The organism is Halostella salina, from assembly GCF_003675855.1.
Lineage (GTDB): Archaea > Halobacteriota > Halobacteria > Halobacteriales > Natronoarchaeaceae > Halostella > Halostella salina.
The window spans coordinates 217380-258619 of sequence record NZ_RCIH01000007.1 but is presented as its reverse complement, the minus strand read 5'-3'; the positions used below and the strand labels follow the sequence as shown (position 1 = coordinate 258619).

General features: G+C 69.2%; 47 protein-coding genes and 1 tRNA gene (1 of these 48 only partly in view). 26 read left to right on the top strand and 22 right to left on the bottom strand.

The features are described 5' to 3' along the window. The first annotated feature begins 136 nt into the window (after positions 1-136). Genes D8896_RS15105 through D8896_RS20080 form a run of 3 tightly spaced genes read left to right on the top strand, consistent with a single transcriptional unit; the run spans position 137 to position 1332 of the window. Entirely contained in the window at positions 137-526 is a 390-nt protein-coding gene (locus D8896_RS15105) for a type IV pilin (RefSeq protein ID WP_121822943.1), read from the top strand. Beyond that, positions 523-933, top strand: a complete 411-nt coding sequence (locus D8896_RS19880; RefSeq protein ID WP_121822942.1) for an archaellin/type IV pilin N-terminal domain-containing protein — start codon at positions 523-525, stop codon at positions 931-933. The genes D8896_RS15105 and D8896_RS19880 overlap by 4 nt, the downstream gene beginning before the upstream one ends. A gap of 45 nt (positions 934-978) precedes the next feature. Beyond that, entirely contained in the window at positions 979-1332 is a 354-nt protein-coding gene (locus D8896_RS20080; RefSeq protein WP_375137064.1) for a type IV pilin, read from the top strand. 226 nt (positions 1333-1558) lie between these two features. On the opposite strand, the gene D8896_RS15090 is transcribed toward D8896_RS20080, so the two are convergent. Then, positions 1559-1816, bottom strand: a complete 258-nt coding sequence (locus D8896_RS15090) for a DUF7386 family protein (protein ID WP_121822940.1) — start codon at positions 1814-1816, stop codon at positions 1559-1561. Positions 1817-2060: 244 nt separating this feature from the next. Then, positions 2061-2285, bottom strand: a complete 225-nt coding sequence (locus D8896_RS15085; RefSeq protein ID WP_121822939.1) for a hypothetical protein — start codon at positions 2283-2285, stop codon at positions 2061-2063. A gap of 119 nt (positions 2286-2404) precedes the next feature. Here D8896_RS15085 and D8896_RS15080 point away from each other — a divergent pair, with 119 nt between their 5' ends. From D8896_RS15080 to D8896_RS19525, 7 genes are all read left to right on the top strand, one after another. Beyond that, positions 2405-2836, top strand: a complete 432-nt coding sequence (locus D8896_RS15080) for a hypothetical protein (protein ID WP_121822938.1) — start codon at positions 2405-2407, stop codon at positions 2834-2836. 176 nt (positions 2837-3012) lie between these two features. Continuing rightward, a complete protein-coding gene (locus tag D8896_RS15075) occupies positions 3013-4797 on the top strand; it encodes a hypothetical protein (protein WP_121822937.1) in 1785 nt (594 codons plus the stop codon). A gap of 3 nt (positions 4798-4800) precedes the next feature. Then, positions 4801-5370 (top strand): hypothetical protein, encoded by a 570-nt coding sequence (locus tag D8896_RS15070; RefSeq protein WP_162991591.1) that lies wholly within the window; start codon positions 4801-4803, stop codon positions 5368-5370. Beyond that, positions 5367-6170: a hypothetical protein gene (locus D8896_RS15065; protein ID WP_121822935.1), complete on the top strand. Its 804-nt coding sequence runs from the start codon at positions 5367-5369 to the stop codon at positions 6168-6170. Before D8896_RS15070 ends, D8896_RS15065 begins: the two co-directional genes overlap by 4 nt. Further along, complete coding sequence (locus tag D8896_RS15060; protein ID WP_121822934.1) at positions 6167-7336, top strand: helix-turn-helix domain-containing protein; 1170 nt, start codon at positions 6167-6169, stop codon at positions 7334-7336. The genes D8896_RS15065 and D8896_RS15060 overlap by 4 nt, the downstream gene beginning before the upstream one ends. 163 nt (positions 7337-7499) lie before the next feature. Beyond that, the gene (locus tag D8896_RS15055; protein ID WP_121822953.1) at positions 7500-7886 is read left to right on the top strand and encodes a hypothetical protein; all 387 of its coding nucleotides are present in this window, start codon (positions 7500-7502) and stop codon (positions 7884-7886) included. Between the two features lie 79 nt (positions 7887-7965). Next, on the top strand, positions 7966-8115 hold the full coding sequence (locus D8896_RS19525) for a hypothetical protein (RefSeq protein WP_162991590.1): 150 nt from the start codon (positions 7966-7968) through the stop codon (positions 8113-8115). Between the two features lie 437 nt (positions 8116-8552). On the opposite strand, the gene D8896_RS15050 is transcribed toward D8896_RS19525, so the two are convergent. The 8 genes from D8896_RS15050 to D8896_RS15015 all read right to left on the bottom strand — a co-directional run bounded on the left by D8896_RS15050 (position 8553) and on the right by D8896_RS15015 (position 15102). Beyond that, a complete protein-coding gene (locus tag D8896_RS15050) occupies positions 8553-10172 on the bottom strand; it encodes a DUF7845 domain-containing protein (protein ID WP_121822933.1) in 1620 nt (539 codons plus the stop codon). A 378-nt stretch (positions 10173-10550) separates the two neighbouring features. Further along, positions 10551-10757 carry a hypothetical protein gene (locus D8896_RS15045; RefSeq protein ID WP_121822932.1) on the bottom strand — a complete coding sequence of 69 codons (207 nt, stop codon included), beginning with the start codon at positions 10755-10757 and terminating at the stop codon, positions 10551-10553. Continuing rightward, positions 10754-10966: a sigma factor-like helix-turn-helix DNA-binding protein gene (locus D8896_RS15040; RefSeq protein ID WP_121822931.1), complete on the bottom strand. Its 213-nt coding sequence runs from the start codon at positions 10964-10966 to the stop codon at positions 10754-10756. The genes D8896_RS15045 and D8896_RS15040 overlap by 4 nt, the downstream gene beginning before the upstream one ends. After that, positions 10963-11193 carry a DUF7563 family protein gene (locus D8896_RS15035; RefSeq protein WP_121822930.1) on the bottom strand — a complete coding sequence of 77 codons (231 nt, stop codon included), beginning with the start codon at positions 11191-11193 and terminating at the stop codon, positions 10963-10965. The genes D8896_RS15040 and D8896_RS15035 overlap by 4 nt, the downstream gene beginning before the upstream one ends. A 165-nt stretch (positions 11194-11358) precedes the next feature. Further along, positions 11359-11431, bottom strand: a tRNA-Arg gene (locus D8896_RS15030). Positions 11432-11473: 42 nt separating this feature from the next. Continuing rightward, positions 11474-12853 (bottom strand): MATE family efflux transporter, encoded by a 1380-nt coding sequence (locus tag D8896_RS15025; RefSeq protein WP_121822952.1) that lies wholly within the window; start codon positions 12851-12853, stop codon positions 11474-11476. A gap of 151 nt (positions 12854-13004) precedes the next feature. Then, the gene (locus D8896_RS15020; RefSeq protein WP_121822929.1) at positions 13005-13586 is read right to left on the bottom strand and encodes a 2Fe-2S iron-sulfur cluster-binding protein; all 582 of its coding nucleotides are present in this window, start codon (positions 13584-13586) and stop codon (positions 13005-13007) included. 40 nt (positions 13587-13626) lie between these two features. Beyond that, positions 13627-15102 (bottom strand): DUF4864 domain-containing protein, encoded by a 1476-nt coding sequence (locus D8896_RS15015; RefSeq protein WP_121822928.1) that lies wholly within the window; start codon positions 15100-15102, stop codon positions 13627-13629. A 210-nt stretch (positions 15103-15312) separates the two neighbouring features. Between D8896_RS15015 and D8896_RS15010 the strand changes: the two genes are divergently transcribed. Then, positions 15313-16227: a spondin domain-containing protein gene (locus D8896_RS15010; RefSeq protein ID WP_121822927.1), complete on the top strand. Its 915-nt coding sequence runs from the start codon at positions 15313-15315 to the stop codon at positions 16225-16227. A 21-nt stretch (positions 16228-16248) separates the two neighbouring features. Here D8896_RS15010 and gnd read toward each other — a convergent pair whose 3' ends face one another. The 3 genes from gnd to D8896_RS14995 form a co-directional block, all read right to left on the bottom strand. Beyond that, the gene (gene gnd, locus D8896_RS15005; RefSeq protein WP_121822926.1) at positions 16249-17157 is read right to left on the bottom strand and encodes a phosphogluconate dehydrogenase (NAD(+)-dependent, decarboxylating); all 909 of its coding nucleotides are present in this window, start codon (positions 17155-17157) and stop codon (positions 16249-16251) included. A gap of 107 nt (positions 17158-17264) precedes the next feature. Continuing rightward, positions 17265-17690 carry a hypothetical protein gene (locus D8896_RS15000; protein WP_121822925.1) on the bottom strand — a complete coding sequence of 142 codons (426 nt, stop codon included), beginning with the start codon at positions 17688-17690 and terminating at the stop codon, positions 17265-17267. A gap of 85 nt (positions 17691-17775) precedes the next feature. Further along, positions 17776-18234, bottom strand: coding sequence for a CopD family protein (locus D8896_RS14995; protein ID WP_121822924.1), 459 nt, complete (start codon positions 18232-18234; stop codon positions 17776-17778). 197 nt (positions 18235-18431) lie between these two features. On the opposite strand from D8896_RS14995, the gene D8896_RS14990 reads away from it, so the two are divergent. Beyond that, positions 18432-20108, top strand: coding sequence for a hypothetical protein (locus D8896_RS14990; protein ID WP_121822923.1), 1677 nt, complete (start codon positions 18432-18434; stop codon positions 20106-20108). Between the two features lie 18 nt (positions 20109-20126). Here the strand turns inward: D8896_RS14990 and D8896_RS14985 are convergent, their stop codons facing one another. Then, entirely contained in the window at positions 20127-20681 is a 555-nt protein-coding gene (locus D8896_RS14985) for a metal-dependent hydrolase (protein ID WP_121822922.1), read from the bottom strand. A 115-nt stretch (positions 20682-20796) separates the two neighbouring features. Here D8896_RS14985 and D8896_RS14980 point away from each other — a divergent pair, with 115 nt between their 5' ends. Both D8896_RS14980 and D8896_RS14975 read left to right on the top strand, forming a co-directional pair. Beyond that, entirely contained in the window at positions 20797-21102 is a 306-nt protein-coding gene (locus D8896_RS14980; protein WP_121822921.1) for a MazG nucleotide pyrophosphohydrolase domain-containing protein, read from the top strand. A gap of 74 nt (positions 21103-21176) precedes the next feature. Then, on the top strand, positions 21177-21419 hold the full coding sequence (locus tag D8896_RS14975) for a glutathione S-transferase N-terminal domain-containing protein (RefSeq protein ID WP_121822920.1): 243 nt from the start codon (positions 21177-21179) through the stop codon (positions 21417-21419). 25 nt (positions 21420-21444) lie between these two features. On the opposite strand, the gene D8896_RS14970 is transcribed toward D8896_RS14975, so the two are convergent. After that, complete coding sequence (locus D8896_RS14970) at positions 21445-22506, bottom strand: zinc-dependent alcohol dehydrogenase family protein (RefSeq protein WP_121822919.1); 1062 nt, start codon at positions 22504-22506, stop codon at positions 21445-21447. 148 nt (positions 22507-22654) lie between these two features. Between D8896_RS14970 and D8896_RS14965 the strand changes: the two genes are divergently transcribed. Beyond that, on the top strand, positions 22655-24463 hold the full coding sequence (locus D8896_RS14965; RefSeq protein ID WP_121822918.1) for a MutS-related protein: 1809 nt from the start codon (positions 22655-22657) through the stop codon (positions 24461-24463). A 14-nt stretch (positions 24464-24477) separates the two neighbouring features. On the opposite strand, the gene D8896_RS14960 is transcribed toward D8896_RS14965, so the two are convergent. Then, the gene (locus D8896_RS14960) at positions 24478-24720 is read right to left on the bottom strand and encodes a DUF4175 domain-containing protein (protein WP_162991589.1); all 243 of its coding nucleotides are present in this window, start codon (positions 24718-24720) and stop codon (positions 24478-24480) included. Positions 24721-24966: 246 nt separating this feature from the next. Here D8896_RS14960 and D8896_RS14955 point away from each other — a divergent pair, with 246 nt between their 5' ends. Both D8896_RS14955 and D8896_RS14950 read left to right on the top strand, forming a co-directional pair. Further along, positions 24967-25746 (top strand): MOSC domain-containing protein, encoded by a 780-nt coding sequence (locus tag D8896_RS14955; protein WP_240452044.1) that lies wholly within the window; start codon positions 24967-24969, stop codon positions 25744-25746. A 67-nt stretch (positions 25747-25813) separates the two neighbouring features. Next, entirely contained in the window at positions 25814-26224 is a 411-nt protein-coding gene (locus tag D8896_RS14950; RefSeq protein ID WP_121822915.1) for a hypothetical protein, read from the top strand. Between the two features lie 24 nt (positions 26225-26248). Here the strand turns inward: D8896_RS14950 and D8896_RS14945 are convergent, their stop codons facing one another. The 3 genes from D8896_RS14945 to mutL all read right to left on the bottom strand — a co-directional run bounded on the left by D8896_RS14945 (position 26249) and on the right by mutL (position 31021). Then, entirely contained in the window at positions 26249-27649 is a 1401-nt protein-coding gene (locus D8896_RS14945) for a dihydrolipoyl dehydrogenase family protein (RefSeq protein ID WP_121822914.1), read from the bottom strand. A 90-nt stretch (positions 27650-27739) separates the two neighbouring features. Next, positions 27740-28693 (bottom strand): bifunctional 2-dehydro-3-deoxygluconokinase/2-dehydro-3-deoxygalactonokinase, encoded by a 954-nt coding sequence (kdgK1, locus tag D8896_RS14940; RefSeq protein ID WP_121822913.1) that lies wholly within the window; start codon positions 28691-28693, stop codon positions 27740-27742. Between the two features lie 102 nt (positions 28694-28795). After that, positions 28796-31021 carry a DNA mismatch repair endonuclease MutL gene (mutL, locus tag D8896_RS14935; RefSeq protein ID WP_121822912.1) on the bottom strand — a complete coding sequence of 742 codons (2226 nt, stop codon included), beginning with the start codon at positions 31019-31021 and terminating at the stop codon, positions 28796-28798. A gap of 152 nt (positions 31022-31173) precedes the next feature. Between mutL and D8896_RS14930 the strand changes: the two genes are divergently transcribed. Continuing rightward, on the top strand, positions 31174-31638 hold the full coding sequence (locus D8896_RS14930) for a nucleoside deaminase (RefSeq protein ID WP_121822911.1): 465 nt from the start codon (positions 31174-31176) through the stop codon (positions 31636-31638). A gap of 24 nt (positions 31639-31662) precedes the next feature. On the opposite strand, the gene D8896_RS14925 is transcribed toward D8896_RS14930, so the two are convergent. Next, positions 31663-31887, bottom strand: a complete 225-nt coding sequence (locus tag D8896_RS14925; RefSeq protein ID WP_121822910.1) for a hypothetical protein — start codon at positions 31885-31887, stop codon at positions 31663-31665. Between the two features lie 90 nt (positions 31888-31977). On the opposite strand from D8896_RS14925, the gene D8896_RS14920 reads away from it, so the two are divergent. Further along, the gene (locus D8896_RS14920) at positions 31978-33015 is read left to right on the top strand and encodes an NAD(P)/FAD-dependent oxidoreductase (RefSeq protein ID WP_121822909.1); all 1038 of its coding nucleotides are present in this window, start codon (positions 31978-31980) and stop codon (positions 33013-33015) included. A gap of 12 nt (positions 33016-33027) precedes the next feature. Here the strand turns inward: D8896_RS14920 and D8896_RS14915 are convergent, their stop codons facing one another. Further along, entirely contained in the window at positions 33028-33708 is a 681-nt protein-coding gene (locus D8896_RS14915) for a DUF502 domain-containing protein (protein WP_121822908.1), read from the bottom strand. Between the two features lie 134 nt (positions 33709-33842). Between D8896_RS14915 and D8896_RS14910 the strand changes: the two genes are divergently transcribed. The 7 genes from D8896_RS14910 (at position 33843) to D8896_RS14880 (ending at position 38682) form a co-directional block, all read left to right on the top strand. Further along, positions 33843-34199 carry a hypothetical protein gene (locus D8896_RS14910; protein ID WP_121822907.1) on the top strand — a complete coding sequence of 119 codons (357 nt, stop codon included), beginning with the start codon at positions 33843-33845 and terminating at the stop codon, positions 34197-34199. Positions 34200-34239: 40 nt separating this feature from the next. Beyond that, the gene (locus D8896_RS14905) at positions 34240-34992 is read left to right on the top strand and encodes a DUF4129 domain-containing protein (RefSeq protein ID WP_121822906.1); all 753 of its coding nucleotides are present in this window, start codon (positions 34240-34242) and stop codon (positions 34990-34992) included. After that, positions 34976-35593 (top strand): DUF7269 family protein, encoded by a 618-nt coding sequence (locus tag D8896_RS14900; protein WP_121822905.1) that lies wholly within the window; start codon positions 34976-34978, stop codon positions 35591-35593. Before D8896_RS14905 ends, D8896_RS14900 begins: the two co-directional genes overlap by 17 nt. Continuing rightward, complete coding sequence (locus D8896_RS14895) at positions 35590-36870, top strand: DUF58 domain-containing protein (protein WP_121822904.1); 1281 nt, start codon at positions 35590-35592, stop codon at positions 36868-36870. Before D8896_RS14900 ends, D8896_RS14895 begins: the two co-directional genes overlap by 4 nt. Next, positions 36867-37586 (top strand): DUF7519 family protein, encoded by a 720-nt coding sequence (locus D8896_RS14890; protein ID WP_121822903.1) that lies wholly within the window; start codon positions 36867-36869, stop codon positions 37584-37586. The genes D8896_RS14895 and D8896_RS14890 overlap by 4 nt, the downstream gene beginning before the upstream one ends. 95 nt (positions 37587-37681) lie before the next feature. Then, positions 37682-38116, top strand: a complete 435-nt coding sequence (locus D8896_RS14885) for a hypothetical protein (protein WP_121822902.1) — start codon at positions 37682-37684, stop codon at positions 38114-38116. 92 nt (positions 38117-38208) lie between these two features. Further along, positions 38209-38682, top strand: coding sequence for a redoxin domain-containing protein (locus D8896_RS14880; RefSeq protein WP_121822901.1), 474 nt, complete (start codon positions 38209-38211; stop codon positions 38680-38682). A gap of 21 nt (positions 38683-38703) precedes the next feature. On the opposite strand, the gene mutS is transcribed toward D8896_RS14880, so the two are convergent. Continuing rightward, a protein-coding gene (gene mutS, locus D8896_RS14875; protein WP_121822900.1) for a DNA mismatch repair protein MutS crosses the window boundary here: on the bottom strand, positions 38704-41240 show its 3' portion. 169 nt of this gene lie beyond the right edge of the window; only the last 2537 of its 2706 coding nucleotides appear in the window; the start codon falls outside the window, past its right edge — the gene reads right to left on this strand; it ends in the stop codon at positions 38704-38706.

The following is a 41240-nucleotide window of genomic DNA, read 5'->3' as shown; positions in this document are numbered from 1 at the left end:
TTTTAGCTAACTGAACCGCTTTGCTTGTGAAGCGGGAAATCTTCGACATGAACCATCGGTGGTTTCCCGCTTCATTCCACTAGTTCTGACGGTCGAAACCGACGCTGTCCAGCGATTCACCAGAGCCAATCAAACTATGAACATCAAGACATTATTCAACACAGACGACGAACGGGCCGTCAGCCCGGTGATCGGCGTTATACTGATGGTTGCCATTACGGTGATCCTGGCAGCTGTCATCGGTGCATTCGTACTCGACTTGGGCCAGGGCCAAGAGGGGAACGTGAACGCAGGTGTATCCTTCGATGCAGACACTGGTAATGACGAGGTAACAGTGACAGTAAATGATATGGGGAACGCCGATACGATAACGGTGAATAGTAACGGAGGTTCGGAAAAAACCCTAGATAGTGTTGGAGCAAGTAAAACGATTGATGTGAACAGCGGTGGGGACACCGTTACTGTTGTCGCCGAACAAGACAGCGGGAATTCCAACGTTATCAATACGTACGAGTACGAAGGATGATGGGAGACATATTTAGTGACGATGAACGGGGTGTCAGCCCGGTTATTGGGGTCATCCTGATGGTTGCCATCACGGTGATCCTCGCTGCCGTTATCGGGGCGTTCGTTCTCGACCTTGGTCAAGGTCAAGAGGGCAATGTCAACGCAGCAGTATCCAACGATGACGGGAGTGTCACTCTCACAGATATCGGTAATGCCGATGGGGTAAAATTCGTTGTTGATGGAACTACGGCAACTGGTAGCGGCAGCAATAGCACGGTAGTCGCCTTGAAGTCTGTCGGTGCAAGCTACACGCTCTCGGACAGCAGTGACATCACTGATGGTGATACAGTGCAGGTTGTCGCATACCAGGGCTCGGACGCCAGCGACACCAACAACGAAAACGTCATCCAAGAAGTGGAGGCTTGAATGAAATTAGAAACCATCAACCGTGACGATCAAGCTGTGAGCCCAGTGATTGGCGTCATCCTCATGGTCGCCATCACTGTGATCCTGGCAGCCGTCATCGGTGCGTTCGTCCTTGACCTCGGCCAAGGTCAGGAAGGGAACGTGAATGCTGGTGTGAGCGTGGACAAGGACACTTCGACAGGAGACATCACGATCACAATCAACGATATGGGGAACGCTGATACTGTCAAGTTGACTAGCATCCCGAGCACTGCGACGGAAGGGACCACCTCGGCAACATCCGTTGGCGCAACGCTCGACATCGAGGACGACGGTGAATCGGGTCAAATCTCCGTCGTAGCTGAGCAGGATGGCGGTAATAGCAACGTCATTCAGACGGTCGAGTACGACTTCAGCTAAATCGATCCGGTCGTTCGCTTATTTTTTCGCGGCTCGCACTACACCAGCAGTCCACCAGCACCAGCGACAGCCACACCAGCTGCCGCCGGACACCGTCGCGAGCTCGGCCTCAGCGAGCACGATCCTCTCACCCTCGTGACGCCCAACGCCGGCAGCTCCGCGGGCCCGAAATGGTCGAAGACAGTTTGAATACAAGAGTTCATTGCCGTGCGAAAATCTTCTACTGTCACCGCCACGGACTCTCGACCCGCGTCCGATACCGTAACCCCACTACGTCGGTGTCGAACCGCTGAATCACCTCCGGGCTAACCTCCCCACGCGCGGCCTGGATGTTCTCCTCGCTCTGCACCAGGTGCGTCAGCGCCGCGTCGAGCACGTCGCTCATCGGCGGGTCGTCGTCGGGGCCACTCGCCACGATCTCGCTCGCCTCCTCGAGGAGCCGCTCGCGCTCGTCGGTGATCTTCAGGCTCGTTCGGCGGGTCACGGCTCACCTGAAAGTATGCACGGGGGGTTCGTTCGCGTCGGACTGGCGTGACTCACTGGTTCGTTCCATATAAAGCGGGTTCGGGGGTGTGGCGTGATCGGGACGGTCCGGACGGTCGTGTCGGTGCAATCTATGCACCGCGGCCCACGCCCACGGTCGAGAAGGTGCATAGATCGCGGATCGGTAATACATCTGTGTCGGACCCCGTGGGGTCGGTCTCGAAGACCGGCTTCGGCGGCTTCAGTCATAGCGCCAGCTCCTCCTCGTCGTCGACGCGAACCGCGATCTCCGGAACGGTTCCCTCCTCGACGGCACGCACTAGGTACGCGCCCGGCGCGACGCGCTGGACGTGCATCTCCTGCTCGTCCGGAACCGTCCCGTCGGTCCCCACGATGCCGTCAAGCCGGAGATCGTCCTTGTCGAGCGATACGGTGGGCGTTCCCTCCCGATTGCACAGTTTTCGGAACATCGGCACGGAGGCGGGCCACCCTATACCTCTTAATTGTTCCGCCGATGGACACCTCGTGATCATGCCAACACCAAAATCCGGAGTTTAACAGCAGGGCGGGTGGCCGCCGTTCCCGCAGCATGGCACTGAATATACCGCAGCAGTACGTGCCTTCCGGCCTCCGCCGGGAGGACGGTATCGACCTCACAGACAGTATCCTCGCGCCGCTGTTCGTCCTGGCGTCGTTCAGCATCGGCGCGGTGGGGACGCTCACGTTCACCGCGCCGCTGAGCCTGGCGCTGTCGGACGCGCTGTACGCTGCCCACGGCACGGAGATCACCTACGCGTTCATCATCTCCATGTCGGTGCTCGTCGTCGGGTGGCTCACCAACGAGAACACACCCGAGGACTACACGGACATCGAGACCATTGTGATGCTCCTCGCGGTCCTGCTGAACGTGCTGACCGCGCTGGTCCCGGCCGTCAGCATCGCGGTGGCCGAAATGTGGTACATCGGGTGGTTTTCGGTGTTCCTCAACGGTGGCGCGTTCTACCTGATCGCCTACAAGTAAATCCGAGATTCGGAGGAAAACACCATGACAAACCGTTTTTCGGAACCCAGTAGAATCGACGGGGACCACTACTGTCCCGAGTGTGAAGCCACGCACGACACGGCGCGCGCGGCGCTGGACTGCGTTGCGGCCCACGCCCAAACGCCCACGTTGCGGGACCGGAAGGGGGTCAGCCGATGACGCGCCGGATCGTCTCCCTCGCACTCGTCGGGTTGCTGCTCGTCTCGTCGCTGGCGGGACCGGCGGCGGCCGCGGCGACTGCGCCCGCGCCGACCCCGGACACTAGAAGCGCGGCGACGGCGACCACGCAGGACAATACCACAGCGGTCGACTACGCGATAGTCGGCACGGCGTCGGTCGGTTGCATGACCAACCCGGCGGCATGCGCGTCCGGCGCGGTCTTGAAGTCCTATTCGACGGATTCGACGGCTGAAGACACGAAAATCAGCCTGCACAGTATCGGTGTCGGAGAGTACGAGAGCGCGACAGCGTATCACTCTTTATTCTCAAACTACTTACAGGACACCGGGACGATTGCGTCTATCGATGCGCGGAACGCTATCGGGACCGCGTACGAGCAGGGTAACACGACGACGACGGCCGACCAGATGGCTCGGTCAGCTATCTATGATTACTACTCGGTCCATATGAAAAACATGCTAAATTACAATAACAAACAGGTAGCTCAATTAGAGTCTGCAACCGAGATTGCCAAAAACTCATCTGAGATAGATGATTCATTTGTTTCTGGAGTAACGCCAGTAGAATATAATGATGTCATCGCCCAGTCTGTCAATGCGTCGACGTTGGTAGACACGAAGACAAAGACGGCGCAGCTACCGAACGGAACTGAAATAAATTATCTCGCTCCTGTCTACGCAGTTCAGTTCTCGGCGGAACAGTCTGGGGTTGAGCATACTGGAACGGCTAGAATCACTCTCGATCCACTGGCAGATTACAACGTCACTCCCGACGGTCATATCCGGTTTGACACTTCTGACAGCGGCGGGACTCATAACTTCATTTCCGAGAATGTGAATTATGTCCAACCAAGTAGCGACGCGCTCACGCCGGAGGATATTGCGGTTGACACACCGAACGGATACATCGAGATTCTGCCGACGATGAATGTCCAAAGTATCAGTAGTAGTGGCCTTGAGTCGGCCACTGTCTACGATTTCCGCGATTGGCTTAACCGGAGCAATGAGATAGATTCGCAATCCGCGACTGTCTCAGGGAACTACGTCAACGGATTCAGTGAGGACATCTACACCGCGCTCGACAACGGGGAGATCTCCGTCTCCGACCTGCGAGGGATCGATGGGCAGGCGCGGCACCTGATCGGCGACGATGACGCCAACGTTACCGACGACAGATATGAGACCGCGGCGCTGACGATGCTCGGAATCGCTCAGCCCAACGCTTCGCAGACTTCCACGATGGTCGTGGAGTACACGGGGTACACCGACCGAACCCGGAACGCGACGACCGGCGAATGGGAGTTCAGCGACCGGGTCGAGGACCGGACGTATCAGGGCCTCCTATTCGCTCAGGAGCTTCCGACCGGTGGCTTCGAGACAGGGACCACGTACAACACGACCGACCTCGACGGCACCGTGGTCATGGCGAACGAGACCGCCGGGACCCAAGACCGGTTCGTGAAAGGCGAGTTCACGATCGAGTCGATGTATAACGAGGACGGCGAGCAGGTCGAGAACACCGATTACGACGAGCCGCGGTACGACTCGTACAACTCGACGGAGTACATCACCTACATCAACAAGTCGACGGGAGCGTGGGAGGACGCCCTGAGCGAAGAAGAATCGGGCCCGTCGACCGGAGGGGGTGGCGGTATCAGCCTCCCAGATGTTGACGGCCTCGACCCCGGCAGCATCTTCGGGGGCGTCGTGATCATGGTGCTCGCCGGGGGCGCTGTCGTCGTAGTCGTCCTGCGAGGCTAACCCATGCGCCGCTTCTTTTCCGCGCTGCTGCTGGTGACAGCGGTGGCTCTGGCGATGGGCATGGGCGGATGGGCCGCGGTCGAGCCGGTAGCCGCACAGGAAAACCAGAGCGCCAATCAGACGACCGCCGCACCGCCGTCGACGGCGAACGGAACGCTGGCGCTGTCCGACGCCGCCCGCATCACGCACTGGGAATTCGAAGACGAGACCGTGCACGTCACGGTCGAACTGGAGATCTCCCGAACGGTGACAATCTCGGACAGCGTGGTCGGACTGAACAGCAGCGGCGCGTCACGGCCGCCGTCGCAATCGTGGTCCCTGTCGCGCGGCACGCATAACCTGACGATGCCGGTCGAGCGGGTCCGAGGGGGCATGGCCGTCGAAGTCGAGACGGCGGGCGGGAGCTATGTTCTCCGGCACGCGATGGACCCGCCGGAGGACGGTGCGAACCCGTTCGAGACCTTCGGCGGCGAATCCGGCCTCTTCTGGGGTGTCGGGATGACTGTCATCGTAGCCGCGCTGGCCGCGTGGTACACCGTCCGGACCGAAGCCAGCGGGGTGGTCGAAGCATGAGCGACACCAGCGGGACGTTCCAGAACTGGCGGGACCGTCTCACCTTCATCGTCGCGGAAGCCCAGCTGCTCGTCGCTGGCCTTCTGGTGTCGGTCGGGATCATCCTCCTCTGGTACAAGCCCAGCGTACCGGGTATTCCACCGGTCGCGGGCGGCATGTTCGCAGCGCTGCTGTTGCTCGGGCCGCCGTTATTCGGCCTATTCGTCAGCGGCGCGCGGTGGCTCCGACGCCGGAATATGGTCGAAGTGTTCCACATCAACGGCGTCGACGACACGCGCCGGAAGCTGTACGTCGCGCCCGAACTGTGGGACGAGAAGACCGTCGAAGGGCCGTCGCCGTACGTCTGCAACGACGGTGACGCCTACGAAGTCCGCGAGTTCACCCACCACGACGACGCCGATCAGCTCGTCGTTCGCGGGACGTACTTCAGCCAACTCGCGGACTCGAAGATGGTGACGGTGAAGGCCATGCTGGAGGACATTCACGGGGACCTCGTGGATGCGTTCCTTGAGTACAACCGGCTCCGCGGCCGAATCTCCAAGATGGGACTGGAGATACAGCGGGACGTGGTCAACGAAGAAGCGGAAGCCGACGAACGCGGGCTGATGAACCCGAAAACGACCGTCAAAGAGCACTTCGAGGACGCCAAGCAGGACGCCGAGGAGCGCGACGTAGACGAGATCAAGGACGTCACCGAGTACGTCGAGGAGTACACGGACGCCCACGGTCGGAGAACGCCGGTGACTGAGGACGAACCTGCCACGAACCAGGCGGCGACCAACGGAGGAACCGAGCGATGAGCGACGAGCAAGACAACTACACGGTCGGCGGCTTCCGGGAGTATCAGGACGGCAACCGCGAACGCGACCCCGACGAGGTGCTTCCGCACTCGGCGTTCGTCCGGGACGAGAAGGTCGATCGTCAGCTGGCGATGCGTGCGATCCACCACGATCCCGACCGGTGGGACGGCAAAGCGTCCGCCGACTACCTCCAGGTGGGGAAGAATCGCGACATCCTCCGCGCCGAGGGAAGCGAAACTGCCCGGCAGGCGATGGAGAACGGCGACACCGTGACGCTGAAGCACTTCATCGGCGACCCGTCCCAGCAGGCCGACATGGCCGGCATCAAGACCGTTACCCGGCTACAGGAGATCGTCGCCGGTGCCGCGCCGGTCATCGTGGTGTTGGGCGAGATGGGCGCGGGGAAGTCCGACTTCGCGGGGCTTCTCGGGCAGCTCCGACAGCGGTGGGTTGACGGAAATCTCCTGGTCGGTTCGAACATCCGAACCCTTGACCGAAACGACGACTGGGTTCGGGAGGACGGAAGTGTCGACGACGGCTGGATACCGAACTATCCGCTGCTGACCGAATGGGTCGAACAGGACGGCGACCCCGTCGAGAATCCCCAGCAGCCGAAGTTATTCATCGGCGACGAGTTCAGCAGCGCCGCGAGTGGCTCCGGCAAGCAAGGTCACAAGGTCCGGAAGTTGATGGGGCCGCTGGTGTTCAAGATCCGCAAGTACGGCGGCGCGCTCATCTACATCGGTCACGACGAGTCGAGCATCCACCCGCTGCTGTGGCGGGTCGGCACGATTATCAAGAAACAGTCGAAGAAGAAGGCGGTCGTCGCCGACCGCATCTCGGGCGGGAAGCTCGTCGACGTGGACCCACGGCCGCTGGAAGGCATCCCACCGACAGACTGGAACATGGCAACCGAGGAAGCGTCCGACTGGTCATGGAACGCACCGAAAGGCGACGAGAAGGATGGCGAGGCAGTCGCCGAGGAGGACGTGAAACGCGTGTCCATGTGGACGATGAAGGCATGTCGGGACCAGGGCATGTCGCCCCGTGCAATCGCCGAATATGTTCCGTACAGCCACACAACCGTCCGAAACTGGCTGAACGACTACGACGACGGCGGGGAAAAGCGCGACTGGGTTTCCACAGTCGAGCAGGTGATTGCATGAGAGCGTCGGGATGGCAGCATGCAAAGCGCAAGCGACTCCCCTTTAGCCCATGCGCCGCGTGGCACCCTGGCGGGAGCCACGCGACCCCGATGGGCGCGCGGTCGCTCCGGCGACGGAGGAGTATATATATCAGCGCGCGACGAGCGCGGGAGGCGCGATCGGCGTGAGCAAGAATCGGTCCCACCGGGCGAACCGCTACGGCACGCTGGCCGAGCGCCACCTGGCCGAGGAGTACCGCCTCGACCTCGACCGATGCAGCTGGCACGACGCCCGCGACGCCGACGGCCGCCCGTGGGAGTTGAAGGCCGCAATGATCGAACACTCGGACGGCCAGCCCGGCACGTTCAAGCTGTACAAGCAGTATCACGGCCGCCTCCGGGACCACGACGGGATGTACGCGTTTGCCGCGTACAAGCCGTGGGGGCGAGGCATTCGGGTACTCAAGTCGAAAGCGGTTCACTCGTCAAAACTCCCGATGCTCCGGTGGCATGGCGGGGGCGACCATCGGGATACGAAGCAGGCGAAGGTGGCGATCGCGGACGTGTTCTAACCCGTGTCCGGTTCACATGATATTCGGGAGCACAGCCCTCAGAACCTCTATAAACAGATGAGTTCTACAGTATATAATCATGGATGACGACGATAGCAAACCAGAGCTTGCTCTCGGGGATCCGTTCCTTCTATTCAATCTCTTTCAGTCGGACGTGATCGCGGCGGAAGTCGACTGGGATGACGAGCGATTCGTCTTCTATCCCGTCAATACACCCCCTTCGGAGTGAGCATTTCCGGGAAGCCCACCGTGTTTTCCCTTAGCCCAGTTTACAAGTGATGAGAATGATCACACCTGTATGAACGACAGCCTGAATCCCCACCCCTTACCTATCACCGAGGCTGTCGTTCACCTCTGTCTACCGTGGGCATCTCCGGTGCAGGGGTTCGGAACTACACACGGCCAACCCCCGTTTCGATTGTTTCGTGTGGAACAACTGGAGTTCGCGGCTGCTGGGTAATTTTTTTCGCTCGTGCCCTTAGGCACACTCCGTAAGGGGGATCTCCCGCGCGGCGGGAGGAACCCCGGCCCACTACGCCCACGGCGACGGCGACGATCTCCTTCGTCACCCCGAGAAGTACAACCAGCGTTGCCACTCACCGGCCGTGAGTACCAACTGAACTTGTAGAAAAGGGGCCGTCCGACAGTGTTGCCACTACGCCGTCGTCACGCGAGGTTCGCACCGACGATCCCCGTCTGCATACCAGACGCCGACTCGCGCCACTCGACGGTCATCTCCCGGAGCGTCCGCGGGTCGCGCCCGTCCTTAGTCCAAGCCGTCAGCGCCTCGTCGAGCACATCCGCGACGCGGGGCTTGCTCGTCGCCTTCAGCTCCGAGAGGATCGTGTCGATCCGGAGCTTCTTCCCGTCGCCGCCGGTCGCGTCGACCACCTCCGCGGCGTACTTGTTCAGCCACTTCTGCCACGCGCTCGATGCCGCCTGCCGGGTGTCGACGTTCAGTAGCTTCGCCGCCCGATCGGCCGCGTTCGTGAGGCTGAACATCTCGTCCTCGACGAGCGCGGCGACCTCCTGCTCGACCTTCTTCGAGACGAACCCGACGCTGGCGTTGTCGTTCCGTACGATCGCCCCGAGGCGCTTCAGCGCCCGGTAGATCGTACTGATACCGCGGTCCGTCTCCGCGGCCAGTTCCTCCGGGTGCTTCTCGCCGCCGTCCTGAGCGAGCGACTCCAGGACCTCCTTGTCCGAGGGGGTCATGTCCGAAAGTGTCGTCACCAGCAGCGACTCCTGCTCGGCTTCCATCTCCGGCGTGGGGTCATCGTAGAGCGTGAGGGGGCGCTCACTCGCCCGCACCGAAAAATGGTCGTCGGCGACGAACGTCGTCGGGTCGGGTTTCGTCGGGATGCCCGACCACGAAAGCGCGTTGATGAGCGTCTCGTCGATCTCCCGCCGGAGCTGGTCGCGGTCGCTCCAGGCGAACGCGTGGCCGTTCAGCGACTTCTTCACCAGTACCCCGACCTTGGGGTGATACAGCGGGTCGTCCTCCTTCTCGTCGTCCTCACGGACGTGTCGCGGGTGGTAGTGCTTCAACTGCTTCCCGTACCGGTGCTCGCCGACGAGCCGCTTCGCGTCGGCCTTCGGGATGATCGCCCGGTGGTTCTTTCCGACGATCTCCTCGTTGTCCACCTTGTACTCGAACTTGCTCCCGCGCTCGGTCGCACACAGGTTCAACAGGCGGTGCATCAACCCGGTCCGGCCCACCAGCTTCTTGCCCATGTTCCGGGTGACGCGGACGTACCGCTCGTAGGTCGTTATGTTGCTGAACTCGTGGGGCTGGCCGTCGAAGTAGTCCGGGTTCACGTACTTCCCACCCTGCTCCGCGAGCACCTGGACGAACTCCGGTAGCAGGTCCCGGTACTCCTCCGGTTCCAGATTGCTCCCGCCGAAACTGACGTTCACACCCTCGTCGAGGTCGTGGTTGTCGAAGGGGGAGCTGATCTGCTTGCCACTCTCGTAGTGGCGCATGTTCTCGAAGCGGGGCTGAATCAGGAAGTTCGCCTTCCGCTCGCCCTCGCCGTACGCGCCGATGCGGTACTCGTAGAGGCGATCGCCGCCCACGTCGTCGGTCGGCCGCGGCGCGATGCCACCCTGCTGGTACTTGAGGTTCACCGTCCACTCCTCGCCGTCGACCTCGACGGTGATCTCCCCGCTGAACCCGTCGAAGCCGTTCAGCAGCAGCGCGCCCACGGCCCAATACGGCGACAGGCCGTTGCGGACGTACACCAGATTCCCCTCGCACTCGTGGGGTGCGGTGGCGACGTGGCTCATAGCGGACCTTTCCGAGCGGTTCGCTCCTCATCGGCACAGTCCGGGCAGAACCGGCGCGGACCGTACCGACGGGTATCGCCCTCGTCGCCGCACCGGTCACAGTCGGCGTCGACGACGCGATTCACCGCGATCCCTCCTGATCGGCATCCGTGTCTACTTCACAGACTGCTTGAGGGCCGACTCTCCAACAAGACCCTGACTCTCCGTCATCTATGACGTATAGAGTCGTGGTCAGATGATGGAAATATCCGGCTATGACGCCCTCTCTCTGGTCATCTCGTTTCGGGGGGACGAACTCAACACGCGCCCCGATGCAAAGTTCTAATCTGTGATCGCAGTTATCAGGGCAACCAGTACCGTCCGTTGACTTCTCGGAAGTCATCGGCTTTCCTCCCGGCGGTCGCGTTGCTCCGCTATCTCGGAGATTGCCGCCGCCCGAGCCGCTTCCCACGCGGTCCCGAAGTCCGCTTCCTCGTCATTCAGGCGACGGCCAATGTTCTCCCGAGCGGCCTCGACGGCGACGCGCTTCGCCGTCCGCGTTTCCGCGAACCGAAACATCCAGTCCGGGAAGTCCTTCCGCGTCATGCCGACCCCTCCCCGTCGAGCCGCTTCTCGGCGCGGCGAAGCAGGTTGCCGACCGTACCGGGCTCGCGCTCTGTCTTTCGAGCGTGTTCGCGGACGCCGACGCCGTTCAGCCGGACGGCAACGTACGCACGGCGCTGGGCTTCGGTGAGCCGGGACAGGTCCACGTCGGTTCTGGTGCCGAACTCGGTGAGGCGCGCCTGTCCGTTCATGCAACCTCACCCCCGTGACGCCCGGGTGCCTGCTCGGGGTCGGGCGTCTCGACGTCGAGGCCGGCGGCGCTCCCTTCGGTGAGTCGCCGCCAGGAGTCACAGCTGGGACAGCGGTGGGCGCGGTCGTCGCTGTCGCCGTACACGCGCCGGAACCCGTCCGATACGTGGGCGTCGCAGTGGGCGCACGTCGATCGACCGCCGAACGCGACGGCGTTCACGCCGACCACCCCGCGTTTGCGCAGGTTATCGCCCGACGACGGCGGGCCGCGGTCCGAACCGTGTTGGTATCAGATTTTAGCCCCCGTCGACAAAACGCCGAACCGCCGGAAACCAGCGGTATCGGCGTCGCTACCGAGGAAACTGATTTAGTTGCGAAACGTGCCGTCTGCGGACGGGCGCGACGGGATTTGAACCCGCGGCATCTTGGTCCGGAACCAAGTGCTCTGTCCGCTGAGCTACGCGCCCTCACTCCTTCGTAGCACCGACCGCGGTATAACGGTTGTGAACTTACTCCTCCGGGGCGGCTCCCGGCGTCGGCGTCGGGTCGCTCTCGTCCTCGATCACCCGCTTCTTCCAGGTACCGCGGGTGAACCAGAGGCCGGCAGCGATCGCGCCGACGACGTTGCCGAGCGCCATCCCGACCCAGACGCCGGTCGCGCCCCAGTTCGCGACAAAGGCGAGGTAGTACACGGTGGGGACGCGGCCGATCCACAGCGCCACCAGCGAGAACGCCAGCGCGGTCTTGGTGTTGCCCGCGCCGCGGTACGCGCCCAGCAGGACCTGCGTGATCCCGATGAAGGCGAACTCAAGGGCGCGGATCCGAAGGTACTCGCTGCCGAGGCGGACGGTCTCGTCAGCCCCCGGCGTGTCCGGGCCGATGAAGACGCCGACGATGGGGTCGGGGAACGCGGCGGCGACGACCGCGACGACCACCATCACGCCGGCGGCGGTCTTGGCGGCGAGCCACACCGCCGACTCGGCGCGGGACTCCTTGCCCGCGCCGAGGTTCTGCCCGACCATCGTGTTCGTCGCGCGGCCCAGTCCCATCGCGGGGAGGAACACGAGCGAGACGAGGCGGTTGCCGAGTCCGTAGGCGGCGACGACCGGCGGCGCGAACGTGACGACCATCGCCGTCAGGGTGATCATCGCCAGCGCGCTGGTCGACTGTTCGAGCGCGCTGGGCGTGCCGATGCGGACGATCTCCCAGACGGTGTCGAGGTCCGGGAGCAGGTCGGCCGCCGAGACGTTCGGACCGGCGGTCGTGAAAAAGAGGACGTACAGCCCGAGCGCCGAGGCAGCGCCGCGGGAGATGATCGTCGCCAGCGCCGCGCCGACGATGCCGTACGCCTCGAACGGGCCCCAGCCGAAGATGAGGACGGGGTCGAGCACGACGTTCAGCGCGACGGAGAACAGCATCACGCGCATCGGCGTCTTCGTGTCGCCGTAGCCCCGCATCAGCGCCGAGAACACGAAGAAGCCGAAGAGAAACGGAAGCCCGAGGAAGAACACCTCCATGTAGTCGGCCGCGAGCGGGACGACGCGTGCCGTCGTCTCGGCCTGACTGGGCAAAAGCGAGAGCAGGTCCCGCGTCAGCAGGTAGCCGAGGGCGCTCAGGCCGAGCGCGAGCAGCGTGACAAAGGAGAGCGTCTGGCCCGCGACGGCCCCGGCCGAGCGCTCGCTCTCGGCACCGGTGTACTGCGCGACGAGGATGCTTCCGGCGGTCGTGAAGCCGCCGGCGACGGAGATGAGCAGAAAGATGAGCGGGAAGGCGAGGCTCATCGCCCCGACCGCGTCGGCCGAGAGCTGGCCGAGCCAGAACGTGTCGGTGACGTTGTAGGCGACCTGCAGGAGCTGGATCACCACGATGGGCCAGGCGAGCTTGAACATCGGGCGCACCAGGCTCCCCTCGGTGATCGATGCGTCGTGTGCCTCGGCGCTCACTGTATTTCGAAACGAAACCGGTGTAGTTCAACGCTACGATCCGGGCGCGGCGGCTGTAGGAGAGATTCGAACGGCCGAAAAGGGTGTTCGTCGGGCGTTACGGCGATTCGCTGGTCTCCAGCGAGAACTCGCCGCGCGGGTAGGCGACGCAGGTGAGGGTGTAGCCGTCGCCGAGTTCGTTCTCGTCCAGCATCTCCTGGTCGTCGTGCTCGACGAACTCAGTCGAGTCGCCGTCTGGGATGCGGCCCGCACAGGAGACACACTGGCCCTGCCGGCAGGCGTAGGGGAGGTCCCAGTCCTCGTCCTCGCCGGCCTCCAGCAGCGTCTCGTTGTTGGCGACCTCGATCGTCTCGCCCTGCTTGACGTACTCGACCTCGAAGTACTCGACCTCGTCCTCGGAGATGTCGCCGGGACCGGACGACTCCTCGGCCTCGCCGCCCTCGCCCTCGAGTTCGCCGCCGGCCTCGCCGGCCGGGATCGCGCCCGCGCCCCCACCGCCGCCGATCGCCCGGTTCATCGGCTCGGGGAAGTCAGTCTCGGGCACCGATTCGGCCCGCCGTTCGAGGAGTTCCTGGGAGATGTCCTCGTTGGCCGTCCACTCGGTCCCGCGCGAGAAATGCAGGATCACTGCCGTCAGCGTCAGCAGTAACCCGAGTCCGAGCCCGATTTCGTTCACCATATGCCCGAAGGTTGGCAATCCTGGTTTAATTCCCTTGTGATCATCCGCGCCGCCGCGGCGTCCCGCCGGCGCGGGTCGTCGCCGTGGCAGGGGGTTCGGAGGCCGCTGCGTCCGCGGCCGAGCTGGCGTCCGCAGCCGTCGCTGTCGCGCTCGCGTTCGCGGTGGTCGTGGCGTTCGTCGTTCCGTCGACGCCGTCGGCGTTCACCCCGCCCTCGCCGTAGATCGTCGCCCCGCTGCCGGTGGTCCCGTTGTCGACCCGTGCGACGCCGTCGGTCAGCCAGCAGCCGTCGTCCGCCCTGCGGACCAGCCCCCACTCGTACGTCGCGGTCCCGTTCGGTCCCGCGACCGTCACCTGCTGGCTTGCGGTCTCCCCGTCGCGCTCTAGCGGGCCGAACGTCACGCGGTCGTACCGGTACAGCGGCCGGTACTCGGCGGCCGTCATCCGGTCCTCGAAGCCGGAGTACCCCTTGTTGAAGCGCTTGCTCGCGTAGGAGGCGAACCGCCAGAGGGTCCGGACCCCGTCGTTCGTCTCGGGGTCGTTCTGTCGGAGCGCACCGACCTGGATCCGGACCACGAGCGCCGGGGGCCGTTTGCAGTTCGGCTCCATCCGCACGTAGCGCCGCTGGTCGGTCTCCGTGGTGCCTTCGGTCGTCCACGCCGCCTGTCCCCGACGGAGCGAGGTCGCGGCCTCGCTCCCCGGAGCCTCGGTCGGCGCGTCGATGGTCGCGGCCGACGGCACGTCAGCGGACCCACCGCTGCCCGGTGTCGGACCGATCACGGCCAGCCCCAGCGCCGCGCCCAGCAGGACCGCGGTGACGATGGCGACCCCGACGGCACGGCTCGGCCCGTCGCCTCCGGTGCCGCCGTCCTGCAGCGACCGGTTTCCCCCGGTCCCAGTCGTCGTTGCCCGGCCCGTGTCGGTCGGCGGGGCCGACGCCGGATCGGGCGGGGGGACCGACGAGTCCGCCGTCCGGTCCCCCGGCTCGTTCAGGGCGGTTGTTTCGGCCGTTGATTCTCCCGTACCGGGAGGTTCGGCGGGACCGCGACGGCGGCTGGCCGTGGCGGGCGACGCGTCGACGGCCGCGAGCGCGTCGTCGGGGGACTGGGTCCACCCCGACGGCGGAGCCACCGCTTCGACGCCGAAGTGCCGGTCCAGCAGCGCCGCCCGGTCAGCCGGGGAGACGCCGTACGCCAGCCGGCCGTACAGGTCGGCGGGATCCAGCACGGTCACGCTCGCATCCACCGGGTCGACGGCGTCGTTCAGTTCGGCGGCGTCGTCACCGGCGGGTACGACCACGGCGTCGAACGAGCCCGCGTCGGGCCAGTCCTCGTCGCCCGGCCCGGTATCGCCGGTCCCGAGGACGCGGAGTCGACGCGTCTCTCCTGCCTGGGTGGCCGTGACTGTCGCTCCGTCACTCGTCGTCTCCCAGCCGCCGGCCGCCCGGAGGTCGGCGACGAACGCGGCGACGGCTGCGGCGGACCGGTCGCGGAGCGCGTCGTCGAACGCGACGGGCATCCCACGTCGCTTAGGGATGCTACCACTTCACACTGTGGGCGACGTGAGCCGCGATCGCACGACCTCCCGGTGACTGACTTGCGCCGATATCGTCCCCCCATCCGGGGGAGAACTGGGAGGAAATTTGGTCGGAGCCCGCCCGTAGTTCGGACCGATCTTGTCCAGTAGTTGAAAAATATACTTTCCCCAGTTCCCCGTCGTCCGGGACGCATGGCACACCACACGACGCGACGACGCCTGCTCCGTGGCTCCGGTAGCCTCGCGATGCTTGCGCTCGCCGGCTGTCTCGGCGGCGATGACGACGGCATGGACGACGGAACCACCTCCGCGGCGGACGGCATGGACGACGATGGAATGGACGACGACGGGATGGCCGAAACCAGCACCGACGAGGAGGGCGGGATGAACGAGGGGGAGGACTCGATGATGGAGACGGCGACGGTGACGGTTCGGGTCGAGAACGCCGCCCCGGTCGACTTCTACCCCGACGACGCCTCGACGAACGGCGCGGTCTGGTTCACCCCCGGGGCGTACGCCGTCCACACCGGCGAGAACCCGGTGTACACGGCCGGCGAGGTGGCCTCCGTCGGGCTCGAAGCGCTCGCCGAGGCCGGCCCGCCGACCGGGTTCGAAGGCGAACCGGGTCTGGTCGACGAGCTCGGCGACTCGATGGACGTCGTCCACGCAGGGGCGTACACGCCCGAAGACACCGTCGCGGACCCGAACGACCCGATGGGCGAGGTGCCGGGTGCGCCGCCGATCGCACCCGGCGGCGCGTTCGAGTTCGACGTCGAGGCCGAACCGGGGCACCGCCTCTCACTGGCGTCGATGTTCGTCCCGTCGAACGACGTGTTCGTCTCGGCCGATTCGGCGGGGATCCCGCTCTGGCCCGAGGACGGGGGCCCGGTCGACGGCGACGTGTCGGACCACCTGCTGTTCCTCGACGCCGGGACCGAGCCGAACGCCGAGCCGCCCGGGTTCGGGCCGGACCAGGCACCCGCACAGGACGCGCCGGCCCAGGGGGACGACGAGAACGGGGTCGTCCGGCCGCTCTCGGCGGTCGACGACGGCCACGACTACCCCGCCGTCACGGATGCGATCCGGGTGACGCTGACGCCGCAGTAGGGCGTTCCGGGGACCGCAGCGTCACTCCTCCCGAGCGACCTCGTGCCGACCGAAGCCGTACCGTAGCCGATTCGCCAGCCGCCGGGAGAACCGTCCCGCGCCGTCGCCGGTCGCCCGCGACCCGAACCGCTCGGAGAGCGCGGCGTAGATGAGCGGGAGTGGCACCTCCTGTTCGAGGGCCTCCTGCACCGTCCAGGTGCCGGTGGAGCCGCCGGCGACGTGGTCCGCGACGGTGCCCAGGTCGGTGCCTTCCTCGCGGAACGCCTCCTCGCACAGTTCCAGCAGCCACGAGCGGATCACCGCCCCGTTGTTCCAGGTGCGCGCCACGGCTTCGAGGTCCAGGTCGTACCGGCCCTCGTGGAGCAGTTCGAACCCCTCGCCGTACGCCTGCATCAGCGCGTACTCGACGCCGTTGTGGACCATCTTCACGTAGTGACCCGAACCGGCCGGGCCCATCCGGTCGTGCCCGTCGGGACCGGTTGCGACGGCGTCGAACACGGGTTCGAGTTCCTCGTAGGCCCACTCGGGCCCGCCGACCATCAGCGAGAAGCCCAGTTCAGCGCCGGCCGGCCCGCCGCTGGTGCCACAGTCGAGGTAGGCGGCGTCGGTGTAGTCGGCGCGGCGCACGGAGTCCTCGAAGTGGGAGTTACCGCCGTCGACGACCACGTCGTCGCCGTCGAGATGTGGTTCGAGGTCGTCGAGCGCGGCGTCGACGGCGTCGCCGGCCGGCACCATCAGCCAGATGCGCTTGTCCTCGCCCAGCCGGTCCGCCAGGTTCCGAACCGAATCGGCCGGGGTCGCGCCCGCCTCGGCGGCCGCCGCGACCGACTCCTCGTCGATGTCGAAGGCGACCACGTCGTGGCCCGCGGCGAGCGTTCGCTCGACGACGATCCGCCCCATCCGCCCCAGTCCGATGACGCCCAGTTGCATGGTGCACGCTGTCGTGCCGGGGCAGGTAGTGGTTGCGGTTCGGGCGGGCGGCGTCGTGCCACCACGTCGTTAGCCCGTCGACTGGGGGGCGGGCGCTCGGTGTCCGCCTACCGGCGGCGGTTCCGGAGGCGCTCCCAGCCGACGGCGGTGACGACGACCGTCGAGCCGCCGTACTCGACGTAGACGCCGCTCTCGTGGTCGCCGTCCGCCGGTGCGGTGTGGTACGGCAGGTCCTCCTGAAGCACGTCCACGAGCGCCAGCGCGTCCCGCCCGGTCACGTCGACCGCCGCCCAGTCATCGCGGACGTCCTGTTCCGTCGCCCGTTGCACAGCGGTGCCGACCCCCGGAACCCGGTCGAGAAAGCGCCCGCCGTCGTCGAGCACGTCCGCGCCGGCCGGTGGCTCGTCGACGACGCGTGCCGCGACGCTCGTCGTCGCGCCGTCGTCGCGGTCCCGTCGCCGTAGCAGCCCCAGCGCGGCCGTCGCCCCGACCACGAGTAGCGACAGCACGAGGTCCCTGATCTCGCGATTCATACCGGTTCGTTGGAACTATCCCATAAGTAGTTTTGGGACGCGAGAGACCGCAGTACTGCGCCGCTACGGAACTGTTTCAACGAAGCTAGATGAGCGCGTTCGTCGAGATGAGGCCGGCGTCGACGAGCAGGAGGATCCCGACGACCGACGCCGCCCGGAACAGGGAGAGATACTCCCGGGCCGGCGCGCGGACCTTCTTCTGCTGGAGCCCGTCGGTCAGCTTCGAACTCCCGACCTCGACCAGCGCAGCAAGCACCAGCCAGAGCGCGAGCATCACCAGCACGAGGTTCCCGTTGGTCGTCTCCAGCAGGTTCCGACCGGGGTAGCCGGTGGCCGCCATGTGCCCGCCGGTCAGGAACAGCACCGCCGCGCTGGCCCGCGAGATAGTGGTCAGGCTCCCGGTGATCCGTTCGAGCGGGTCGGCGTTGAGGTGGCCGTCCCGTGCTGCCGGCAGCACGGCGAGCGTGACGAACAGGACGCTGCCCACCCACAGCGCCGCGAACAGCAGATGCGTGGTCCGTATCGCCGTGTCGAGGAGTGACATATCAGGTTGTTGGCGGCAAAGGGTTTGAGCGTTTTCAATGCCGACGGCCGTGCCGGAGCCGTCCCGACGCCGGGTTTCGCGACCCGGTGCTTTATGATTCGCCGGGTGAAACCCGGATTCATGTTCGCAGTGGGTCCCCATCAGACGCTTCCCCGGCAGGGTTCGCCGCCGGTCGCCGGCCGCCGGCCGGTGGTCCGATGAAGCTCTTCCCCTCCCCGCGTCGCAGCGCCCTCGTGGCACGGGTCGAGGTGCGACGCGCGCTCCGCTCGTTCGTCGGCAACCGCACGCGGCTGGCGCTGACGGCGCTGTCCGGCGTGTTCGTCGCGCTGTTCGTCGCGGTGGCGACGTACGGCGTCTACCTCGCGGGCGAGTCGCTCCGCACCGGCGGCGCGCTCGCCGGGTTCGACGTCGGACCGACCGTCCGCGGCGTCGTCGGCCTCGCGGGCGTCGGCCTCGCCGCGCTGGTCGCCGCCCGCGCCGTCGCCAAGCGCGGCGAGGTCCCCGAGGCTGACGGACTCCTGACGACCGTCCCCACCGCCGACGCGGTCGGCGGCATGGTGCTCTCCGAACTCGCGTTCGTCCTGATCTGGACGCTGCCGCCGCTCGGCCTGCTCGCCGGCAGTTTCGCCTACGGCGCGGGCACGCCGACCCCGCTCCTCGCCGTCGTCCCCGTCGTCGCCGTCCTCGGCGCGCTGGCGGTGACGACCGGCTACGCCGCCGGGCTGGTGGTCCGACAGGTCGTCACCCGCCACGAGGTGCTGGCGCGCCACCGGCAGATCCTCTTCGGCCTCGCCTTCCTCGGCTACTTCGCGCTGGTGTTCTCCGGCGGCATCAACCGGCTCGGCGCGCTGCTGCTCGACCCGCTCGCTCGCACTCCGGTCGGCTGGCTCGGGGACCTGCTGTTGCTCGGGACGCCCGGTATCGACGTCTCCCCGTTACGGGCCGCCCTCGGCCCGGTGCTCGTCCTCGTGGCTTCGGTCCCGGTCCTCGCGGGGACGGTCCGGATCGCCGCGCGCCACTGGTTCTCCGACCCGGTGAGCGCGGCCACCGAGGACGACGACGCGGACGCGAACGGCGGCGTCGGCCGGTTCCTCCCGGCCGTCGCCCTGCCGCTCCCGTCGTCCCGGCTCTCCCGGCCGACCCGCGCCGTCGCAGGGACGGTGTTCCGCCGCTCGGTTCGCGCGCCGATCAAGCTCGCATACGTCGCCTACCCGCTGTTCGGCGCGATCCCGCTCGTCCAGACCGCGATCGAACAGGGGCAGGTCCCGGCGTCGTTCCCGTACTTCGTGGCGGTGTACGGCGCGTGGGCCGCCGGCGTCCCCGTCACGCTGAACCTCTTCGGCGACCAGGGGCCGGTGCTCCCGGGGACGCTGACGACGCCGGTCTCGGGGCGGCAGTTCGTCGCCGGCCACGTCGTCGTCGGCGTCGTCGCCGTCGCGCCGCTGGTCACGGTTCTCACCGCGGTCGCCGGCGTCGCCAGCCCGATGCCGCTCGCCCGCGTCGCCGCGGTCACCGCGGGCGCGGCCGTCCTGTCGACGCTGACGCCGCTGCTGGCGACCGGGGTCGGGACGCTGTTCCCGCGCTACGGCTCGGTCACGGTCGTCGGGAGCCGGGAGGCCGTGATGCCGAGCAAGCGGGCGTTCCTGACCTACAGCGCGACGCTCCTCGCCGCCGCCGTCGCCGCCGGCGTGGTGTTCGTCGACGGCGTCAGCGACCTGCTCGCCGCCGGCCTCTCGTTCCTGATCCCGCGGCTCACCGTCTCACCGGGCACGCTTGAACTGGCTGCGGCGGTCGCGCTCGTCGCGCTCGCCGTCGCTCCCTTCGCAGCGGTGGTCTACGCTGTCCGGCGGTTCGAATCGTACCATTTCGACTGACGCCGGCTGCCGGCCCGATCACTCCATCCACTCGGGCGCGTACTCGACGATCCGCTTGCGGACGACCGTGTACACGAGCGACGTGGCGAGCGCGGCGATGACGGCGGTCCGGACGGTCCCGTCGAAGGTGAGCAGCGCCGGCACGGCGACGACCGCGCCGAGCACGAAGTCCTCGGGCGAGCCGTCGTAGCGGATCCACTGCCGGGGACGGACCCAGGTCCCGGTCGGGTGGACGTACACGGCGCGCTCGGAGGTCCCCTCCCACGGCTTCAGTTCGAGTCCGCCACCGACCGCGTCACTGACGGAGTGGATCGCCGCCGAGACGAGAAACAGCGCGACGGCGACCGTGAGGGGGTCGGGCGCGGCGACCGCGATCCCCACTGTGGGCACGGCGAGCAGGCTGTAGTACACCGGAAAGTGGAGCGTCTTTCGGTGTGCACTGACGATGTCGAGGTCGGGGAAAACGCCGCCCGCGGCACCGCCGACCGCCGCGGGAACCGCGAGTTCGGGCGCGACCGCGACGACGGCGCTCGCCAGCGCGAGGCCGGCGAACGCGTGGGTCGTCACCATCATGTTGCCGTTCGTAGGGGCAGGACGGGCAAAACGCTGTCCGTCGCGGATCGCGGCCGGGCGACCGCCTCGGCACGGACTCGAAACGCTTTCGTCGCCCGGCCGAGGGGGGCCACGCATGGACGCACAGCGACGCGTCGCGGCGTTCGTAGAGCGGCACGACCTGCACGCCGACCCTGCCTATCGGGCGCTCGACCTCGAATCGGAGGTCGGCGAGATCGCGAAGGAACTCGCCGAGTCGACGGACTACGGTGCGTCCCCGACCGACGCCGACGTGGCGACCGACGAACTGGGCGACGCGCTGTTCGCGCTGCTGGCGCTGGCCGACTCGCTCGACGCCGACGCGGGGGCGGCGCTGGAGGAAGCGCTCGACAAGTACGAGCGGCGGATCGACGAGACCGGGACGGCGGCCTCCGGCGAGTGAGGTCGCGCGGTCGGTTCCGGTACGACCGGCCGCGGCCCCGCGCCTTTTTGCCCGTCACGCCCCAACGACCGCCCATGAGCGACATCACGCTGTACGAACTCGACGGCTGCCCGTACTGCGAGAAGGTCCACGAGCGCCTGCAGGAACTGGACATCGACTACGAGAGCGTCTGGGTCGACGGGCTCCACTCCGAGCGCGACGAGGTGGCCCGCGTCTCGAACCAGCGGTCGGTACCGGTTCTCGTCGACGAGACGTACGGCGTGACGATGGGCGAGTCCGAACGCATCCTGGAGTTCATCGAGGCGACGTACGCGTAGCGCCGCGACGACGCACTTAGCGCCCTCAGAACTCCGTCACGACGGGGATCCCGACCGTGTCGAACTCGCTCATCGCGGCGATCCGGTCGGGCACGTCGCCGAGGCCGATCGTCTCCGAAACGATCGCACCGGGGTTCAGCTTCCCGCGCTCGATCATCCGGAATATCTCGTCGTAGCTGGTCGGCGGCATGCCGAACGAGCCGAGGAAGTCGACCTCCTTCATCACCATCTCGTCGGTCGGGAGCGCGATTTCCCCGCCCTCCTCGCCGGTCGTCAGGCCGATCTGGAGGTGCTGGCCGCGGCTGCCGAGGCTGGACAGCGCGTTGCGGCAGGTCTCTGCGACGCCGAGCGCGTCGACGGCGACGGCTGCGCCGCCGCCGGCGAGCGCCTTCGTCTCGGCCCCGACGCTGTCGGCGTCGGCGGCGTTCAGCGTCTCGTCGGCCCCGAGGTCGCTCGCGGCGTCGAGCTTCTCGTCCTCGATGTCGACCGCGACGACGTTCGCGCCGAGCGCGTCGGCGACGTGGACCGCCGAGAGGCCGACGCCGCCGCAGCCGTGGACGGCGACCCAGTCGCCCGCCGAGAGGTCGGCGCGGTGGGCGAGGCCGTGGAACGCGGTGGCGAACCGACAGCCCAGGCCGGCCATGTCGACCGCGTCGACGCCGTCGGGAAGGCGCACGGCGTTGTAGTCGGCCGCCCGGACCGGGAACGCCTCGGCGAACGCGCCCGGCGCGACGCTCGTGAAACCCAGCGGGAGCACCGTCTCGCAGACGTTCGCGTGTCCCTGCCGGCAGTGTGGACAGGTGCCGTCGGCGAGCGTGAAGGGGACGGCCACGCGGTCGCCCTCTCGGAGCGTCTCCACGTCCTCGCCCACTTCGCTGACGACGCCCGCAGGCTCGTGGCCGAGCACCTGTCCGGGCTGGGCCTGCGCGCCGACCCACTCCCAGTCGCCCTGCCAGGCGTGCCAGTCGCTCCGGCACACCCCGCAGGCCTCGGTTTCGACGACGACCTGGTCCGGGCCGGCCTCCGGTCGCTCCACGTCCTCGACGGCGAGCGGCTCCCCGTGGTCCTGCAGCACGACGGCTCGCATACGTCCCGTGACAACACGGGGCACGAAAAAGCCACCGCCGGGATGGAGCGCCGTCCGGCGGCGTACGGTCCGTCCCGGACCGACCTCGTCCGTCCAGCCCGCACCTGCGACCGCACCGGTTAAGGTCGCCGCCCCGACACACCTTCCCATGCGACTGGAGGAGTTCTGGGGCGTCGGGCCGAAGACCCGCGAGCTGTTGACCGAGGCGCTCGGCGTCGAGGCCGCCGTCGAGGCGATCGAATCGGGGGACGTTCGGACGCTGACGGCCGCGGGGCTGAGCCGCGGCCGGGCGACGCGCATCCTGCGCCGCGCGACCGGCGAGGCCGGGATGGACACCCTGGCGACGAGCGACGCCCGCGAGGTGTACAAAGAACTGCTCGAACTGGCGCGGGCGCACGCGGTCACCCGCGACGCGGCCGACCGGATCCAGGTGCTCACGCCGACCGCGTCCCACGAGGCGCGCGTCGACCGGCTGGACGCCGTCCTCTCGGCGCGGGACGCGTGGACCGCGCTCGACGAGGCGACCCGCGACACCGTGCTCGACGCGTTCGAGTCGTACGACGAGACCGGGGGCGGCGAGCGCCCCGCCGTCGAGGCGGCGCTGGCGCTCCACGACGCGGGGGTCACGGAGGGGCCGTTCTCGCCCATCGCCGACGTGGACCCCGAGGCACTCGCCGACGCCGCCGACGCGCTGGCGGCGCTTGACGACGGCCGGGTCCGCGAGGGAGCCGACGAGGAACTCGACGACCTGCGGGCGGCGCTGGCCGCGGCCGAATCGCTGTCGGCCGACGCCGTCGGCGTCGTCGACACTGTCCAGGACGACGGCGTGCGCGGCACCGACGCGTTCCGGCAGTCGTTCCTCGACCACGTCACGGACGAGACCGGGGTGACGGTCGATCGCGTGCGCGACGCGATGCCGGCCGACGCGGCGGACGCGACCGACTTCGTCGCCCGCACGCTCCGGGAGCTGACGGACGACCTGCGGACGGCGGTCGACGAGCGCGAGCACGCGGTGGCCCGCGACCTGCGCGGCGAGGTGGCGGCGGCCCGCGAGGACGTGGACGTGGCGGTCGAGGCGGTCGACGACATCGCCTTCCACCTCTCGCTGGCGCGCTTCGCGGCGGCGCACGACCTGACGCGGCCGACGTTCGTCGACGACGGCGTCGCGGTCGTCGGCGCGCGGAACCTGACGCTCGCGGCGAACGGCGAGGACGTACAGCCCGTCACCTACGCGCTGGGCGAGCACGGCGTGACGGCGGCCGACGTGACGCCCGCCTCGCGGCGCGCCGGGGGGCCGTCTGACGCCGAGGTCGGCGTCCCCGGCGACGAACGGATCTCGGTGCTGACCGGGGCCAACAGCGGCGGGAAGACGACGCTGCTCGAAACCGTCTGTCAGGTGGTCCTGCTCGCCGCGATGGGCCTGCCGGTGCCGGCCGAGCGCGCCGAGGTGGCGACGTTCGACGCGGTCGTGTTCCACCGGCGGCACGCCAGCTTCAACGCGGGCGTGCTGGAGTCGACGCTGCGCTCCATCGTCCCGCCGTTGACCGAATCGGACCGGACGCTGACGCTGGTCGACGAGTTCGAGGCGATCACCGAACCGGGCAGCGCGGCCGACCTGCTGCACGGGCTGGTCAGGCTGGCGGTCGACGAGGGGGCGCTCGGCACGTTCGTCACGCACCTCGCGGACGATCTGGAGCCGCTGCCGGAAGCGGCCCGGACTGACGGCATCTTCGCGGAGGGGCTGACGCCCGACCTCGAACTGGAGGTCGACTACCAGCCGCGCTTCGGCACGGTCGGGCGCTCCACGCCGGAGTTCATCGTCTCCCGGCTGGTCGCGGACTCGTCGGACCGCGCCGAGCGCGCCGGCTTCGAGACGCTGGCGGAGGCAGTCGGCCACGAGACGGTCCAGCGGACGCTCGCGGAGGCGTGGGAGGAACGGTCGGCAGGTGGCGGGTAGGAGGAGCCGTCAGTTCAGCGCTTGTACATCCGCAGGCGCCCGCGCTCGGGCTCGGGGCGCTCGGTGCTGGCGGTGAACTTCCGCGTGCCCCAGAGGAACGTGACCAGTCCGACGACGATCCACGCCGCTGCACCGATGAGATGTACCCTCGGCGGGAGCGTCCCGCCGGTCAACGGCCCGCGGGCGACGTACCCCGCGGCCACAAGCGTTATTACCAACCCTGCGATGCCGATGAAGCCGGTGATGCCTTTTCCCATAGTGATCTGCCCCCCGCGGCGGTGTTCCGCCGCATGAGTTCGTTTCTACCTGTATATCTTATTACTCATAAAACTACTGCAAATTGTGTGGTAGACGGAAAAATAAAATTTCCTAAATAAGTCTGATGGCCGAGACGCCGGGCCGAACGCGAGGTATGTAATAAAAAGGCTCCACCAATGGCCCTCACACGGCAGATACCGCCCGGATCCGCCAGCCTTGTGTTGGCGGTCCGCGTACACTGGTCCGTGTCACAGCCGACGGTCGAACGCATCCGAACCTATCCGATCAAGTCCCTCGACGGCGTCGACCGCGACCGTGCCGAGTTGCTTCCCGGCGGCGCGCTCGACGGCGACCGGGAGTACGCCGTCGTCGACGCCGACGGCGAGTACGTCAACGGGAAGCGGACCGCCGCCGTCCACCGTCTGGACGCGACCGTCGACCGCAGGACGGGGACGGTGCGGATCGGTCGCCGCACGGACGATGAACGCCGCGAGTTCGACCTCTCCGACCGCGGGCCGCTGGCGGCGTGGCTCTCGGACTACTTCGGCGAGGACGTGCGGGTGGTCCGCGACGAGCGCGGGATGCCCGACGACACCGACGCCCGCGGCCCGACAGTGATCAGCACGGGCACGCTCCGCGAAGTCGCGTCGTGGTTCCCGGACGTGACCGTCGACGGCGTCCGCCGTCGGTTCCGTGCCTCGATCGAAGTCGGGGGCGTCCCGGCGTTCTGGGAGGACCGGCTGTACGCCGCCGACGGCTCCCGGGAGTTCGAGGTCGGGGGCGTCCGCTTTCTCGGCGACGGTCCCTGCAACCGCTGTGTCGTCCCGACGCGGGACCCCGACACCGGCGAGCCGACCGACGGGTTCCGGGCGACGTTCCTCCGGAAACGCGAGGCCACGCTGCCCGAGTGGGTACCGGCGGAGCGGTTCGACCACTTCTACAAGCTGATGGTCAACACCCGGGTCCCCGAGTCGGGGTGGGGCGAGTCGGTCGCCGTCGGTGACCCGGTTCGCCTGCTCGACTAACGCCGGCGACATGATGCTCAGCTCACAGTTGCCTAGACCTTCCCGTATCGAGTCCCTACTCGGAGCCATGATAGAGGAAGAAACCGACACGGTCGACGACGTGGGGGAGGCGACCATCGTGTACGAGGGGCCGGACGGCGACACCGTCGAACGGACGGTCGACAACGACCACGTCGCCTACTTCCAGGACCACTGGATCGTCAAGGTCGACGAGGACGACGAGGCGGCCGACGACGACGCCGGCCCGTCCCGGTCGGACCGCGACACGGTCCGGCGGATTCCGTCCCACCGGGTGTACTACGTCGAGCGGTCCGTCGAGGAGTTCGAGAAGGAGGTCCAGACGCTCAAGGACCAGGTCCAGTCGATCACCGAGGACCTCCGCTCGCGGTTCCTCGGCGGCGAGGACGACGGACGGAGCGAGCGCGAACCGCAGCGTATCGAGGTCGAGCGCGAGGAGTCCGGTTCGGAGTCGCGCTGACGGCGACAGCCGAGGCGGTCCGGACTACTCCCCGACCTGTTCGGCGGCGTCGCGCACCAGCCCGTCGATGATCTCCGGCGTCGTGGGGTGGTAGGCGCGGTCGGGGATCTCGCGCACGTCCAGTTCCATCTCGACGGCGAGTTGCATCGTCTTCGCCATGACGTCGGCGTGGTAGTGGAGCCCCTGATAGCCGAGGACGGTCCCGTCGTCGGGGTCGACGACGAGCGTCGCCCGGCCCTCGGGCACGTCCTTGCTCTTGAACACGCCGTCGTCGCTGGCCGCCCGCGTGACGGCGACGTGGTCGATACCCCGGCGCTCGGCGGCCCCGGCGGAGTGGCCGACGCGGACGTACGGGTACACCCCAAGCCCGGAGAAGATGACGTGGTGGTGGACGTTCTCGTAGGGGGTTAGCTCCTCGCCGCGGGCGTGAGCGAGGAGGTTCTCCGCGGCCTGAAACCCCTGCTCCTTGGCGACGTGGAGGATCGGCTCGTGGCCGTTCACGTCGCCGACGACGAACGTGCGCTCGTCGTCGCGCGCCTGCATCGTGTCGGCCACCCAGCCGGACTCCGGGTCCAGCGCCGTGTTCTCCAGCCCCAGCCCGTCGAGGTTGGGTCGCCGGCCGGTGAACAGGAAGAGCTCGTCGGCCTCGACGGCCTCTCGCTCGCCGTCGCGGTCGACGTGCAGGCGGACGCCGCCGTCGTCGGTCGGTTGGAGCCGATCCTCGTACGTCTCGGTGAGTATCTCGACGTCCCAGTTCTCCTCGTAGATGTCGAGCAGTTCGTCGCCGTACTCGGGGTCGGCCTCGTCGATGGGGCGCTCGTCGTGTTCGATCACGGTCAGCTCCGTCCCGGCCTCCGCGAGGTACGGGACGAGTTCGAGGCCGACGTAGCCAAAGCCCATGACGACGCCGCTGTCGGGCAGGCTCGTCGCGTCGAGCACGTCCGCGCTGGTCATGTAGTCCACCTCGTCGATCCCCTCGATGTCGGGGACGTTGACGGTCGACCCCGTCGCGATCACGACGTAGTCAGCCTCGACGGTGTGGTTGCCGACGGCGATCGTGTGGTCGTCGACGAACCGCGCCGTCTCACGGAGGAAGGTCACGTCGTCGCGCTCGGCCAGGTCGTGGACCGCCGCCCGACGGTGTTCGGCGAAGCCGAGCACGTGGTCGTTTTTCGTCTCGACGACGCGCTCCAGGTCGACGTCGGGGAGGTCGCCGACCAGCCGGTGGTCGTGGCGGGCCTGAAAGCGGTGTGCGCCCGCCGAGATGACTTCCTTGGACGGCATACAGCCCCGGAGAATGCAGAGCCCGCCGCCGGGGTCGCCGTCGTCGATCAGCGTCAGTTCGACGTCGGGGTCGTCGGCGAGTTCCCCGGCGACGGCGACGCCAGCGCTGCCGTAGGCTCCGATAATGGCGACGTGTGGCATACGAACCGGTCCGTCGCCCGGCGGCTTATCGGTTCGGGGGGCCGTGCGCCGGACGGACACGACCGGAGAGAACGACGGAGGCGACCCGGCTTACCGCGATATCTGGTTGAGTTCGTCGCCGATGACTGCCTCGACTTCCGTTTTCGTCACGGCGGCCACGTCGCCCGGGATGGTGCGTTTGAGCGACGCGGTCGCGGCCGCGTACTTGAGCGCCTGCGGTACGTCGTCGCCGGAGAGCCGCCGGCCGAGGAACCCGCCGACGAAGGCGTCGCCCGTGCCGATGGCGTCGACGGTGTCGGCCTCGTACGCGTTCTGGTCGTGGACCACGTTGTCGTGCCAGGCGACGGAGCCGTGCTCGCCCTGTGTGACGAGCACGGTCTGGAACTCGTACTTCGAGGCGAGGTGGTGGGCCAGTTCGGAGGCGCTGCCCTCGTAATCGAGCACGCGCTCGGCGTCCCGAAGCGGGATCACGAGCACGTCGACCAGCTGGAACAGCTTGGTCACCGTCTGTCGGGCCGCCTCGGTCGACCAGAGCTTCGACCGGTAGTTCAGGTCGAACGCCGTCGTCGTCCCCGCTTTCTTGGCGACCTGGAGGAGGTTCGCCGTCGTGTCGCGCAGGGTGTCCGACAGCGCGGGCGTGATCCCGCTCGTGTAGAACGCCCGGGCGTCCCGGACGACGCTCAGGTCGAACTCCTCGGCCGAGGCGGTCGTGACCGCCGCGTTCTCGCGGTCGTAGATGACGTTCGTGCCGCGGGGCTGGCCGCCGTGTTCGAGGTAGTACGTCCCCTGCCGGCCGTCCTCGGACCAGACGACTTCCGTGTCGATGCCGTAGCCGCGCAGGCCGTTGTCGACGCGCCGGCCCAGCGGCGAGTCGGGGAGCTTCGACATCCACGTCGACACCGCACCGAGGCGCTCGGCCGCGACGGCGACGTTGCTCTCCGCGCCGGCGGCGCGGAACTCCAGTTCGTCCGTCGTCTCCAGCCGTTCGTTGCCGGGCGGCGAGAGCCGGAGCATCGTCTCGCCGAAGGTGACGAGGTCGCTCATGGCCACACCCCGAGCGTCCGGTGGATGTCGGCTCGCTGGCGTTCAGTCGGGTGGTTCATACGCCCGCAAACGAGCGGGTCCGGTATAAGTTCCCCCGATCGATCAGTCCGCTCGCCGCCCGCCGTGGCCCGGATAGTCCCGCTCGAACCGGTCGCCGAGTTCCTCCGCGTCGAGTTCGATCACGACGGGCCGGCCGTGCGGGCAGGCGTAGGGGTTCTCGCAGTCGTCGAGCGCCGCCAGCAGGTCCGTCACCGCGCCCTCCGTGAGCGACGTGTTGCCCGTCACCGAGGGGTAGCAGGCCAGGTCGGCGATGAACTCGTCGGCCAGCGACTCCACCGTCTCGCGACCCGACGCGTCCTCGGCCGTCTCGACGAACGACGCGAGCACGTCGCGCAGGCGCTCGGGGTCCAGCGTCTCGTCGAACACCGCCGGAACCGTGGTCACCTCGACGCTCCGGTCGTCCGTCCGCTCCGCGTAGAAGCCGAGGCTCGCGAGCGCGTCGGCGTAGTCATCGAACAGCGCCGCCTCCCCCGCGGTCAGTTCGACTTCGACCGGCTCGGCCAGCGACTGGGCGGTCGTGTCGCCGGCGAACGCCTCGCGGAGGCGCTCGTAGTTCACCCGCTCGTCGGCCGCGTGCTGGTCGACCAGCGCCAGCCCCGCGTCCGTCTCGGCGACGACGTACGTGTCCCGGAACTGCCCGAGCACGCGCATCGACGGCAGGCTGTCGTACTCGCGGGTCCGGTCGACCGTGCCGCCCGTCAGGGTCTGCTGTTCGGTCGGGCCGTCGAACTTGTCGGCAGCGTCGGGCTCGAACGCCGCGCTGTCCGTCTCTTCGGCGGCGTCGGACGGGTCGGCGCTCGTGTCGTCGGCGGTGCCGTCTGGATCGCTCGGTTCCGCCGCACCGTGGGCCGGCGACGGGTCGGTTCCGGCGGTCGACTCGCCCGCGACGCCCGGATCCGCCGGATCGTCCGTGCTCCCGGCCGGGTCGGCTCCCACGTCTCCGCCGTCGGCGGTCTCGGTCGCGCCTTCGCCCGATCCGGGGCTGGCGGGCGTTGCCGTTTCGGGGGTAGTGGGTGTGTCTTCGTTCGTGGCCGTCTCGGGGGAGGTGGCCGTGTTGGCGGCCGTCGCCGGCGTGGACGTGGTGGCCGCGCCCTCGCCAGCGTCGCCGGCCGACTGCTCCGAGGCAGACCCGGATCGGCTGGCGGTATCGCCGTTGTCGTCGGCCGCCGTGTCGCCGTCAACCGTGCTGTCCTCGGACCGCACCGTCGCCTCGTCCGGCGCGGAGCGGCCGCGTGGCGCGCCGGAGCGCACGAGTCCGTGGTCCAGCAGCGCGTCCTCGACGGCGGTCTCGACCTGCCGGCGCAGGCCGGCCTCGTCGTCGAAGCGCGCCTCCATCTTTCGGGGGTGAACGTTCACGTCGACCGACTCGGGCGGCACGTCGAGGAACAGCACGACGAAGGGGTAGCGGTCCGCCGCCAGCTGGCCGCCGTACGCCTCCAGTACGGCCTCGCGGACGGCGTCGGCGGTCACGTAGCGGCCGTTGATGAACGTGGAGACGTACTCCCGGCCCGAGCGGTTCGTCTCGGGGTGGCTGACGTAGCCGGAGACGCCCGACAGGGGGCCGGTTGGGAGGTCGTCGCCCGGCACCTCGATCATCGCCTCGGCGACCTCGCGGCCGTACACCGAGAGGACGGCCGAGCGGAGGTCGCCCTGCCCGGTCGTCGAGAACGTCTCGCGGCCGTCGTGGGTCAGCGACACGGCCACGTCCGGGTTCGCCAGCGCGTACCGCGTGACGACGCGGTTGACGTGGGCGAACTCCGTCGCCTCGGTCTTGAGGTACTTCCGCCGGGCGGGCGTGTTGTAGAACAGGTCGTCGACTTCGACGGTCGTTCCGGGCGGCCGGCCGGCGGGCGAGACGTCGACCACCTCGCCGCCCTCGTAGCGCAGTTCGGTCGCCGCGCCGTCACCGTCGCGGGCCTTCGTGGTGATCGTCAGCCGTGAGACCGCGCCGATGGTGTGGAGCGCCTCGCCGCGGAAGCCGAGCGTCGTCAGGCCCGACTCCAGATCGTCCAGCCCGTCGATCTTGCTGGTCGTGTGTTCCCGGACCGCCGCCCGTACGTCGGCCTCGCTCATCCCGACGCCGTCGTCGCTGACGACGATGCCGTCGATCCCGCCGCGCTCAACCTCGACGTCGACCCGGGAGGCGTCCGCGTCGAGGCTGTTCTCGACCAGTTCCTTCACCGCGCTGGCGGGGCGCTCGACCACCTCGCCGGCGGCGATCCGCTGGACCGTCGACTCGTCGAGTTCGCGGATCTCCGTGTCGCTCACGGCCGATCCGCCTCCGGTCGGTCGTTCGAGAGGTTCATTGGCTGAGGATCCGACCGGCGGCACTTGAACGTGCGGGACGGCGGCCGCGGTCCGGGACGTCGTCGGCCGTCCCCGGCGGAGGAACTACGTGGCGGCGGCCCGAGGAACGGGACATGTCGACCCCGAACTTCGACGACTTCGACCACGAGTCGCACATGAACAGGGCGCTCGACCTCGCCCGCGAGTCGGTCGAGCGCGGCGACCGACCGTTCGGCAGCGTGCTCGTCCGCGACGACGAGGTCGTCATGGCCGAGACGAACCGCGTGAACACCGAGGACGACATCCGCGAGCACCCCGAACTCAGGCTCGTCGCCCGGGCGTTCCGGGAACTGGAGCCGGACGAGCGCGCCGAGACGGTGATGTACACGAGCACGGAGCCGTGTCCGATGTGTGCCGGCGGGATGACCCACGCCGGGTTCGGCCGGGTCGTCTACAGCGTCGGGCACGACGAGATCACGGGGTTCACCGGCGGCGAGCCGCTGATCGGGTCGGCGGCGATCCTCGACGGGATCACCGAGGTCGTCGGGCCCGTGCTGAACGACGAGGGGCGTGCGATCCACCGCGAGTTCGGCTGGTAGCGCGGGCGTCGGCGACGCGTCAGTTCACCCCCGCCACCGCTGGACGGCGACGGTCATCGTGGCGAACGTCGTGCCGAAGACGACACCGAGGACCAGCGCGCTGTGTGGCGACTCGTCGCTCAGTGCGACCTCCGCGGCCGCGTACGTCCCGCCGGGGACGAGCGCGAGCAGCAGCCACCAGGCGACGACGTGGTCGCGCAGCCATCGGTCCGCGTCGGCGTACGCCGATCGGAGGTCGGAGGGCAGCATGGGCCGAGTGACGTACGTCACGAGGAAAACGTTTCCTCCGGTGCCGCGCGCGACCGGTGCATCTTTGCCGGAATCGCCCCTAGCCCGGGTATGCCACGCGTTGGTGTCGTCGGCGCTGGAGCGGCCGCCGCCGCGGCGACGCACGTCGTCGACGCGACAGTCCCCGACGCCGAGGTGACCGTGCTGGAGAAGTCCGGCGGCCTCTGCGGTCGCGCGGCCACGCGCCGCCGGGGCGACGTGACCTACGACTACGGCGCGAACTACGTGAAGGACGAGGACGAGCGCGTCGTGGACCTGCTGACCGAAACGATCGACGCCGACGGCCTCGTGGACGTGCCCGAACCGGTGTGGACGTTCGACGCCGACGGCGCGGTGAGCGAGGGCCGCGACGACGACGAGCGCAAGTGGACCTATCGCGCGGGGCTGACGCAGGTCGCGAAGCGGCTGTTCGGCGCGACGGACGCGACGGTCCACCGCCGGACGCGCGTTGAGCGGGTCGTCCACGACGGCGACGACTGGCGGCTGGTCGACGCGGATGGCGACGAGTGGGGGCCGTTCGACGCGCTGGTGCTGAACCCGCCGGCACCGCAGACCGCGGAACTGCTCCGGGACGCCGACTGGGACAGCCCCGTCCGCGAGCGGCTCGCCGACGCCGCAGCGGCAGTCGACTACCGGACGATCTGGACAGCCGTTCTGGGCTACCCGTTCGCACTCGACCGGCCGTACTACGCGCTGGTCAACCCGGGCAAGGACCACGAGGTGGGCTGGATCGCCCGCGAGGAGTGCAAGCCCGGCCACGTCCCCGACGGCGAGTCGGTGCTGGTCGTGCAGGCGAACCACGACTGGTCGGTCGCGCGCTACGACGACCCGCCCGCGGAAAACGTGGCGGACCTGGCGGCGATGGCGGCCGACGTGCTGGGCGACGAGCGCCTCGCCGACCCGGACTGGACCGACCACCAGGGGTGGCGCTACGCGCTGCCCGAGTCGGGCGTCCGCCCCGGCCCGGTCGACGACGCCGAGGCCTGCGACCTCTTCGTCGTCGGCGACTGGGTCGCCGGCGAGGGGCGGCTCCACGCGGCGCTGCGGAACGGGCTGGACACCGGGGAACGGCTGGCGTACGCGCTGTAGCCGGCGGCGGTCTCACTCGGTCCGGTCCGTCTCGGCGTCGGCGTTCGACGCCGGTTCGACCGGAACGCCCGCGGTCGCCTCCATCTCCTCGGCTTTCATCCCGGTCGTGACGACCTGTCGAAGCCCCTCGCGGACGCTCATGTCGATCTCGGTGATCTGCTCCTCGGGCACCAGCGCGAGCCGGCCGCCGGTCGGGTTCGGGCTGTTCGGGAGGAACACGTTGTACGCCCGTTCGTCGGTCGCCGTCAGGACCGGTTCGGGGCTCTCGCCCGTGACGAAGCCGAGCGCGTAGATCCCGTTCCGCGGATACTCGACGAGCACCACGCTGTCGTACCGGCTGTCCCGCTCGACGAGCGCGCTGGCGACCTGCCGGACGCTGGAGTAGATGGTGTTGACCAGCGGGACGAAGTTGACGACCCGGCCGACGTTGCCGAACACGCGGCTCCCGACCGTCCGCTGGGCGATGGAGCCGACAACCGCGATCCCGGCGACGATGAGCGCCACCGCGAGCAGCTGGGCGGCGACCCAGTCGTTGCCCGTGAACTGGGTGAGCCGCGTTCCGGCGACGATGGGGTCGACCACGACGAGACTCCAGCGGACCAGCGTGGTGATGACGTACAGCGTGACGACCAGGGGCGCGACGAGTATCAGCCCCGCGACGAAACTCCGTTTGAACGCCTCCCCGAGGTTCATGGACGACGTATCGCACGCCCGACGGAAAACACCGGGGGCGATACGTCGACCTCGGGTGCGTCGTCGGCGGGGGAATCGGCGACCCGGACCCGCCGTCGGTACTGTCATTGGCGTGGACACCGTACGCCCGGCCGATGGAGACGCTGGAACTCCCGACCGGCGAGACGGTGACGCCCGAGGACGTGTTCCTCTTCGGCGGCTACCCCTACCGGTTCCGTCCGGGCGACGACGACGCGGCGTTCTATCTCTCGCCGCTGTACTGGGGCGGCGGCGAGATGGACATCCCGTTCGACGACCGCGACCAGCTGGTCGACCAGTGGGGTGAGGACGGCCGGGCGGAAGGGCCGCTCTCCGAGTCGGAGTGGGCGGACTGGCTCGTCGAGGCCCGCGCACAGGAGCAGTTCGACGCGGACGAACTGGACGCCATCGCCCGCGAGGTCGGCGTCGACCGCGGCGGCCCGATCCGCAGGCTCCTGCGGCGGTTCCGGTAGTCCCGCGGGCTTTTTTGTCCGTCCCTCGAACCGTCCGGTGATGCCCTCCACTCGAACCGTCGCCGGGGTCGCCGTCGCCCTCGCAGTCGGGGCGGTGGCGGCCGCGGCGACCGCGGTGGACGCCTCGATCGCTCCCGCCCTCGACCCGCCGCGGTCCAATCGCGGCGGGGCCGGCGGCGGGTCGCTGTACGGCCTCCTGTTGCTGCTGTTGACCCGCGTCTTCGCCGTCTTCGGCCTTCAACTCGAACTGCGCGGCGGCGGTGCGGGCGCGCTGTCGGTCCTTCCGGTCGCCCTCCGCTGGCTCGTCGCCAATCTCCCGGCGATCCTCGGACTGCTGGCGCTTTTCGCCGTCGTCGCGCTGGCGGTGCGGTACCGCGACGGCGTCGTCGCCGCGACCCGGTCGGTGCGGTCGCGCTCCCGGCCGCCGGCCTCTGACGACGGGCGGTCGAACTGGTCGCCGGGCGAGCCGTCGAACGCTGTCGAGGCGGCCTGGGTCGAACTGGTGTCGAACGCCGACGCCGACAGCCCGGCGTCCCGGACGCCCGCCGAGTGGCGACGGGCGGGCGTCGATTCGGGACTGCCTGCGGCGGCCGTCGACCGTGCCGTGTCGCTGTTCCGCGCCGTCAGGTACGGCGGTCGCCCCGTGACTGACGAGCGCGAGGCGCGCGCCGAGACGCTCCGCCGCCGGCTGGCGGGGGACGACAATGCGGCGACGGGTCCGGCGGACGAACCGGAGATGGACTCCGACGACGAGTCGACGACACGCCCGGGGGACGATGCGGTCGAACCGTGAGGTCGACCCCGTGGCGCTCGCTCGACTGGGGCTGGTCGCCGTCGCCGCGCTGCTCGCGGCCGTAGCGGCCATCGCAGCGCTGGCCGGTCCCGCCGCGTTCGGCCGCCCGCTCGCCGACGCGTCGGACCCGAACTCGGTCGTTGCGGCGGCGTTCGCGACGGCCGGGATCACGCTCGGCGCGTTGCTGCTGACGCTGTCGTGGCTGCCGGCGCTGGAGCGCGACGAGCCGACGCACCCGCCGGAGGAAGCTACTGCGACGCCGTACCCGGGGTCGTCGCTCGACCGCGCCGCCGGCGGGCCGGGGCTCGCGCCCGGGCTGTACGGGGACGACCGCCGGGCGGTCCGCGAGCGACTCCGCGAGACGGCCGTCAGGACGACGATGGCGGCCGAAGGCTGCTCCCGCGAGGCGGCCCGGGTCGCCGTCGAGTCGGGGCGCTGGACCGACGACCGCGTCGCCGCCGCCTTCCTCGGCGACGTGGCCCCGCCGCGACATCTGCGGCCGCTGTACCGCGTCTCGTCGGCGTACGCGTTCGGCCGGGGCGTCAGCGCCGCCGTCCGCGAACTCGACCCGGAGCGGCCGTCGGCCGGTGAGTCGGCGTGACCGAGTTCCGCCGGACCGGCCGCTGGCGGCCCGCGGTCCCGGCGGCGGTGCTGCTCGTCGCGGCCGGCGTGTATCTCGGCGACGCGGGTGTGCTGCTGGCGGCCGCCATCCCAGCCGCCTACGCCGCCTACCCCCTGCTGTCCCGGCCGCCGGCCGTCTCGCTGTCGCTCGCCCGGACGGCGACGCCGGCGGCTCCCGACCACGGGGACCGGGTGACGGTCGAGGCGACGCTCACGAACGACGGCCGGTCGGTCCTGCCGGCGGTCGCGTTCGTCGACGGGGTCCCCGACCACCTCGTCGTGGTCGACGGGTCGCCGCGCGGGGCCGCCGCGCTCCGGCCGGGCGAGTCGACGACGGTCCGGTACGAGGTGGTCGCCAGGCGCGGCACGCACGCGTTCGACCCGGCCGATGTGACGGTCCGGGACGTGAGCGGCGGCCACGAGGCGACGCTGACCGTCGCCGCGGACGACGACGCGACGACCGAACTGGCGTGTCCGCCGTCGGTCCCCGAGGGCGGGGTGCCGTCGCGGGCCGGGCGCTACCCCGGGCGGGGCGACGCGGCGTCGTTCGACGCCGGCGTCGAGTTCGCCCGGGTCCGGGAGTACCGACCCGGCGACTCCCCGGGACGGATCGACTGGGGGCGCTACGCCCGCGACCGGGAACTGACGACCGTCGAGTCGCCCGCCCAGCGCGCGGCGACGCTCGTCCTCTGTCTGGACGCCCGACCGTGTGCGTACCGCTCGGCCGCGGCGGGGGAACCCCACGCCGTCGCCTACGCGGTCGATGCGGCGCGGGCCGTCGGCGAGGCCGCCATCGAGCGCGGCGACCGGGTCGGCCTCGCCGTCGTCGGGGAGTCGTTCGAGTGGATCCCCCCGTCCGGGCGACCCCTCGCGGAGCGCGGCGTCGGCGCGACGCTCGGCGAGTACGCGGCCGCCGAGCCGCCGGACCGGCCCCCGACGCCCGGTGCGCCGGGCGACTCCGCGAGCAACGATCTGCTGGCCGCGCTCCCCCGGGACGCACACGCCGTCTGGTTCGCGCCGCTAGTCGGACAGTACGTCGCGCGGACGGCCCGGCGACTGGTCGCAACCGGGCGCGACGTGACCGTCGTCAGTCCGGACGTGACAACGGCTGCGACGGCCGGCGGCCGCGTCGCGCGAGCCGAACGGGACGCCCGGATCGCGGCGCTCCGCAACGCGGGGGTCCCTGTCGCCGACTGGGACCCGGCCGAACCGCTCGCCGCGGCGTTCGCCCGCGCCGGGCTGGAGGGATCGCCGTGACGCCGTCGCCCGTCGCGTTCCGCGGTCGCCCCGCGCGGGCCGGGAGCGCGCTGTCGCTCTGCTTCGCGCTCGGGGTTGCAGCGCTCGTCGCTCCCTCCGCGCTCGGCCGGTCGGTCGTCGGCGTCGCGGCGGTCGGCGCGGCCGGCACCGTCGCCGCACCCGTTCTCGGCCGCCGCTGGCACCGGGCCGTCGGCGTCCTGTCGAGCACCGGCGGCGGCGCGGCGGTCTGTCTCGCCGTCGGTCTCGCGGCGGTACTCCCCGGGCCGCTGACCGGGCGCGCGCCGCTCGTCGCGGCGCTCGCCGGGGTGTTCGCGCTGGCGCTCGGCCTCGTCCCGGTCGTCGACCGGTGGACGGGCGGTTTCAGGGCGGCGGGTGCGACGCTGCTGGTCCTCGCGGCGGTCGCCCGGAGCGCCCTCTCGCCCGTCGGCGCGTGGCACGCGCCGGTGACGGTCGCGTTCGCAGTCCTCGCCTGGGACAGCGCCTCGACGGCGGCCATCGTCGGCGAGCGCGCGGGCGACGGCCGGGAGACGGCGCTCCGGACGGCGGTACACGCCGCGGGAAGCGTCGCCGTCGGCGCGGTCGCCGCGGGCGCGGCCGTCGCCCTGTACGGACTGCCGCCCGCGAACCTGCCGCTCCTCGCGCTGGCGGCGCTGGGCGGGGCCGCGGTGGCCGCGACGCTCGCCCTGTACTCGCTCGTACCCCCGCCGGAGCGGTGAGGGCGGGCGAACGTGGGACGGCTCCAGAACGGTCCACCGACAGCTTTATCCGATGGTGTAAAGTACGCTTTACTGTAAAAGGAGCTTTACACACGATGTCCGCCACCACGTCCATCGAGGAGCGCGAGCGGCACCGAGAGCGGATGAACCGGGCGCTGGGACTCGGCGTGGCCGGCGGTCTCGCCGGGACCGCGGCCGCCGTGTTCGCGCCGGCGAGCGTCGCCGACCTCCTCCTGTTCGCCGGGGTCGGTGCGTACTACCTCGGGGTGCTCGGCTACCTCACCGTCTGGCGGCGCACCGGCGTCCGGCTGATCGACGAGCGCGAGGCGGCGGTCGAGCGCCGCGCGAGCCGCGTCGTCTCGGGGGTCCTGCTGCTCGTCGTCGTCTTCGGCCTCCCGGCGGACGTGCTGCTCGACGCGACCGGTGCCGTCGACGTTCCGCCCGCGGTCCGCGGGGCGATCTGGGGGTACGGCCTCCTGCTCGTCGTCGGAGCGGTCGCCTACGGCCACGCCGAGGACCGGGTCGCCTGACCGCCGGCGTGCTCGCGCTCCGCGTCGCCCGCAAACGCCGGCAAACCTGTTCGTGAACGGCTTTATCCGTCTTCCAGCCCACGATCCGACCGATGCTCTCGAACGGCGACGCCGCACCCACGTTTACCGCGACGCTCGGCACGAGCGAGCACGAATCGTTCGACCTCGACGACCGCCTCGGCGACGGGCCCGTCGTCCTCGCGTTCTTCCCCGGCGCGTTCACGCCGCCGTGTACGAACGAGATGGTCGCGCTGCAGGACCACCTCGACCGCTTCCGCGACGCCGGCGCGACGGTGCTGGGGGTTAGTGCCGACTCGGCGTTCTCGCAGGGCGCGTTCCGCGAGGCACACGGGATCGAGTTCGACCTCGTCAGCGACATGGCCGGCGACGCGATCCGGGCGTACGACCTGGAGATCGACCTGCCGGACCTGGGGCTGTACGGCGTGGCGAACCGCGCCGTCTTCGTGCTCGACGCGGACGGCACCGTGACGTACGCCTGGGTCGCCGACGACCCGACGAACGAACCGGACTACGACGCGCTGATCGACGCCGTCCAGTCGGTCTGACGCGGCCGCCGCTGCGCCGTCTCACTCGTCGTCCAGTCGCGCCTGCCACTCCTGCACTTTCGCCATCAGCTCGACTGGCGGCGTCTCGTCGACGTTCAGGTCCTCGATAGCCGACAGCACGCGCTCCGCGTCGGGGTCGACGGCGTCAGGGCCGCCGTCCGCGGCCGCGTCGTCGGCTCCGGGGTCGGCTGACGCCGCGTCGGCGGTCGTGTCGGAACCAGTGTCCTCGTCGGCCGCCCGCAGTTCGCCGCTGCCGACGTCGAAGACGACCTGTTTCGTGCCGCCGTCGTTCCCGCCGCCACCGCTCCCCTTCGCCTCGATGGCCTTCTCCTCCCGGAGGCGGTCGAGCACCTCGCGCGAGCGGTCGACGACAGGTGACGGGACGCCGGCCAGATCCGCAACGTGGACGCCGTACGAGCGGTCCGTCGGGCCGTCGCGGATCGTCCGGAGGAAGGTTACGTCGCCGTCCGTCTCGTCGGCCGCGACGTGGACGTTGGCGACGCCCGCGAGGTGGTCCGCGAGCGTCGTCAGCTCGTGGTAGTGGGTCGCAAACAGCGTCTTCGCGCGGACCTCGTTGTGGAGGTACTCGGTCGCGGCCCACGCGATGGAGATGCCGTCGTACGTCGCCGTCCCGCGGCCCACCTCGTCCAAGATCACCAGCGACTCGTCGCTGGCGGAGTGGAGGATGTTCGACAGCTCCTGCATCTCGACCATGAACGTCGAGCGCCCCTGCGCGAGTTCGTCCAGCGCGCCGACGCGGGTGTAGATGCCGTCGACGACGCCGACCGACGCATCCCGGGCCGGGACGAAGCTGCCGACCTGCGCGAGCAGCGTGATGAGCGCGACCTGTCGCATGTACGTCGACTTGCCGCTCATGTTCGGCCCGGTCACGACGAGGAACCGGCGGTCGGCGTCGAGCGCGGCGTCGTTTGGGACGAACTCGGTGGTCTGTTCGACGACGGGGTGGCGGCCGCCCGATATCGAGAGGTCGTCGCCGCGGTGCAGGTCGGGGCGTGTCCAGTCGTTGTTGACGGCGTGGGTCGCCAGCGCGGCCAGCACGTCGACCGTTGCTACCGTCCGCCCCACGTCCTGCAGGAGTTCGGCGCGGTCGGCCACCGTCTCGCGGAGCTCCTGGAACAGCTCGTACTCCAGATCGCCTCGCCGTTCTTCCAGCCGGAGGACCTCGCGTTCCTTCTCGGCGAGTTCGTCGGTGACGAAGCGCTCGGAGTTCTTCAGCGTCTTCACGTTCTCGAAGCGCTCGGGCACCCGGTCGGCCTCGCTCTTGCCGACCTGCACGTAGTAGCCGTCGGTCTTGTTGCGGTCGACGGTGACGTGGGTCAGCCCCGTCTCGGCCTTCACGCGCTCCTCCAGCGTGTCGAACCACTCCTTCAGTTCCGCGTGGCGCGCGATCACCTCGTCCAGTTCGTCGTCGTACCCCTTCGTCAGGAGGCCGCCCTGCGTCACGGTCGAGGGCGGGTCCTCGGCCAGCGCCTCGTCGAGCGTCGTCCGCAGGTCGGCCGCGCCGGCCCGGTCCGGCCGGGTGACAGTCTCGGTCAGCGGCGAGTCGGCGAGTTCGGGGTCGTTCTCGACGGCGTCGACCAGATCAGGCAGCAGGGCGAGCGTGTCCCGCACCTTGAGCAGGTCCGTCGCGTCGGCGCTCCCGGAACTCGCCCGGGAGGCCAGGCGTTCGAGGTCGGCCGCGGCGTCCAGCGTCTCGCGGACCCCCTCGCGGGCCATCACGGCGCGGGCGAACGCGGCGACGCTCGCCTGGCGGCGCTCCAGCGTCTCGACCGAGCGCCGGGGGCGCTGGAGCCACTCCTTCAGCAGGCGGCCGCCGGGGCTGGTGACGGTGTGGTCGATGGTGGAAAACAGCGACCCCGAGCGGTCGCCCTGCATCGTCTCGGTGAGTTCGAGGTTGCGCTGGGTCGTCGCGTCCACCTCGACGTGGTCGTCGCCGCGGTACGGCTGGAGCCGCGTCATCGACGCCAGCACGCCCGTCCCCGTCTCCTCGACGTAGGCGAGGACGGCCCCTGCGGCCTGCACCGCCGGCCCCTCGGCGTCGACGCCGACGCTGTCTATCGCCTCGTCGCCGAACTGCTCGCGGGTCCGGTGGCGCGCCCGCCCCGGCGCGAACGCGGCGGCGTCGTGGAGCGTCACGGCTGCGTCGACTCGCTCGCGGACCGCGTCCAGAAAGCCGTCGTCGTTCCGGGCCTCCGGGCCGGGGAGCAGTTCGACGGGGTCGAACCGGTACAGCTCCGAGAGCACCTGTCCCGTCGCGTCGTCGCCGTCGACCGCGGTGACGTGGAACCGTCCCGTCGTCACGTCGGCGAACGCGAGGCCGTAGCCGTCGCCGTCCGCGACGACGCTCGCGAGGTAGCGGGCGTCGGCGTCCGTCGTCTCCAGGAGCGTGCCCGGCGTGACGACGCGGGTGACCTCCCGGGCGTGGCCCGACTCGGTCTCGTACTGGTCGGCGACGGCGACGCGGTAGCCGCGCTCGACCAGCGCCTTCAGGTACGGCGTCAGGTCGTCCAGCGGCACGCCGGCCATCGGGTACGACG

What these genes read in the sequence shown, in the direction of transcription:
- D8896_RS15105 (WP_121822943.1), top strand. Translation starts at nt 137, where the DNA reads ATGAACATCAAGACATTATTCAACACAGACGACGAACGGGCCGTCAGC.
- D8896_RS19880 (WP_121822942.1), top strand. Translation starts at nt 523, where the DNA reads ATGATGGGAGACATATTTAGTGACGATGAACGGGGTGTCAGCCCGGTT.
- D8896_RS15085 (WP_121822939.1), bottom strand. Translation starts at nt 2,285, where the DNA reads ATGTTCCGAAAACTGTGCAATCGGGAGGGAACGCCCACCGTATCGCTC.
- D8896_RS15080 (WP_121822938.1), top strand. Translation starts at nt 2,405, where the DNA reads ATGGCACTGAATATACCGCAGCAGTACGTGCCTTCCGGCCTCCGCCGG.
- D8896_RS15075 (WP_121822937.1), top strand. Translation starts at nt 3,013, where the DNA reads ATGACGCGCCGGATCGTCTCCCTCGCACTCGTCGGGTTGCTGCTCGTC.
- D8896_RS15070 (WP_162991591.1), top strand. Translation starts at nt 4,801, where the DNA reads ATGCGCCGCTTCTTTTCCGCGCTGCTGCTGGTGACAGCGGTGGCTCTG.
- D8896_RS15065 (WP_121822935.1), top strand. Translation starts at nt 5,367, where the DNA reads ATGAGCGACACCAGCGGGACGTTCCAGAACTGGCGGGACCGTCTCACC.
- D8896_RS15060 (WP_121822934.1), top strand. Translation starts at nt 6,167, where the DNA reads ATGAGCGACGAGCAAGACAACTACACGGTCGGCGGCTTCCGGGAGTAT.
- D8896_RS19525 (WP_162991590.1), top strand. Translation starts at nt 7,966, where the DNA reads ATGGATGACGACGATAGCAAACCAGAGCTTGCTCTCGGGGATCCGTTC.
- D8896_RS15050 (WP_121822933.1), bottom strand. Translation starts at nt 10,172, where the DNA reads ATGAGCCACGTCGCCACCGCACCCCACGAGTGCGAGGGGAATCTGGTG.
- D8896_RS15045 (WP_121822932.1), bottom strand. Translation starts at nt 10,757, where the DNA reads ATGACGCGGAAGGACTTCCCGGACTGGATGTTTCGGTTCGCGGAAACG.
- D8896_RS15040 (WP_121822931.1), bottom strand. Translation starts at nt 10,966, where the DNA reads ATGAACGGACAGGCGCGCCTCACCGAGTTCGGCACCAGAACCGACGTG.
- D8896_RS15025 (WP_121822952.1), bottom strand. Translation starts at nt 12,853, where the DNA reads ATGTTCAAGCTCGCCTGGCCCATCGTGGTGATCCAGCTCCTGCAGGTC.
- D8896_RS15020 (WP_121822929.1), bottom strand. Translation starts at nt 13,586, where the DNA reads ATGGTGAACGAAATCGGGCTCGGACTCGGGTTACTGCTGACGCTGACG.
- D8896_RS15015 (WP_121822928.1), bottom strand. Translation starts at nt 15,102, where the DNA reads ATGCCCGTCGCGTTCGACGACGCGCTCCGCGACCGGTCCGCCGCAGCC.
- D8896_RS15010 (WP_121822927.1), top strand. Translation starts at nt 15,313, where the DNA reads ATGGCACACCACACGACGCGACGACGCCTGCTCCGTGGCTCCGGTAGC.
- gnd (WP_121822926.1), bottom strand. Translation starts at nt 17,157, where the DNA reads ATGCAACTGGGCGTCATCGGACTGGGGCGGATGGGGCGGATCGTCGTC.
- D8896_RS15000 (WP_121822925.1), bottom strand. Translation starts at nt 17,690, where the DNA reads ATGAATCGCGAGATCAGGGACCTCGTGCTGTCGCTACTCGTGGTCGGG.
- D8896_RS14995 (WP_121822924.1), bottom strand. Translation starts at nt 18,234, where the DNA reads ATGTCACTCCTCGACACGGCGATACGGACCACGCATCTGCTGTTCGCG.
- D8896_RS14990 (WP_121822923.1), top strand. Translation starts at nt 18,432, where the DNA reads ATGAAGCTCTTCCCCTCCCCGCGTCGCAGCGCCCTCGTGGCACGGGTC.
- D8896_RS14985 (WP_121822922.1), bottom strand. Translation starts at nt 20,681, where the DNA reads ATGATGGTGACGACCCACGCGTTCGCCGGCCTCGCGCTGGCGAGCGCC.
- D8896_RS14980 (WP_121822921.1), top strand. Translation starts at nt 20,797, where the DNA reads ATGGACGCACAGCGACGCGTCGCGGCGTTCGTAGAGCGGCACGACCTG.
- D8896_RS14975 (WP_121822920.1), top strand. Translation starts at nt 21,177, where the DNA reads ATGAGCGACATCACGCTGTACGAACTCGACGGCTGCCCGTACTGCGAG.
- D8896_RS14970 (WP_121822919.1), bottom strand. Translation starts at nt 22,506, where the DNA reads ATGCGAGCCGTCGTGCTGCAGGACCACGGGGAGCCGCTCGCCGTCGAG.
- D8896_RS14965 (WP_121822918.1), top strand. Translation starts at nt 22,655, where the DNA reads ATGCGACTGGAGGAGTTCTGGGGCGTCGGGCCGAAGACCCGCGAGCTG.
- D8896_RS14960 (WP_162991589.1), bottom strand. Translation starts at nt 24,720, where the DNA reads ATGGGAAAAGGCATCACCGGCTTCATCGGCATCGCAGGGTTGGTAATA.
- D8896_RS14950 (WP_121822915.1), top strand. Translation starts at nt 25,814, where the DNA reads ATGATAGAGGAAGAAACCGACACGGTCGACGACGTGGGGGAGGCGACC.
- D8896_RS14945 (WP_121822914.1), bottom strand. Translation starts at nt 27,649, where the DNA reads ATGCCACACGTCGCCATTATCGGAGCCTACGGCAGCGCTGGCGTCGCC.
- kdgK1 (WP_121822913.1), bottom strand. Translation starts at nt 28,693, where the DNA reads ATGAGCGACCTCGTCACCTTCGGCGAGACGATGCTCCGGCTCTCGCCG.
- D8896_RS14930 (WP_121822911.1), top strand. Translation starts at nt 31,174, where the DNA reads ATGTCGACCCCGAACTTCGACGACTTCGACCACGAGTCGCACATGAAC.
- D8896_RS14925 (WP_121822910.1), bottom strand. Translation starts at nt 31,887, where the DNA reads ATGCTGCCCTCCGACCTCCGATCGGCGTACGCCGACGCGGACCGATGG.
- D8896_RS14920 (WP_121822909.1), top strand. Translation starts at nt 31,978, where the DNA reads ATGCCACGCGTTGGTGTCGTCGGCGCTGGAGCGGCCGCCGCCGCGGCG.
- D8896_RS14915 (WP_121822908.1), bottom strand. Translation starts at nt 33,708, where the DNA reads ATGAACCTCGGGGAGGCGTTCAAACGGAGTTTCGTCGCGGGGCTGATA.
- D8896_RS14910 (WP_121822907.1), top strand. Translation starts at nt 33,843, where the DNA reads ATGGAGACGCTGGAACTCCCGACCGGCGAGACGGTGACGCCCGAGGAC.
- D8896_RS14905 (WP_121822906.1), top strand. Translation starts at nt 34,240, where the DNA reads ATGCCCTCCACTCGAACCGTCGCCGGGGTCGCCGTCGCCCTCGCAGTC.
- D8896_RS14900 (WP_121822905.1), top strand. Translation starts at nt 34,976, where the DNA reads ATGCGGTCGAACCGTGAGGTCGACCCCGTGGCGCTCGCTCGACTGGGG.
- D8896_RS14885 (WP_121822902.1), top strand. Translation starts at nt 37,682, where the DNA reads ATGTCCGCCACCACGTCCATCGAGGAGCGCGAGCGGCACCGAGAGCGG.
- D8896_RS14880 (WP_121822901.1), top strand. Translation starts at nt 38,209, where the DNA reads ATGCTCTCGAACGGCGACGCCGCACCCACGTTTACCGCGACGCTCGGC.